Origin of the sequence: Gemmatimonas sp. UBA7669, from assembly GCF_002483225.1 — a bacterium.
In the GTDB taxonomy this organism is placed as follows: Bacteria; Gemmatimonadota; Gemmatimonadetes; order Gemmatimonadales; family Gemmatimonadaceae; genus Gemmatimonas.
Window position 1 is genome coordinate 1 of sequence record NZ_DLHL01000061.1, and the last position, 57,671, is coordinate 57,671.

The 57,671-nt window shown below is 65.7% G+C and carries 44 protein-coding genes and 5 tRNA genes (1 of these 49 running past the window's edge); 31 read left to right on the plus strand and 18 right to left on the minus strand.

Annotation, left to right across the window (positions count from 1 at the left end; all coding sequences use genetic code 11):
* Window positions 1-72: 72 nt before the first annotated feature.
* Entirely contained in the window at window positions 73-1,320 is a 1,248-nt protein-coding gene (locus tag B2747_RS18405; protein ID WP_291164466.1) for a glycosyltransferase, read from the minus strand.
* Window positions 1,321-1,330: 10 nt separating this feature from the next.
* Window positions 1,331-1,846, minus strand: coding sequence for a phosphatase PAP2 family protein (locus tag B2747_RS18410; RefSeq protein ID WP_291164468.1), 516 nt, complete (start codon window positions 1,844-1,846; stop codon window positions 1,331-1,333).
* 173 nt (window positions 1,847-2,019) lie between these two features.
* Here B2747_RS18410 and B2747_RS18415 point away from each other — a divergent pair, with 173 nt between their 5' ends.
* The 4 genes from B2747_RS18415 to B2747_RS18430 are packed head-to-tail and all read left to right on the plus strand — an operon-like array spanning window position 2,020 to window position 4,694.
* Window positions 2,020-2,442: a hypothetical protein gene (locus B2747_RS18415; protein ID WP_291164470.1), complete on the plus strand. Its 423-nt coding sequence runs from the start codon at window positions 2,020-2,022 to the stop codon at window positions 2,440-2,442.
* 43 nt (window positions 2,443-2,485) lie between these two features.
* Complete coding sequence (modA, locus tag B2747_RS18420) at window positions 2,486-3,271, plus strand: molybdate ABC transporter substrate-binding protein (protein ID WP_291164473.1); 786 nt, start codon at window positions 2,486-2,488, stop codon at window positions 3,269-3,271.
* A gap of 14 nt (window positions 3,272-3,285) precedes the next feature.
* Window positions 3,286-3,942: a molybdate ABC transporter permease subunit gene (gene modB, locus B2747_RS18425; protein WP_291164476.1), complete on the plus strand. Its 657-nt coding sequence runs from the start codon at window positions 3,286-3,288 to the stop codon at window positions 3,940-3,942.
* A gap of 14 nt (window positions 3,943-3,956) precedes the next feature.
* Window positions 3,957-4,694 carry an ATP-binding cassette domain-containing protein gene (locus tag B2747_RS18430; protein ID WP_291164479.1) on the plus strand — a complete coding sequence of 246 codons (738 nt, stop codon included), beginning with the start codon at window positions 3,957-3,959 and terminating at the stop codon, window positions 4,692-4,694.
* A 7-nt stretch (window positions 4,695-4,701) separates the two neighbouring features.
* Here B2747_RS18430 and B2747_RS18435 read toward each other — a convergent pair whose 3' ends face one another.
* Together B2747_RS18435 and B2747_RS18440 are read right to left on the minus strand one after the other, a co-directional pair.
* Window positions 4,702-6,543, minus strand: coding sequence for a cation:proton antiporter (locus B2747_RS18435; RefSeq protein ID WP_291164482.1), 1,842 nt, complete (start codon window positions 6,541-6,543; stop codon window positions 4,702-4,704).
* A 3-nt stretch (window positions 6,544-6,546) separates the two neighbouring features.
* The gene (locus B2747_RS18440; RefSeq protein ID WP_291164484.1) at window positions 6,547-7,485 is read right to left on the minus strand and encodes a universal stress protein; all 939 of its coding nucleotides are present in this window, start codon (window positions 7,483-7,485) and stop codon (window positions 6,547-6,549) included.
* A 164-nt stretch (window positions 7,486-7,649) separates the two neighbouring features.
* Between B2747_RS18440 and B2747_RS18445 the strand changes: the two genes are divergently transcribed.
* A complete protein-coding gene (locus tag B2747_RS18445) occupies window positions 7,650-8,954 on the plus strand; it encodes a hemolysin family protein (protein WP_291164607.1) in 1,305 nt (434 codons plus the stop codon).
* A gap of 112 nt (window positions 8,955-9,066) precedes the next feature.
* Window positions 9,067-9,909, plus strand: coding sequence for a glycosyltransferase family 2 protein (locus B2747_RS18450; protein ID WP_291164487.1), 843 nt, complete (start codon window positions 9,067-9,069; stop codon window positions 9,907-9,909).
* A gap of 165 nt (window positions 9,910-10,074) precedes the next feature.
* Here the strand turns inward: B2747_RS18450 and B2747_RS18455 are convergent, their stop codons facing one another.
* On the minus strand, window positions 10,075-10,911 hold the full coding sequence (locus B2747_RS18455) for a hypothetical protein (protein ID WP_291164490.1): 837 nt from the start codon (window positions 10,909-10,911) through the stop codon (window positions 10,075-10,077).
* A gap of 118 nt (window positions 10,912-11,029) precedes the next feature.
* Between B2747_RS18455 and B2747_RS18460 the strand changes: the two genes are divergently transcribed.
* Window positions 11,030-11,689 carry a MarR family winged helix-turn-helix transcriptional regulator gene (locus tag B2747_RS18460; RefSeq protein WP_291164493.1) on the plus strand — a complete coding sequence of 220 codons (660 nt, stop codon included), beginning with the start codon at window positions 11,030-11,032 and terminating at the stop codon, window positions 11,687-11,689.
* A gap of 119 nt (window positions 11,690-11,808) precedes the next feature.
* Here B2747_RS18460 and B2747_RS18465 read toward each other — a convergent pair.
* From B2747_RS18465 to B2747_RS18485, 5 genes are all read right to left on the minus strand, one after another.
* Window positions 11,809-11,882, minus strand: a tRNA-Pro gene (locus tag B2747_RS18465).
* A 30-nt stretch (window positions 11,883-11,912) separates the two neighbouring features.
* Window positions 11,913-11,986 (minus strand) — tRNA-Arg (locus B2747_RS18470).
* A gap of 115 nt (window positions 11,987-12,101) precedes the next feature.
* Window positions 12,102-12,175: transfer RNA gene (locus B2747_RS18475), tRNA-Val, on the minus strand.
* A 39-nt stretch (window positions 12,176-12,214) separates the two neighbouring features.
* Window positions 12,215-12,287 (minus strand) — tRNA-Gly (locus B2747_RS18480).
* A 124-nt stretch (window positions 12,288-12,411) separates the two neighbouring features.
* Window positions 12,412-12,484, minus strand: a tRNA-Ala gene (locus tag B2747_RS18485).
* 349 nt (window positions 12,485-12,833) lie between these two features.
* On the opposite strand from B2747_RS18485, the gene B2747_RS18490 reads away from it, so the two are divergent.
* The 14 genes from B2747_RS18490 (at window position 12,834) to B2747_RS18555 (ending at window position 32,740) form a co-directional block, all read left to right on the plus strand.
* On the plus strand, window positions 12,834-13,721 hold the full coding sequence (locus tag B2747_RS18490; RefSeq protein WP_291164495.1) for a sigma-70 family RNA polymerase sigma factor: 888 nt from the start codon (window positions 12,834-12,836) through the stop codon (window positions 13,719-13,721).
* A 141-nt stretch (window positions 13,722-13,862) separates the two neighbouring features.
* On the plus strand, window positions 13,863-14,636 hold the full coding sequence (locus B2747_RS18495; protein WP_291164498.1) for an ABC transporter ATP-binding protein: 774 nt from the start codon (window positions 13,863-13,865) through the stop codon (window positions 14,634-14,636).
* A complete protein-coding gene (locus tag B2747_RS18500) occupies window positions 14,633-15,130 on the plus strand; it encodes an NUDIX hydrolase (RefSeq protein ID WP_291164500.1) in 498 nt (165 codons plus the stop codon). Before B2747_RS18495 ends, B2747_RS18500 begins: the two co-directional genes overlap by 4 nt.
* Entirely contained in the window at window positions 15,130-15,984 is an 855-nt protein-coding gene (locus B2747_RS18505; RefSeq protein ID WP_291164503.1) for a helix-turn-helix transcriptional regulator, read from the plus strand. Before B2747_RS18500 ends, B2747_RS18505 begins: the two co-directional genes overlap by 1 nt.
* Before the next feature lie 247 nt (window positions 15,985-16,231).
* The gene (gene atpA, locus B2747_RS18510) at window positions 16,232-17,803 is read left to right on the plus strand and encodes a F0F1 ATP synthase subunit alpha (protein WP_291164506.1); all 1,572 of its coding nucleotides are present in this window, start codon (window positions 16,232-16,234) and stop codon (window positions 17,801-17,803) included.
* 15 nt (window positions 17,804-17,818) lie between these two features.
* Entirely contained in the window at window positions 17,819-18,694 is an 876-nt protein-coding gene (atpG, locus tag B2747_RS18515; protein WP_291164509.1) for an ATP synthase F1 subunit gamma, read from the plus strand.
* Window positions 18,695-18,719: 25 nt separating this feature from the next.
* Window positions 18,720-20,150, plus strand: coding sequence for a F0F1 ATP synthase subunit beta (gene atpD / locus B2747_RS18520; RefSeq protein WP_291164512.1), 1,431 nt, complete (start codon window positions 18,720-18,722; stop codon window positions 20,148-20,150).
* Window positions 20,151-20,152: 2 nt separating this feature from the next.
* A complete protein-coding gene (atpC, locus tag B2747_RS18525; protein WP_291164514.1) occupies window positions 20,153-20,413 on the plus strand; it encodes an ATP synthase F1 subunit epsilon in 261 nt (86 codons plus the stop codon).
* Between the two features lie 223 nt (window positions 20,414-20,636).
* Window positions 20,637-21,701, plus strand: a complete 1,065-nt coding sequence (locus B2747_RS18530; protein ID WP_291164516.1) for a LytR/AlgR family response regulator transcription factor — start codon at window positions 20,637-20,639, stop codon at window positions 21,699-21,701.
* A gap of 594 nt (window positions 21,702-22,295) precedes the next feature.
* Complete coding sequence (locus B2747_RS18535) at window positions 22,296-25,424, plus strand: TonB-dependent receptor (RefSeq protein ID WP_291164519.1); 3,129 nt, start codon at window positions 22,296-22,298, stop codon at window positions 25,422-25,424.
* Between the two features lie 14 nt (window positions 25,425-25,438).
* Entirely contained in the window at window positions 25,439-29,803 is a 4,365-nt protein-coding gene (locus B2747_RS18540) for a hypothetical protein (protein WP_291164522.1), read from the plus strand.
* Between the two features lie 10 nt (window positions 29,804-29,813).
* Complete coding sequence (locus tag B2747_RS18545) at window positions 29,814-30,923, plus strand: PorV/PorQ family protein (protein ID WP_291164525.1); 1,110 nt, start codon at window positions 29,814-29,816, stop codon at window positions 30,921-30,923.
* Window positions 30,920-31,627: an outer membrane beta-barrel protein gene (locus B2747_RS18550; protein WP_291164528.1), complete on the plus strand. Its 708-nt coding sequence runs from the start codon at window positions 30,920-30,922 to the stop codon at window positions 31,625-31,627. The genes B2747_RS18545 and B2747_RS18550 overlap by 4 nt, the downstream gene beginning before the upstream one ends.
* Before the next feature lie 3 nt (window positions 31,628-31,630).
* The gene (locus B2747_RS18555; RefSeq protein ID WP_291164532.1) at window positions 31,631-32,740 is read left to right on the plus strand and encodes a hypothetical protein; all 1,110 of its coding nucleotides are present in this window, start codon (window positions 31,631-31,633) and stop codon (window positions 32,738-32,740) included.
* Between the two features lie 288 nt (window positions 32,741-33,028).
* Here B2747_RS18555 and B2747_RS18560 read toward each other — a convergent pair whose 3' ends face one another.
* Window positions 33,029-34,285 (minus strand): hypothetical protein, encoded by a 1,257-nt coding sequence (locus tag B2747_RS18560; protein ID WP_291164535.1) that lies wholly within the window; start codon window positions 34,283-34,285, stop codon window positions 33,029-33,031.
* A 37-nt stretch (window positions 34,286-34,322) separates the two neighbouring features.
* Window positions 34,323-36,614 (minus strand): GWxTD domain-containing protein, encoded by a 2,292-nt coding sequence (locus B2747_RS18565; RefSeq protein ID WP_291164538.1) that lies wholly within the window; start codon window positions 36,612-36,614, stop codon window positions 34,323-34,325.
* 141 nt (window positions 36,615-36,755) lie between these two features.
* On the opposite strand from B2747_RS18565, the gene B2747_RS18570 reads away from it, so the two are divergent.
* The 6 genes from B2747_RS18570 to B2747_RS18595 all read left to right on the plus strand — a co-directional run bounded on the left by B2747_RS18570 (window position 36,756) and on the right by B2747_RS18595 (window position 45,239).
* Complete coding sequence (locus B2747_RS18570; protein ID WP_291164541.1) at window positions 36,756-37,427, plus strand: hypothetical protein; 672 nt, start codon at window positions 36,756-36,758, stop codon at window positions 37,425-37,427.
* A 555-nt stretch (window positions 37,428-37,982) separates the two neighbouring features.
* Window positions 37,983-41,303: a SusC/RagA family TonB-linked outer membrane protein gene (locus B2747_RS18575; RefSeq protein ID WP_291164544.1), complete on the plus strand. Its 3,321-nt coding sequence runs from the start codon at window positions 37,983-37,985 to the stop codon at window positions 41,301-41,303.
* 72 nt (window positions 41,304-41,375) lie between these two features.
* Window positions 41,376-43,004: a RagB/SusD family nutrient uptake outer membrane protein gene (locus tag B2747_RS18580; RefSeq protein ID WP_291164546.1), complete on the plus strand. Its 1,629-nt coding sequence runs from the start codon at window positions 41,376-41,378 to the stop codon at window positions 43,002-43,004.
* Window positions 43,005-43,122: 118 nt separating this feature from the next.
* Window positions 43,123-43,509: a hypothetical protein gene (locus tag B2747_RS18585; protein ID WP_291164548.1), complete on the plus strand. Its 387-nt coding sequence runs from the start codon at window positions 43,123-43,125 to the stop codon at window positions 43,507-43,509.
* 76 nt (window positions 43,510-43,585) lie between these two features.
* Window positions 43,586-44,422: a DUF4397 domain-containing protein gene (locus tag B2747_RS18590; RefSeq protein ID WP_291164550.1), complete on the plus strand. Its 837-nt coding sequence runs from the start codon at window positions 43,586-43,588 to the stop codon at window positions 44,420-44,422.
* Window positions 44,423-44,570: 148 nt separating this feature from the next.
* Window positions 44,571-45,239: a carboxypeptidase-like regulatory domain-containing protein gene (locus tag B2747_RS18595; RefSeq protein ID WP_291164553.1), complete on the plus strand. Its 669-nt coding sequence runs from the start codon at window positions 44,571-44,573 to the stop codon at window positions 45,237-45,239.
* Here B2747_RS18595 and B2747_RS18600 read toward each other — a convergent pair.
* Window positions 45,224-46,567: a 3-deoxy-D-manno-octulosonic acid transferase gene (locus B2747_RS18600; RefSeq protein ID WP_291164556.1), complete on the minus strand. Its 1,344-nt coding sequence runs from the start codon at window positions 46,565-46,567 to the stop codon at window positions 45,224-45,226. The genes B2747_RS18595 and B2747_RS18600 overlap by 16 nt on opposite strands.
* 7 nt (window positions 46,568-46,574) lie before the next feature.
* On the minus strand, window positions 46,575-47,282 hold the full coding sequence (locus B2747_RS18605) for a DsbA family protein (RefSeq protein ID WP_291164559.1): 708 nt from the start codon (window positions 47,280-47,282) through the stop codon (window positions 46,575-46,577).
* 108 nt (window positions 47,283-47,390) lie between these two features.
* Here B2747_RS18605 and B2747_RS18610 point away from each other — a divergent pair, with 108 nt between their 5' ends.
* The 3 genes from B2747_RS18610 to B2747_RS18620 are packed head-to-tail and all read left to right on the plus strand — an operon-like array spanning window position 47,391 to window position 49,682.
* Entirely contained in the window at window positions 47,391-48,242 is an 852-nt protein-coding gene (locus B2747_RS18610; protein WP_291164562.1) for a TPM domain-containing protein, read from the plus strand.
* Window positions 48,226-49,020, plus strand: coding sequence for a nucleotidyltransferase domain-containing protein (locus B2747_RS18615; RefSeq protein ID WP_291164565.1), 795 nt, complete (start codon window positions 48,226-48,228; stop codon window positions 49,018-49,020). Before B2747_RS18610 ends, B2747_RS18615 begins: the two co-directional genes overlap by 17 nt.
* A gap of 26 nt (window positions 49,021-49,046) precedes the next feature.
* On the plus strand, window positions 49,047-49,682 hold the full coding sequence (locus tag B2747_RS18620) for a LemA family protein (protein ID WP_291164568.1): 636 nt from the start codon (window positions 49,047-49,049) through the stop codon (window positions 49,680-49,682).
* 121 nt (window positions 49,683-49,803) lie between these two features.
* Here the strand turns inward: B2747_RS18620 and metG are convergent, their stop codons facing one another.
* The gene (metG, locus tag B2747_RS18625; protein ID WP_291164571.1) at window positions 49,804-51,348 is read right to left on the minus strand and encodes a methionine--tRNA ligase; all 1,545 of its coding nucleotides are present in this window, start codon (window positions 51,346-51,348) and stop codon (window positions 49,804-49,806) included.
* A 322-nt stretch (window positions 51,349-51,670) separates the two neighbouring features.
* Between metG and B2747_RS18630 the strand changes: the two genes are divergently transcribed.
* A complete protein-coding gene (locus B2747_RS18630; RefSeq protein WP_291164574.1) occupies window positions 51,671-52,021 on the plus strand; it encodes a four helix bundle protein in 351 nt (116 codons plus the stop codon).
* A gap of 395 nt (window positions 52,022-52,416) precedes the next feature.
* Here B2747_RS18630 and B2747_RS18635 read toward each other — a convergent pair whose 3' ends face one another.
* The 3 genes in view from B2747_RS18635 to dnaE are tightly spaced (at most 30 nt apart) and all read right to left on the minus strand, a layout consistent with a single transcriptional unit that may run on beyond the window.
* Window positions 52,417-53,616 carry a PSP1 domain-containing protein gene (locus tag B2747_RS18635; RefSeq protein ID WP_291164576.1) on the minus strand — a complete coding sequence of 400 codons (1,200 nt, stop codon included), beginning with the start codon at window positions 53,614-53,616 and terminating at the stop codon, window positions 52,417-52,419.
* Between the two features lie 11 nt (window positions 53,617-53,627).
* Entirely contained in the window at window positions 53,628-54,596 is a 969-nt protein-coding gene (locus B2747_RS18640; protein WP_291164578.1) for an acetyl-CoA carboxylase carboxyltransferase subunit alpha, read from the minus strand.
* Between the two features lie 30 nt (window positions 54,597-54,626).
* On the minus strand, window positions 54,627-57,671 hold the 3' portion of the coding sequence (gene dnaE / locus B2747_RS18645) for a DNA polymerase III subunit alpha (RefSeq protein WP_291164580.1). It continues 456 nt past the right edge of the window; the window shows 3,045 of its 3,501 coding nt (coding positions 457-3,501); its start codon lies beyond the right edge, outside the window; it ends in the stop codon at window positions 54,627-54,629.

Sequence of the window (57,671 nt, forward strand, 5' to 3'; positions counted from 1 at the left end):
GGCTCGTCGTATGCTGAGCCCTCGACGCCCGCCTCTCCAATCCTCAGATCCTCCGATCCTCACACCATCTGTTCAACTGCCGCCCGCAAGAACCTCCCGATACACCTCGAACAAGCGATCGAACACCACGTCCCAGGCATGGTGGCGCTCCGCATGCTGACGCGCCTTGCGTCCGAGCCCAATCACATCACTCTGCAGCAGCGCCACCGCCTGTTCAGCCAACGACGCCGCAGATCCGGTTGCGTAGAGACGTCCACCACCACTGCGCTGCACGTGCTCTGGTACACCGCCCTGATCGCAGCTGATCACCGGCGTGCCGCAACTCATGGCCTCGAGTGCCGACAGGCCAAACGTTTCGATGGGTCCTGGCGCGAGATACACGTCGAGGGCGGCCAGCAGGTCCGCCAGGCCTTCGCGAGTGTGCTGATACGGCAGCATGATCACCCGGTGGCCGTAGGGATGCGCACGCAGTCGCTCACGCATGGGTCCCGCGCCCGCCAACACCAGCCGCGCGCCGGTGCGTCGCTCCACGTCCGCCCAGGCATCGAGGGCCACGTGCAGTTCCTTCTCGCGAGCAAATCGCCCGGCATAGCCCACGAGCGGCGTATCGGGCAAACCATGCAGCGCGCGGGTCAGAGCGGCTTGTGACTTCCGGTCGGGGGTAAAGGTGTCGAGATCGACCCCCAGCGGCACACGAGCCACCCGATCGATGCCGGCCGCCGCCAGATCGGCGGCCGCGGCGTCGGTGGACACGATGGTCACCGGAAAGAGGCGATCAAGGCGACGCATGTAGCGCCACGCGGCGCCATGCACGAGTCGATTCACCGCGGGAAAGCGCGATCGCTCGGGGGCGAAGTAGTGCGGCAGATTGGTGTGGTGAAAACACACCAGCGGCACATTGAGTGCACGCGTGGCGTGCCGGACAATCCACGGCACGATGAAGGGACTGCCGATCTCGATGAGATGCGGACGTTCGTGTTGCACGATGCGCGTGATGGAGCGCGTCGCCAGCATGAATCGATAGGGCCGCTGCCGTGGTATGGGCGGACCGTGCAAACGATACAGGCGCGTTCCCTCGGTGTCGCGCACGCTGTCGCGATCACCAGGCACGACCATCACATGCCGAAGCCGGGGTCGGGCGGCCACATACCGTGCCTTCTCGAGCAGATAGGTCTTGATGCCCCCGCTCGTGTCGCCAAACCATTCGGTGACATCGAGCACGCCCAGCGCGGCTGCCGGACGCAGCCGGCCTGGAAGCGCAGGCGATAGGTCACGCACCCCGTCGTCATGCAGCGACGCGGCACTCAGCACTGTTCCCATGTCTGGACGCTCAGCCAATCATGGGCCAGGCGCAGAGCAGGGCGATGGCCTGACCCACCAGGACGTCGCCCGGATAGTGCACACCGAGCGCCACACGCGAGAAACCCACGACGGCCGCGAGCAGCAGCAGCGGAAGTGCCAGTGAGGGGAACGCCGAGGCAAAGCCCACGGCCACGGCCATGGCTGCGCAGGCATGACCGCTGGGGAAGGAAAAGCGATCCGGAACCTGAATGAGCGCCTCGATGGGCAGGCGCACTGAGGGGCGCGGACGTCCCACGCTGCGCTTCACGATCTGCACCACAAGGTGCGACGCGCCAAGCAGCAGGAGCACATGCCAGACCAGCAGGGCACTCACGTTGGGCAGACCAAGCGCCAGCAGGCAGGTCCCGATGCTCCCGCGGGCGCCGCCAAGGTGCGTGATCCCCATCCAGAAGCGGCGCGCCGACAGGGTGCAGGCCGGCGTCAATGCATAGCGCGCGAACAGCGCGTGATCGCGTGCGTCGAGTCCCCGGAGCCATGGCGTCATGGAGCATCAAGCTCGGCCCGTCGTGTGACAGCGCCGCGACTGGCGGACCACGTCGCGGTAACGGCTCGGCCCGGATTTGCCGACGGCGGGCCGGCCCACAGGTGAAACAGCCCACGAAACGACAACGTACCGGACATCGCTGTATCGATACATCCATTTCCCAGGCACTCCCCATGCTCATCACGCTTCGCACCCTGCACTTCATCGGCCTGGCCATGGGCTTCTCCGTGTCCTTCGCCAACATCGTCATGGCCGGTCTCATTGCCGCCGCGCCGCCCGGCGAGAAGTCGGTATTGGGTCGCTTTCCCATGGCCATGATGCGGGTGGGGGATATCGGTCTCGCGCTGCTGTGGATTACCGGACCGGCTTTGTTGTACATCAAGTACGGCGGGTTCTCCGGCATGCCGTGGCAGTTCCACGTGAAGCTCACCGCCGTGGTGCTGCTCACGCTCGTGGTGGGGTTCATGCACAGTCAGAAGAGCCGTCTTCGGGCAGGCGACGTGGCCGCCATGGATCGCATGAAGCGCGTGGCGCCATTGGCATCGCTTTCCGCACTCACCGCGCTCATCTTTGCGGTGATGACTTTCAACCGCTGACGTGACGCGGCGAATCACACGACGCGTTTTCCGTATCGCCGCCATGGCGACCGCTGTCCTTCTGGGCAGCGGCTGCCGCGGGGCGTCCGATCGGGCGGCGTCCGATAGCGCCGCCACCGACGGCGCCGCCACCGACGGGGCTGCATCGGGCCCGTTGGTGGTCATGGCGGCGGCCTCGCTCAACCGGGCCATGCCCGAGTTGCTGCGGGCGTTCGAAGCCCGTGAGCGCGTCAAAGGCACGCTGGTGCTGGGCGCCACCGGCAGCCTTGCCGCGCAGCTCGTCAACGGCGCACCGGCCGACGTGTTTTTCTCGGCGGACGAAACCACCGTGGACGGCCTCGTCGCGCAGGGCGTGCTGGATGGGCGTACCCGCGCGCTGTTTGCCAACGGTGTGCTGATGCTGGTGACCCGGCGCGGTGTGGACGCACCGCGTGTACTGACGGATCTCACGGCGAAGCGATTTACGATTGTCGCCCTCGCCAATCCCGATCTCGCGCCCTATGGCGCGGCGGCTCGACAGATCATGCAGTCGGCCGGTATCTGGGAGTCGCTCACCGGGCGTCTGGTGTTTGGCGAGAATGTGGCCGGTACCTGGCAGCTCGTGCAGTCGGGAAACGCCGACGCCGCCTTTGTGGCACAGAGCGTCGTACCGGACAACGCGGATGTGGGACGACTCATCCTCGACCCGTCACAGCATCTGCCGCTCAGGCAGGCCGCAGCCGTCGTGGTCAGCAGTCGTCATCCTGCCGCCCGTGACTTTCTGCACTTCGTACGCGGCGTGGACGGACAGGCCATTCTCCGTCAGCATGGCTTTGCGCCGCCTCAGTAGATAGCATTGCGGGCATGATCGGCCCGCTCTGGCTTTCGACATGGGTGGCACTCCTGGCCACGGCGCTCGCCACGATGGTGGGTGTGCCCTGCGCGTGGCTCCTGGCACGTCGACAGTTCGTGGGGCGCAATCTGCTCAGCGTGCTGCTGCTCCTGCCCCTGGTGTTGCCGCCCACCGTGCTGGGGTACTACCTGCTGCTGCTCATTGGCCGGCAGGGGCCCGTGGGGCGCATGGCCGAAGCACTGGGGCTTGGTCGCCTCGTTTTCACACCGACGGCCGCCGTGTTCGCGGCCTTCGTGGCAGCGCTGCCATTCATCGTGCGCGCGGCGCAGGCCGGCTTTGAACAGGTCGATGCGCTATACGAGGAAGCGGCCCGCACACTGGGCCGGCGGGAGCGTGCCATCTTCTTCACCATCACGTTGCCACTGGCCTGGCGCACCGTGTTGGCCGGTATGGCATTGGGCTTTGCCCGCGCCATCGGCGAGTTCGGCGCCACGCTCATGATTGCCGGCAACATTCCCGGTCACACGCAGACGGCCAGTCTCGCCATCTACGACGCGGTGCAGGGTTTCCGCTACGATCTGGCCTGGCAAGGCTCGCTGGCCCTGTCACTGGTGGCCGGCGTGGTGTTGTGGCTCATGACGCGTTCCCGGGTGCGTGGCTCGTGGTAAGCACGACGGGGAACGTGAAACGCGCCAGTGATGCGCCGGGCGATACGCTACAGGTGGCGTTCACGCATCGCGTCGGCAGTTTCGAGCTCGCACCAGACTTCGTTGCCGGCCATGGCATCACGGCCTTGGTTGGTGCCTCCGGCGCCGGCAAGACACTCACGCTGCGGGCCATCGCCGGCCTGATCATGCCGGACGCCGGTCGCATCACGGTGCAGGGCGATGTGTTGTTTGATGCGGGGCGCGGTGTGCGGCTGTCGCCGCAGACGCGCCGCATTGGCGTGGTGTTTCAGCAGTACGCGCTCTTCCCGCACCTCAGCGTCGCGCAGAACGTGGCCTACGGCATCACACATCGACCCGAGGCCGAGCGACAAACGATGGTGCAGCACTGGCTCACACTGGTCGGGCTCGAGACCTACGCGTCACGTTGGCCGCGCGAGCTCTCCGGTGGACAGCAGCAGCGCGTGGCGCTGGCCCGCGCCCTCGCGCCGGCTCCGCGCCTGCTGCTGCTTGATGAGCCCTTTGCCGCGGTGGACATGGGTTTGCGCCGCCGACTGCGTGAGGAGCTGCGTCGTCTGCAGCAGACCGTCGGTACGCCCATGCTGCTGGTCACACACGATCTCGACGAGGTGCGACAGATCGCCAACGACGTCATTGTGCTCGATCGGGGACGTGTGGTACACCGCCAACACGTCGGCGGACCGGAGGACGAGCTGTCCGCGGTGCAGAGCCTGCTCACCAACGCGCGGGATTAGGACGCGACTAGCTGGCGGCCTCCGGCATCGGGGGAATGGGCGCGCCACGCAGGATGCGCGCGGTGAGCTCCTCCAGATTCGCCTCGGGGCGAAAGCGCAGAAACGCTTCACGGGACATGCTCACCGCCAGCTCACGCTCTCCGTACAGCGCACGCGCCGCCCCCATGTCTTCGAGGAACTGCCGTTCCTCATCGCTGTGCGTGCGCACGAGCACTTCCACGCCCGGATTGAGCTGGTGCGCGCGCGCCAACACTGCACGCGCCTGCCATGCATCGGGCGCCGCCACCAGTACCAGTCGGGCATTCGGCAGGCCTGCTTCGCGCAAGGCACTCAGCGTTGTGGCGTCGCCGTGCACCACATGGTAGCCGGCTGCCGCCAGTCGTTCGGCAATGTCCCCACTGGCCTCGATGACACGATAGGGAATCTGCTGCGCGTGCAACTCACGCACGACCGGGAATCCCACCCGGCCCGAGCCGATGACCACGATGTGGTCGATGGCGGCTGGCAATACCGGCACGTTGCTGCGTCGGGGCACGGCAGGTGCAACGTCGCCCGGCGATGACGTGCCTGCGCCGACTCCTTCGCCACTCACCCCTTTCATCGTTGACGACGACGCCGTGGCCGCAACAACCGCCGCAGGTCGCCGCGCGTCGAGCCACCGGGTGAAGGGATCCACCACGCGAAACACGAAGGGATTGAGCGTGATGGACAGGAGAGCGCCGGCCACGACCAGACTCTGCGACTCGGGCGCCAACAGGCCGAGCGATGTCCCGAGGGCGGCCAGGATGAACGAGAACTCGCCGATTTGCGCGAGACTGGCCGAAATCGTGAGCGCCGTATGGTTGGAGTACCCGAAGGCCCGCACAATGCCGTACGCCGCCACCGACTTGCCGATCAGGATGATGAGCACCACGGTGATGACCGCAAGCGGCTCGCGAATCAGAATGGACGGATCGAACAACATGCCCACCGACACGAAGAACAGCACCGCAAACGCGTCCTGCAACGGCAGCGCGTTGTTGGCCGCCTCGTGGCTGAAATCCGACTCGCTCACGATGACACCGGCGAAAAACGCGCCTAGAGCGAACGACACATCGAAGAGCATGGCCGCACCAACAGCGAGACCGAGGGCGACCGCCAGTACCGCCAAAGTGAAGAGCTCGCGCGAACCGGTGTTCACCACGCGGCGAAGCAGCCACGGAATGACTCGCCGGCCACCCACCAGCATCACCACCAGAAACGCGGCCAGCTTGAGGGCCGTGAGTCCAAGGACCGCACCAATCGACGCAGCGGAACCGGCGCTTGCCCCGGAGGCTCCGCCGCCCATGCCACTGGCGACGGCCGGCAGCAACACGAGCGCAACCACGGTCACCAGATCCTCGACAATCAGCCAACCCACAGCCACCCGGCCGTCCATGGAGTCGAGAATGCCGCGGTCTTCGAGCGCGCGCAGCAGCACCACCGTACTGGCCACGGACAGCGAAAGACCAAACACTATGCCACTGCCCCAACTCCATCCCCACAATACCGAGACCAGTGCTCCGAGGCCCGTGGCCGCCGCGATCTGCACCAATGCGCCCGGGATCGCGATGCGCCGCACTTCCATGAGGTCATCGAGTGAGAAATGCAGCCCTACACCGAACATCAGCAGGATCACACCAATCTCGGCCAACTGCGACGCCAATCCCCCATCAGCCACAAACCCCGGCGTGAACGGCCCCACCACCACACCTGCCAGCAGGTAGCCGAGGATGGTGGGCAGGTGAAAGCGCGCCGCCGCAAGCCCGAACACAAAGGCCAGGCCCAGGCCTGCGGCGACGGTCAACAACAGATCGATATCATGCGGCATGCATCAGCCTCGGGCGCGAGGAACCAGCAACAGGGGAACCGAGGCCCGCTGCAGCAAACGATCGGCGACACTGCCGAAGAGCAAACGCTCAACGGCGTGATAGGCGGTGGTGGCGAGCACCATCAGATGGGTACCATGTGTGTCGACATGCGCGAGCAGCACGTCCGCTGGATCTCCGCCCTCGAGAACCAGCGCGTTCGCGCGATGGGGCCGCGGTGCCAACGCGTCGGTCTTGAGGGACAGCAGGCGTGAAGCCTCGCGGGTGGTACGCAGCGCGAGTGCCTCGCGCGACTCACTCTCGAGGACGCGGCCGAGCGCACGGGGCGGGGCCAGCGCCACGTGCAGTAACGTGATGTGGTCGAGCGCGTGACCCGCCAACGTCTGCAGTGCTGTCAGGCCGGGCTCCGGATCCAGCCGCTCGTCGATGGCCACCACGGCCGTGTTGAGCGCCGCACCGGTGAGTGGCAGGTAGTCGCGAGGCACCGGCGCCGGACGCACCGCAAGCACCGGACGGTCGACACGACGCATGAGATCCATGGTGACACTGCCGAACCACAAGCGATCCCAACCGCCGCGCCCATGCGTGGTGAGCACCGTGAGGTCGGCGCGGACTTCCTCCGCATGCGCCGCCAGCTCGCTCGCTGGGGTGCCGCGTCGCACAACGGTGTCGACCTGCACCGACGGCAGTACCGCGCGCAGGCGCACCGCCATGTCATGCAGATAGCCTCGCAGCATGTGCTCACGGGCACTCGCTTCTGAGGCGGCTTCGCGCATCGCCTCCAGGACGCTGTACGCAAGGCCCTCCGAAACCAGCGGCTCTGGCACATCCACACCCACCAGATCGATGGCGCATGGCACCGGCCCTTGGGCGACGGTGACCGCATAGGGCAGCGCAGATTCGGCAAAGGCCGAACCATCGAGGGGGACCAGCAAGCGGCGCATCGGCGGCCTCCGGGGTTCAGGTCGTCGAAAAATGTCCCGCCCATACCCGCCTGCGACCGAATTGATCCGCACGGCCGATGGCCTATCCGAGCACAGTCAGGCGAGGTCCGAAACAGGCTAGCTTACCGTTATTCTAACAGAGTCGGAGAAGCATCGTGGGCGAAATGACCACCGAAGTCATCGTGATCGTCATCCTGCTGGTCCTGAACGGCGTGTTCTCCATGTCGGAGCTCGCGGTGATGACGGCCAAGCGTTCACGACTGGAGTTCCGTGCTGAAGAAGAAGGCGATGCCGGGGCGCGTGCGGCGCTGGAGTTGGCGGCGCATCCTACGGCATTCCTCTCCACGGTGCAGGTGGGCATCACGCTCGTCGGAGTGCTGGCTGGCGCGTTCGGTGGTGCGGGTATTTCCGAGGTGCTGGCGGCGCAGTTCGCCACGATATCGTGGTTGGCACCCTACGCCACCACACTCGCGTTTGCGCTGGTGGTGGCGGTGATCACCTACCTTTCGCTGATCTTCGGCGAGCTGGTGCCCAAGAACATCGCGCTCAGCAATCCGGAGCGTGTGGCCTCGCTGGTGTCGCGGCCCATGCGTGCCATCGCCCGTGTGGGCGGTCCGCTGGTGCGCATGCTGACGAGCTCCACCAACATCGTGCTGCGCGTCTTCGGGTTGGGTACCGTGTCCGAGCCCGGCGTGACGGAGCAGGATATTCGCGCCATGGTGGAGCAGGCCACGGAAAGTGGGGCGGTGCAGCAGGTCGAACACGAGATCGTGGAGAACACGTTTCGACTCGGTGATCGGGCCGTGGATTCCATCATGACGCCGCGCCCCGACATTCGCTGGGTGGATCTGTCGGACGACGCGCCGGCGGTGCGTGAGCAGGTGGCCGAGTCGCTGCGTGAGCGCTTTCTCGTGTGCGAACAGACGTTGGATTCGCTGATTGGGGTGGTGCAGGCCGAGGACCTGGTGGCCGCGGCTGTGCAGGGGCAGGACGTGGCCACTGCGCCCGTGTTACGGCAGGTGGCGCGTGCGCCGCTGTATGTGCCGGCCACCATGCCGGTCTATCAGTTGCTGTCAACACTGCGCAGCGCGCAGCAGCATGTGGCCGTGGTGCTCGACGAGTATGGGGGCGTGGCCGGCCTGGTGGACATGGAGGACGTGCTCGAAGGGCTGGTGGGTGATGTTCCCCTTGCCGATGACGGTGAACCGGCCGCCTGGTTGCGTCGGGCAGATGGAAGCTGGGAGGTCGAGGGCAGTGTGGCGCTTGACGAGGTGGAGCTGCGCCTCGACCTCGAGGTCGAGGCGCGTGAGCGTGCGGAGGTCCTCACCATTGGTGGCTTTGTCATGGCGCGGCTGGGGCGAGTCCCCCGTCCAGGTGATGAATTCCACTGGTCGGGTCGTACAGTCCGCGTACTGCTCATGAATGGCCGTCGCGTGGAACGGGTCCTCATCGACCCACCGCGATTGTGAGCGCGGGCTGCAGTGGCCGATGCGTGACGAAGCGCACACCGGAACGCATGCATGACGTGACGCGGACGTGACGGGCAGGGTAGGGTAAGCGAACCTCGAGCCGCCTTGCCCTATGCCATCAGCACGTCGCCTCCGCTCCCGTCCCAGCACATCCCTCATCATTGCCACCTACAACTGGCCGTCAGCGCTGGATGTGGTGCTGCGCAGTGTACGCGCCCAGCGCGTGCTGCCCGATGAGGTGCTGATTGCCGACGATGGATCGGGCGAGGCCACGCGACTGGTCATTGTGGCCCATCAGACGGACTTCCCCGTGCCACTCAAGCATGTGTGGCACGAGGACCGCGGGTTCCGTCTGGCCGCCATTCGCAATGAGGCGCTGCGTCAGGCGCAGGGCGACTATGTCCTGCAGGTGGACGGGGACATCGTGCTGCATCCCCGATTCGTGGAACAGCACATCAACCAGGCGCGACCGGGTCGCTACGTGCAGGGCAGCCGCTGCATGCTCAGTCGCGAGCGTACCGAACGCATGCTGCGCGAGCGCAATCCGCAGGTGCCGCTGTTTGGTCGTGGGCTCAAGAATCGATTGAATGCGTTGTATCTGCCGCTGCTGGCGCCGCTGGTGCGTGGGCCACGCGACCCCGATCGTCGCACGCGGGGTTGTCACATGGCGTTCTGGCGACAGGACCTGCTCATGGTGAACGGCTACGACGAACGCTTCGAAGGCTGGGGGCGTGAAGACAGTGAACTCGCGGCTCGGCTCATTCATGCCGGCATACAGCGGCGCAATCACAAGTTCGGCGCCGTGGCCTATCACCTGTGGCATCCCGAAGCCACGCGCGCCGCGTTCCCCACCAATCACGCGATCTATCTCGAGACACTGGCCCGGCAGAGCCGGCGCTGCGCGGCGGGCATCACCCGACCAGCAGCGGCGCGGGATCTGCTGGTGGGTGTGTGAGTGGCAGGCAGTGCTCTGCGCACGCAGTGTCCTCTTGCCCCCCGCGTGAACTGCTGACGGACTCGTCGCAGCTTTAGGGTCGGTGTTTCGGCAAGACCGTCAACAGCGCGTGAGCTGTTGACGATCTCGCCACAACACGAGGGCCGGTGTTCCGGCCAATGCGGACTATTGGGCCGAGTTGGGTCGCACCGTACCAGGCAGCGACAGCGTGCGGGACGCGATGTCGAACACGTCCACCACACAAAGCAGCGGGCTGTGCACACTCGCGTTCACACGGAGTGCCGCCGTCACCCCATCGAACTGGAACGCGTCGGGAAATCCCACATCACGAAGCGGTACCGCCACCCGAATCGTACGCGCGTTGATTTGTGGTTCGTACCCCGGGCTGTCGATGTAGAGCGGAAGCCCCGGCCAGGTGGACGGCAGTTTGGGAGTGGCCTCGCTCGCAATGTCCCGCACCTTGAGCGCGCCCGCACCACAGGCATCGTCCTTCACCAGCACGACCCAATGTGAATGCCACAGCAGGCCGTCGTTCTTCGGATCCCCATCGCCATTCTCGTCGTAGCGCGGGGTGTCGTCGAAATCGGGGTGTGCCGTGGCGGCCAGTGCCAGAATGCCGGACTTGGCCTCGAAGCCCACTGCCGCCGGGTCGAGCGAGGTGGGCCACACATATGAGAACACCGTGCTGCCGGCCAACTGACCGGTCGGCGTAGGCCGAGTGTTGCCGGCCGCTCCCGCCACGGTTTCGGAGAACACCAGCATGGTGCCTTCGCGCTTGACGGAGGTTTCCACCACATCGAAGGGCGCCAGTGCGGCTCCTGTGAGTTGTTTGGATGTCGCGTCCCCCTTGGGAGAAGCAATGCGATCACCGGGGGCCGGCGTCAGGGCGCGAACGGCGCCCCCCACGGCGGCTACGGTCAGGGTGAGGGCGGCAAGGCCCAGCCCGGCACGGAGAAGACGAGCGCGGCGGGCCGGGAACAGCGATTCGGAAGCGTGAGACATGATGATCACCGAAAGTTAGGAGTCCGAAGCAAGTGCCGGGTGGCAAAATCCTAAGGACTCCTTACTTTTATGTCAATCCCCGCGTTTGAGCGTCGGCAGCCACCATGATCACCACCGCATGCCCCAAGAATTCACGTCCTCCGTCGACACGCTGGTGCCCCAGGTCGGGGCCGGCCTTTTCAAATTGGGCCTCGCGCTGCGCACTCACGCGTGGCGGGACAATGGGCCGCGCGGTCTCACGCCCACGCAGGCTCAGGTGCTGGCGCTGCTGCTATCGCGGGAGACCGCGCTACGACTGTCCGTCATTGCCGATGGGCTCGCGGTGACGCTGCCCACGGCCAGCGACGCGGTGAAAGCGCTGGTGGCCAAGGGACTCGTCAGCAAGACCTCGGCGCCGGAAGACCGCCGTGCAGTGGCCATCGCGCTTACGGAGGCCGGACGCGAAGCGGCTCGTCTGGGCGCCGACGGCCCCGAGTTCGTGGCTGCCGTGGTCGAGGCCCTGAGCCCGGACGAGCAGGCGGTCTTCATGCGCTCGCTCGTGAAGATGGTGCGTACCCTGCAAGAGCGTGGAGACATTGCGCCAGCGCGTGTCTGCGTCAGTTGCCGCTTCTTTCGGCCCTACGCGCACGGAATCAACGCGGACGCGCCGCATCACTGCGCCTTTGTTGATCAGCCGTTCGGAGACCGGGAGTTGCGCATTGACTGCGGGGATCATGTGGCCGAGGAGGACGCCGTGGCGGCGCAGCGCTATCGCGTGTTCGAGGGCAAGGGGAACTGACGCTGTGATCCGCGACCAGGCAGTTCAACCTCGACCGCCCTCCATGGGCCTTCGCTGGCGCAAACAAAAACCCCCCGCCGCGACCGAAGTCACGGCGGGGGTTCTCTATATTCTCTCAGTCGGGGCGACTGGATTTGAACCAGCGACCTCCTGCTCCCGAAGCAGGCGCTCTACCGGGCTAAGCTACGCCCCGTGCAACTCTCTGGTGTAACACCCTGCGAAATGCGCCTGGAAGGACTCGAACCTCCAACCTTCTGATCCGTAGTCAGATGCTCTATCCAATTGAGCTACAGGCGCAACGAACACCGCACCAGCGAACTGCACCCTCGCCCGAAGACGGGGGACCGACAACCTAGTGGGTCGGGGCGTTGCACGCTACTGCCGTGCTACCACCTTGGCCACCTGAACAACATGGGTCGTACAAGACTCGAACTTGTGACCTCCACGATGTCAACGTGGCGCTCTAACCAACTGAGCTAACGACCCGGACATCGAACTGCTCCGACCCGAAGGCCGGCCCAACAGAGCGGGAAACGGGACTCGAACCCGCGACCCCAACCTTGGCAAGGTTGTGCTCTACCAACTGAGCTATTCCCGCAACACGGCCAACCGCACCGTGAACCACTCTGGACAACAAAACCGCTGCCCCACCGGCAACCCCCGCCGGATGGGACCCGTGCACGCAGACGATGTCGGGGGACAACGTGGCTGCTGACCGGGGATGGAGCCGAGGGGAATCGAACCCCTGACCTCTTGAATGCCATTCAAGCGCTCTCCCAACTGAGCTACGGCCCCGGCCGCAGAACCCTCTTTCCGGACGCCGGGAAGGCGTCGCGTCACCAAGGGTCTCAGGAACCGCGCAGTCTAGTCGGGTGTATGTCTGGCGTCAAGCTGGCCCCACAAAACGTACTGGCGAACGGCCGCCGATGGCGTATCTTGCATGGCTCCCCCCCATGTGCGCGACCCGGCGGCTCGCAGTTCACCACCGCGTCCGAACGGATCCCGCGCCCTCGGCGTAGGGGAGGGAGCGGCGCCGATGACTGGCTGCCGTTTCCGGATCAGGCTCCGGCCTGAACCCAGTACCACGCAGCATCGTCATCTCTCTTTCGGGACGCGGTTCGGTCCCAAGGTCTCATACGCACACATGACTGAAGTCAAGCGGAAGCGCCGTCGTGCGGCACCCGCGGGCATCGCGCCCAGCGAGCCCGAGCGCGATATCCTCGACCAGTACCTCTACGAGGTCTCCACCTATCCGCTGCTCAAGGCCGCGGAGGAAATCGAGCTCGCCAAGAAGATCCGTGCCGGCGACCAGGACGCGCTGCAGGAGCTCGTCAAACGCAACCTCCGCTTCGTCATCTCCGTCGCCAAGAAGTACCAGAACCGCGGCCTGCCGCTCATCGACCTCATCGGCGAAGGCAACGTGGGGCTGCTCACGGCTGCCCGCAAATTCGATCCCGATCAGGGCGTGAAGTTCATCTCCTACGCCGTGTGGTGGATCCGTCAGGCCATCCTGTCGTCGCTCGCGCGCCAGGGCCGCACCGTGCGCGTGCCGCTCAACCGCACCGCCGATCTCTCGCGCATCATCAAGGCCTCGGAAATCCTGCGCCAGAAGCTCCGCCGCGAGCCCTCGCCTGAAGAACTCGCACAGGTCACTGGCCTCTCGGTGGACGTGGTGCAGTCGCTGGCGGCGCTCAACACCGGCGACGTGCGTCTCGACGCGCCCATGGACCCGGACGGCGATCGCTCGCTCATCGAGCGCTTCGTGGCCGACGAGATGCCCGACACCGAGGAGGAAGCCATGAACCGCTTCCTCACTGACGAAATCGAGCAGGCCCTCGGCACGCTGCCGCCCCGCGACGCCAAGGTGCTGCGCCTCTACTTCGGACTCGAAGGCGGCCGCGAGCACACGCTCGAAGAAATCGGCTCCATGCTCGGCGTCACGCGCGAGCGGGTCCGCCAGCTCCGCGACCGCGCCCTCAAGCGCCTCCGAGAGGGCGACGTCGGGCGGGCACTCAGCAGTTTTGCGGCCTGACCGACCCCGGGTCGGACTCACAACTCGGAACTCCAACTCAGAACCCGAAACTGATCAGTTTCGGGTTTTGTGTTTGGGTAAACGGTTCAAGGTCTTCCCGGCCCTGTCGAATATCCGCCTCGGCATTAGATTTGTGATGCGATGATCGAGCTCAAGAACGTCCACAAGGCTTTTGGCCCCAAGCAGGTGCTCCGCGGCTTCACCCTCACGGTCAACGAGGGCGAAACCATGGTCATCATCGGCTATTCGGGTACCGGCAAGTCCGTGGCCATCAAGCACATCGTGGGCCTGCTCGAGCCCGACGAGGGCGAGGTGTGGGTGGACGGTCAGCGCGTCGATCAATTGTCGCGCAAGGCGCTCTACGCATTGCGCGGCCGTATTGGCTACGTGTTCCAGTTCGCCGCCCTGTTCGACTCCATGACCATCGGCGAAAACGTGGCCATGGGCCTGCGCAAACAGGGGCAACTCAGCGAGGCGGAAATCCGCACGCGTGTCGACGAGGCGCTGGACCTCGTCGACCTGCCCGATGTGCAGCAGCGCATGCCCGCTGAACTCTCCGGCGGCATGCGCAAGCGCGTGGGCATCGCGCGCGCCATCGCGCTGCGCCCCAAGTACATCCTCTACGACGAGCCCACCACCGGTCTCGACCCCGTCACCTCGGCCACCATCGATGCGCTCATGGTGCGCATGCGGGAGCACCTGGGCGTCACGGGCATCGTCATCACGCATGACATGCGCAGCGCCTACACCGTGGGCACGCGCATTGCCATGCTGTACGAGGGTCAGGTGCGGCAGGTGGGCACGGTGGAGGAAATTCAGCGCAGCACCGACCCGCTCGTGCGGCAGTTCATCGAGGGGCGCGCCACGGTGGACGGTGAGGCGCCCCTCATTGGAGTGGGCGGGTCGACGCGGTGAGTGCCGGCGCCCGCGATCCCCGCAAGCGTTCGTCGCGAGCGAAGCTGGAGACATCGGCGGGCGGCGTCGTGTATCGCATGGAGCAGGGCGAGCCCCTGTTCCTGCTCATCCGTGACAGTTATCGCAACTGGGGCTTCCCCAAGGGCCATCTCGAGTCCGAGGAAGCGCCCGACACGGCGGCGCTGCGCGAGGTGCGTGAAGAAACCGGCATCGACGATGTTGTGCTCGATGGCGAGATCGACACCATCGACTGGTTCTTCCGCTTCCGCGGGACGCTGGTGCACAAGGTGTGTCACTTCTTCCTCATGCACACCGAGAGCGAGGCCACCACGCCGCAGCGCGCCGAGGGCATCACCGCCTGTCGCTGGGCGCGTTTCGACGAGGCCACGCAACTGGTGTCGTATGCCAACGCGCGCGACGTGCTGCTGCGTGCGAACGCCATGGTGCAGGGCGTCGATCTCTCACTCGATCCGGCCGAAGGGCCGCGTCGCTAGTGGCCACGAGCGCGCGGGCCAGTGAGGCCCATGTGGGCTTGTCCATTGTGGCGCTCACCAAACGTGAGCGCGCGCGGGCGCTGGTGCGCGGCGCATTTCCGCGTCGTCGCGCGCATGTGGTGAGCGCGCGCCAGGCCAGCGACATCGAAGCCCTGCTCATCAAGGAAGTGGTGGACGCGGTCATCATCGACGCGGGCGCCGGTGACGACGCGCAGCGACTCATGGCGCGCGCCGAGGAGTTCGAAAGCATTCCCTTCGTACTCATCACCACCATGTTGCCGAGCGACGGGCCGCTTATTGCGCGCGCGGCAGAGTGTGGGGTGGCGGAGGTGCTGGCCGAAGGCGTCGACGACGCAGTGGCGCGCGACCTGATTACGCGCCGCGCGTTCAGCACACGCTTCGAGCGCGCGCTCAGCAGTCCCCCCCCGCAACTGCATCTCGAAACACCACTGCAGATTCAGGTCTGGCAGAGCGTGGTGCGCCGCGCCGGACGCCCGGTGCGCACCGACCAGTTGGCGCGAGAGCTCGGGGTGTCGCGCGAGCATCTCTCGCGCAGCTTCGCGGTGGGGCAGGCACCCACGCTCAAGAAGGTCATTGATCTGGTCCGCGTGCTGGCGGCGGCCGAACTGTCCAAGAATGCGGGCTTTGACGTGCGGGATGTGGCGGAGGTGCTGGGCTTTGCCAGCTCCTCGCACCTGTCCAGCACCACCCAGCGCCTGGTGGGCGCCAAGGCGTCGAGTCTCAGCCGGCTCCGCAGCATGGACTTGCTGGAGCGGTTCACCCGATACGCGGCCGTACCGGACGAGGTGGCGGAAACTCAGAACCCGGAACTCGAACCCACAACTCGAAACTGATCAGTTCCGGGTTGTGAGTTAGGGTTCCGGGTCGTAAGTCACTCGTAACTCACGACTTGAACTCAAAAACCAAAGCTCCCCGAACCCTGAGGTCCGGTCAGCTTTGAGCCGTGAGTTCAAGTTTTGAGTCCTGAGTTACCCCCAGCCCCAGCGCGAGTCCGATTCGCCCTTCCCCCCTCACCCCCCTTGTGATAATTTTCACAAGCTGTTCCCTAACCGTTACCACTGCCAATTACCGCCCTGCATCATGGCCACCCAGACCGCACTGCGTCCCGGCGAAATCAAGGACATCCTCCTCCGTGAGATCGAGGCTGCCGACCTCGCCGATCTCAATGTCGAGGAAGTCGGTACCGTCCTCGAAGTAAAGGACGGCATCGCCCGCATCTACGGCCTCGGCAAGGTCATGGCCGGCGAGATGCTCGAGTTCACCGCCTCCGAGACCAAGCAGGTCATCACCGGCCTCGCGCTCAATCTCGAAGAAGACAACATCGGCGCCGTTATCCTGGGCGACTATCTCCAGCTCAAGGAAGGCGACGAAGTCCGTCGCACGGCCCGCGTGCTCGAGGTGCCCGTCGGTCCGGAACTCATCGGCCGCGTCGTTGATCCCCTCGGCCGCCCCATCGACGGCCTCGGCGAGATCCGCGCCACCCAGTTCCGCAAGGTGGAGTCGCCGGCCCCCGGCATCATCGTGCGTCAGCCCGTGAAGGAGCCGCTCCAGACCGGTATCAAGGCCATCGACGCCATGATCCCGATCGGTCGCGGCCAGCGTGAGCTCATCATCGGTGACCGTTCGACCGGCAAGACGGCCGTCGCCATCGACACGATCATCAACCAGAAGGGCCAGGGCGTCATCTGCGTGTACGTCGCCATCGGCCAGAAGGCGTCCACCATTGCCTCCGTGGTCGAGAAGCTGCGCCAGGCCGGCGCGCTCGAGTACACCATCATTGTTGCGGCCTCTGCGTCCGACCCGGCTCCGATGCTCTACATCGCGCCCTACTCGGGCTGCGCGATGGCCGAGTTCTTCATGTACAACGAGGGCAAGCCCACGCTCTGCGTGTACGACGACCTCTCGAAGCAGGCGGCGGCGTATCGCCAGCTCTCGCTCGTGCTGCGTCGTCCGCCGGGCCGCGAAGCCTACCCCGGCGACGTCTTCTATCTCCACAGCCGTCTGCTCGAGCGCGCCGCCAAGCTGCGCGAAGACGAGGGCGTGGTGGATGGCAAGAACATCCTCAAGCCCGGTGGCTCGCTCACCGCGCTGCCCATCATCGAGACGCAGGCCGGTGACGTGTCGGCCTACATCCCGACGAACGTCATCTCCATCACCGACGGTCAGATCTTCCTCGAGACCGACCTCTTCAACGCCGGCATTCGCCCGGCCGTGAACGTCGGCATCTCGGTGTCGCGCGTCGGTGGTTCCGCGCAGACCAAGGCCATGAAGAGCGTGGCCGGCCGTCTGCGCCTCGACCTCGCGCAGTTCCGTGAGCTCGAAGCCTTTGCCGCGTTCGCGTCGGACCTCGACGCCGCCACCAAGCGTCAGCTCGAGCGCGGGGCGCGCACGGTGGAAATCCTCAAGCAGGGTCAGTACTCGCCGCTGCCGTTCGAAGAGCAGGTGGCCGTCATTTACGCCGTGACCAACGGCTTCCTCGACGGCATCGACACCGGCAAGGTGCGCGCCTGGGAGAAGGGCTTCCTCGAGTACGTGAAGGCGCAGTTCCCGCAGGTGCTCGACGGCATGCGCAGCAGCAAGGCGCTGTCCAAGGACGCCGAAGCGGATCTCAAGCGCGCCATCGAGCAGTACACGAAGAGCTTCGCGGCCTAAGGGGCGAACGCCACCATGGCCAAGGGCAGAGAACTCAAGGGGCGCATCAAGTCCGTCGAGAACACGCGCAAGATCACGCGCACGATGGAAATGGTGGCCACCTCCAAGATGAAGCGCGCGGCCGACCGCGTGAGTGCGGCGCGTCCCTACGCGCTCGCGCTCGGCGAGGTGCTGTCGCACGTGTACACGCCGGAGCTCGCGGAGCAGTTCCCGCTGCTCCGGCGTCCCGCGCAGATCAAGCGCGCGGCGCTCGTGGTGCTCACGGCCAATCGTGGTCTCTGCGGCGCGTTCAACACCAACCTGCTTCGTGAGTCGCGTGCGCGTCTCGCGGAGTGGGAAGGCAAGGGCGTGTCGGTCGAGCTCCACCTCGTGGGCCGCAAGGGCATCGGCTTCTTCAAGTATCTGGGGCGTGCCGCCGCGAGCAGCCGCTCCGACATCGGCGACCGTCCCACGTCGGCCGATGCGGCATCGCTCATCGACAGCCTCATGGCGCGCTACGCCGCCGGTGAGCTCGACGCGGTGTACATCACCTACGCCAAGTACAAGTCGGCACTGTCCACGCCGCCGGCCACGGAGCAGGTGCTGCCCGTGGTGGCGCCGTCGACTGCTGACAACGGCTCGGCCGCCGCGCGCGATTTCATTCTCGCGCCGTCGGCCCAGGACATTCTCGAAGCGTTGTTGCCACTCTATGTGCGCAACACCGTCTACCGCGCCCTCGTGGAAACGGCGGCCGGTGAACAGGGCGCGCGCCGGACGGCCATGAAGAACGCCACCGACAACGCGACCGAGATGCTGCAGCTCCTCAAGCGCACGTACAACTCGGCGCGCCAGGCGCAGATCACGCAGGAAATCGCCGAAATCGTCGGCGGTGCATCGGCACTGCAGGGCTGACGTTTACCATATCCAGCACGCACTCATGGCTACCACTGCTGCGCCGACCACTGTCGGCAAGATCGTTCAGGTCATCGGGCCCGTTATCGACGTGGCCTTCGAGAATGACCACCTGCCCGAGCTGTACAACGCCGTGCGCGTCGATGCCATCGCTCCCGACGGCTCGCGCATCAGCGTCACCGCCGAAGTGCAGCAGCACATCGGCCGCAACCAGGTGCGCGCCGTGGCCATGTCCAGCACGGACGGCATCACGCGCGGCATGGAAGTGATCGACACGGGCAGCTCCATCACCGTGCCCGTCGGCGCACCCGCGCTCGGCCGCATTCTCAACGTGCTCGGCGATCCGGTGGACGATGGCGCGCCCATCCCGGCCGACGCCGAGCGCTGGCCGATTCACCGCAAGCGCCCCGACTTCGTCAACCTCGAGCCCAAGACGGAAGTCTTCGAAACGGGCATCAAGGTCGTCGACCTCGTCGCCCCGTTCGTGAAGGGTGGCAAGATCGGTCTCTTCGGCGGCGCCGGTGTCGGCAAGACGGTCATCATCCAGGAGCTCATCAACAACGTCGCCAAGGGCCACGGCGGCAAGTCCGTGTTCTGCGGCGTGGGTGAGCGCACGCGTGAAGGCAACGACCTCTATCTCGAGTTCCAGGAAGCTGGCATTCTCGACAAGGTCGCGCTGATCTACGGGCAGATGAACGAGCCGCCGGGTGCGCGTCTGCGCGTGGCGCTCGCCGGTCTCACGGTCGCCGAGTACTTCCGCGACCAGGAGAACGCCGACGTGCTCGTGTTCGTCGACAACATCTTCCGCTTCACGCAGGCCGGTTCGGAAGTGTCGGCGCTCCTTGGCCGCATGCCCTCGGCCGTGGGGTACCAGCCCACGCTGGCCACGGAAATGGGTGAGTTGCAGGAGCGCATCACCTCCACGCGCAACGGTTCCATCACGTCGGTGCAGGCCATCTACGTGCCCGCCGACGACCTCACGGACCCGGCGCCGGCCACGGCCTTCGCGCACCTCGACGCCACGGTCGTGTTGAATCGCAAGATCACCGAGCTTGGCATCTACCCCGCCGTGGACCCGCTCGATTCCACGTCGCGCATTCTCGATGCGCAGTACATCGGCGAGCGGCACTACAACGCCGCCACCACCACGCAGCGCATCCTGCAGCGCTACAAGGAGCTCCAGGACATCATCGCCATCCTGGGCATGGACGAGCTCTCGGAAGACGACAAGAAGATCGTCGGTCGTGCGCGTCGTCTGCAGCGTTTCATGTCGCAGCCCTTCGCGGTGGCCGAGCAGTTCACGGGCATCCCCGGCAAGTACGTCAAGCTCGAAGAGACCATCTCCAGCTTCGAGCGTATCTGCGCCGGTGAGTTCGATCATCTCCCCGAGCAGGCCTTCTTCATGGCCGGCGGCGTGGAAGACGTGGTGGCCAACGCCAAGAAGCTCCAGGGCTGATTGTGAGCGACCTGCTGAAGGTGTCGGTGATTTCGCCCGAGCGTGTGCTGTACGAAGGCAGCGCGCGTGGCGTAATCGCACCGGCGTTCGACGGCGAGCTGGGCATTCTGCCCATGCACGCGCCGCTCATGACGCTGCTCGGGCAGGGCACGCTGCGGGTGGACACGGACAGTGGGGAGCAGCGTTTCACCGTGTCCGGTGGTTTCCTGCAAATCGTGGATGATCAGGTGCGTGTCGTGACGGAGCAGGCCAGCGCGGCCTGACACCCGTCGCAGCACACGGCAGCAATTCGCGCGGTCATGCCTTCGGGCGTGACCGCGCGTTGCGTTTGTCCGACCGTTGGTCACGGGCCATCACGGGGCAAAGCGCTACGCGGCGCAACGTCCCGTGCCAGTGCGCCGTAACGGGTATAGTCACCCCCACGGCGGTCTTCGTCGGACTCCCCAGCCGACAGGCCCGGCACGCCCCACGCCGTCCCCACCGAACATGTCTCTCCGCGTTGTCCTGCTCGGCCAGTTCGTCCCCGAGTTGCAGGCTCAGCTCACCGCGCTGACGTCCTCGATGGATTGGACGCTCGTCGCGAGCGCGAGCGATCAGTCGAGCGCGCGTCGTGTCCTCACCGCGCCGGTGCCGGATCTGGCGATCGTGAGTACCACGTTCACCGACGGCAGCGGCGTGGATTTCGTGCGCAATCTGCCGGCTGCCCAGCGACCCGTCTCGGTCATCGTGATTGGCACGCGCGACGAAGAAGCCGTGCAGGCCTTCGAAGTGCAGGCCACCGATTTTGTGCTCTGGCCCAGTGCCGCCGCGCGTCTGGGTGATGCGCTGACGCGGGCGCGTCAGCAGGTGCTGCAGCTTTCCTTGCTGCGCACGGCCGATGAACTGCAGCGGCTGATTGCCGAAGCGCAGGGCACGGGTGGCGTGGACCTTGGCAGCCTCTTTGGTGGGCGGCTCGCTGGCCTCGAAGGCGCGCATGGCGGCAGCAATGGCCATGCGGCCAATGCACACGGAAACGGGCACGGCAACGGCAATGGACATGGTGGTCAGCACGAGTCCGTTGGGGATGCCACACGTCGCCGTCGCACGTTGGGTGGACCGGCCACGGGTACGCTTATCGCTTCCGCGCCATGGCGCGGAGCCAAGCCGGTGGCCGCACCCGGCCGCAGCCCAAGTGGCGCAGAAGAATCGGTGCTCGACCTCTCGCGCGAAGACGGCGGCCGCGCCTCCGACCAGCCCCGTCCGCTGCGCGTGCTGGTGCGCGAAGGGCGACGGACCCGCTTTGTGCCGCTGGCCGAAGTGGATTGGTTCGAGGCCGACGGCAACTATATCCGCGTGCACAGCAGCGGCGAGCGCTATCGCACGCGTGGCACCATCACGGCCATTGAGTCGGCGCTCGATCCGCGGCAGTTCGTGCGCATTCACCGTCGTGTGGTGGTGAACATGGACCGGGTGCGGGAAATGAGTCCGCTGCCGGGTGGCGACGGGCTGCTGGTGCTCGGAGACGGGTCGACGCTGCGGCTGTCGCGGACGTACCGGGCGCGGGTGCGCTGAGGCTTCGCGAGGGCTTCTGGTTGGCCGCAGGGAAACAGAAGGTGTGAGGATCGGAGGATCCGAGGACAGGAGGGGCGGGCGTCGAGGGCTCTGGCAAGCGAGAGCCCTCGACGCCCGCTCTCTTATCCCCGGATCCTCCGATCCTCACACCTTCTGTTCAAACCAAGCCAGAGGAGTGACGGGAAACGCTGTTACACTGTTTCCCCCATCGCACGGCCACTGGGGACAGTCTGTTGGTCCCATACCGGACTCGCGTGACGATTGACACCAAATCTCAGCGATATAGGTTAGGCTGCTGCTCCATTTTCCGATTCCAGCTCAGTCCGGCGGAATCGGCGTTTTTCCTGCCCGTCCATCTCACCACGCCCCTCGGCACGGCATGGCGCGCCTGTCGCGACGTCCGCTGCGGTTTCACCTCATAGACCGACATTCGACCGCGGTGTGCCACGCACCCGGTCTTCGCTTCACCAATTCAGTACCAGCCCGGGACCAAAAGGTTTCCGGTCGGTCCTGACTTGGCGTTTCAGGCGTTTCGGCCCCGCATTCCCGGTGGTCGAGGCGTTGTACCGTGGCACTACCCTCCCGGAGGAGCAGATGAGGTTACTCGGACGTCGTCGGTGGCTGTTTGCGACGGTCCTCGGCGTGGCGCTGGCCGCCCCGATCACCGCCGCAAAGGCCCAGACCGGCAAGATCACCGGTGTGGTAACCGACACGGAGACCGGCAAGCCGGTGGAAGGCGCTGCGGTCGTGGTTCAGGGCACCACCTTGGGTGCCAACACCAATTCCGCGGGTCGCTACTTCATCATCCAGGTCCCACCCGGCACCTACACGGTGCAGGCTCGGCGCCTGGGTTATCAGAGCGTCAACGCCACCAACGTGGTGGTCACGATCGACCAGACCACCGAGCAGAACTTCAAGCTCCGCTCCTCCAACCAGACCCTCGCGGCCGTCACGGTACAGGCCGAGGAAGTGCCGCTGGTGCAGCGTGGCCAGGTGGGCTCGCAGTCGGTCATCACGGCCGACCAGATCCAGTCCCTGCCCGTGACCACCATTGCCGGCGTGCTGGCCCTGCAGCAGGGCTTCACGCAGGTGCCGGACAACACCAACATCGTGTCGCTGGCCGAAGAGCAGCGTTCCACCACACCGGCCATTCGTGTGCGTGGTTCGCGTGGTGGCTCCACGCTGTCCATGGTTGACGGTATCCCCATCAACAACCCGCTGTTCGGCAACGACGCCGTCTCGGTGAACGGCCTCGCCGTGCAGCAGACGGTGTTCCAGCGCGGCCACATGGACCCCATGTACGGCAATGCGCTCTCGGGCGTGATCAACAACGCGCTCCGTGAGGGTGGCTCCGAGGTGTCGGGTTCCATCGACTACCGCAACTCGGGTCTCACGGGCCGGCTGTTCAATTCGCCGCAGGACATCGTCAACAACAACCAGCTCATTCGCGGCTATCTCTCGGGTCCGGTGCCGGGCACGGGCAGCAAGCTGCGCTACGCCGTGTCCGGCCAGGTCAACAGCCAGGCTGCGCGCGCGCTGCAGTTCGACAACGACGTGTTCACGGTCAACAACCCGAACAACGCCTTCGGTGGCATTGTGACGGACAATGTGCTGCTGCCGCAGAACCGCGATCTCGCGGCCGGCTGGCAGGGCTTTGGCGTGTCGCAGAACACCAACTTCGTGGGCAAGCTCACCTGGCTGGCCACGGACAACACGACGCTCAAGTTCACGGCCGTCACGGGTGAGCGTACGCGCCGCAACTACGACCGCCGCTACTACTACCAGTACCGCGGCGATCCGTTGGCCCTCGTGAACAACCGCGCCGACTCGCTGTTCGTGCTGAGCGACGCCGGCAACCGTCAGTCGCGGGACATGATCCAGCCCGCCGTGCGTGACCAGGGCAACGTGTATGTGGGCACGTTCTCGCAGCGCTTCGGTCGCTCCAATCTCGACATTCGTGTGGCGCAGACGAGCTTTGAGCGCCTCACCTGCCCCGTGTTCCAGGGCACCTGCATTCCGGGCCCGTTCTTCCGGCAGAACTTCAGCCAGAACTTCCTGAGCCCCTCGCCCACGGTGGCCGGTGGTGACCGTGTGCCCTACGGCGGCATTGCCGACGGCACCTACGGCGGTGAGGAGTACACCTCGCGCACCGTGCGTGTGGACTTCAAGTCGCAGATCACCGATCACAACGAACTCGGTGTGGGCGTGCAGTACATCGGCCACGATCTCCGCTACAACGATCTGCTGGCCTTCGGTACCAACTCGGGCATCCAGCCCACCACCACGCAGATCTACCGCGCCAAGCCCTACGAGGCCGCGGCGTACGTACAGAGCAAGATCGAGTACGACTTCATCACCATCCAGCTTGGCGGTCGCTTCGACTACGGCGTGGCGCGCGGCCGCGGCTTCACCGATCCGTTTGATCCGTCCAACGGCACCACGGCCCGTCAGGTCTGCGACGGCGCCACGGTGGGTGGCCAGCGTCTGGTCAATGCCCAGGGCCAGCCCTATGGCGTGAACGGCTGTCTGTCCAGCACCATCGATCGCAATACGCAGCGCCCGGTGCTTCTCGACAGCGCCACGCGTATCGCGCAGCTCGACGACTTCAGCGAGGCCAAGGCCCGCACGGCCTTCTCGCCGCGTGTGGGTGTGAGCTTCCCGCTCACCGAGCGCTCGCAGGTGTTCTTCAACGCCGGCCGCTACACCATGGTGCCGCTCTACGGCAACGTGTACCGCAACACGGGTATCGGCACCGTGGCCGGTGTGGACGCTTACTGCGCGGCCAACCAGGTGAAGCCGGGCAGCACCGAGTGCGTGCCCAACATCCAGGCCAACAACCCGGGCTTTGCCGGCAACCCCAACCTGCTGCTCGAGCAGGCCAAGCAGTACGAAGTGGGTTACTCGGCCGAACTGAGCCGCGACTACGGCATCCAGGTGGCGGTGTTCAACCGCTCCGAGACCGGCCTCTCGGGCATCCGCCCCAGCCGCGCCGTACAGGACATCGGCTCCACCTACGACGGCGCCTCGCCCTTCTATCAGGTGCTGGTGAACGGTGACTTCCTGACCTCGCGTGGTCTCGAAATCCAGTTCAACCGTCGTCTGCGCAACCGCTGGGGCTACGACATCAACTATGGCCTCTCGCGCGCCACGACCAACTCGCGGCCGCCCGAGCGCGCCAACGAAGTGGGTCGTCGCGAAGCGGCCAGCCGTCAGCAGCTCTATGAGGCCGTGGCCGACGTGAACCAGCCGCAGCGTCTCAACGTGCAGATGTTCTTCCAGGTGCGTGACGACATTCCACAGCTGCCGTTCGACTTGGGTCGCCTGACCAAGAACTCGCGTCTCACGGTCACTTACCAGGTGGCGTCGGGCTTCCCGTACACGCCCATTCGTGGTGATGCCTTCGGTCTCCAGGCAGCCGCCAACGTGACCGACATCAACTCGGGCAGCATGCCCGCCACGCAGGACCTGAGCGCCTTCATCAACAAGCAGTTCCGGCTGGGCAACATGGCCTACTCGGCCTTTCTCCAGATGAACAACCTGCTGGACCGCCGCAACTGCGTGCAGGTGTTCGTGAACAACGGTACGTGCGATGCCGGTCTGCGTGACTTCACGAACCGCAGCGTCGGCAACACGGGTGACGCCTCCACGTCCACGGCCTTCGACCAGCCCGAATTCATTGGCGCGCGTCGCAGCATCGCGGCCGGCATCACCATCACCTTCTGAGTCCCGATAACGACATGCCCAACGTTTCCAATACGGCGGCTTTCGGCCGCCGGGCGTGGCGTGCCAGCCTGATGGCGGCCGGTGCGGCCCTCGCCGGCCTCGTGCCGGCGCAGGTGTCCGCCCAGCTCTTCACCCGCCCGGCCACGCCCGTTACCCACCTCGACAGCCTGCGCGCCGACGGCAGCATCAAGCGGGTGCCGCTTGCGCCGCCCGGTTCCGGTTTCAATCTGTTCGCGGCTGAAGACATCGCCGTGGGTACCTTCCGCAGCACAGGTGGCCTGCGTGGCGGTTTTGCCAATCAGGGTGGTCCCGTGCCGTACAATCAGGGTGGCGGCGTGATTGCCACGCACTGGATGGGCGGCAACGGTGGCTACGTGTTCTTCGAGCAGGGTTTTGTCATGGCGGCCGGTCGCAGCGCCTACAACAAGATCCTTGCGGCCAACCCGGCCATCCGCTTCATGCGCGGCGCGCAGGGCTACACCTTCCACTTCTGGAACACGGCCACGCCGCCGGATACGCGCCGCATCGGCGCCGCCGACGGTCAGTTCGGACAGATCTTCGCTGGCGTGACGGGTGCAGCGGACGGCTCGTGCCGTGACGACGTGCAGTCGGCGGGTGCGAACTGGGGTTCGCAGACCCTGGTCGCCATGAAGGACTGCCCGGTGACCTGGCCGAGTGCCGGGTTTGGTGGCAAGCGGGTCATTCCGGACACCGTGTGGCGCAACACCTTTGCGGCCAACCCGACGGCCTTCCGCTGGGATGACTGGAAGATCCCCGCCTCGCGTCAGTCGCAGGACTTCCTTGGCACGCAGAGTCTGTTCGGCTACATGTCGGACTACTACCGCGAGCAGCGTCTGCGTTACGGCAACGTGGTGCCCGGTCAGTCCGGCGCGCCGCAGGTGGACGGCTTCCCCCTCGGCATCTGGATGCGTGTCGATGGCTGGCAGTTCGGTGCGCCGGCCACGCGTAACGCGCAGTTCTATCAGGTCACGATGGTGAACAAGTCGGCCGAAGTGTACGGCGTGCCCATCGACTACGACTCGCTGTACTTCGGCCTTGGCCCGGGCTTCCTCATGGGTGGCGCCGGCCAGTACGCCTATCCGTACGTGGACATCAAGAACAGCACCATCTACTACACGAAGTCCAACACGTCCGGCAACTGCAGCGCGACCTACCCGCGGCGCTACGAGAACACCACCTTCAGCGGCTGCCTCTCCACCGCCGACCGTTTTGGCCGTGGTGTGTACGCGGCGACGTGGCTCAAGTCGCCCCTCGGTGATTTCCGCAACAAGCTCTTCACCAATCCGGAGAGCCCGTACTACGCGCCGAATCACCCCAATCGTGGTGACACCATCATGGTGAACCACATGCATGCCAACCAGTTCGGCTTCCTGTCGCAGAACTGGACGCGCTCCAGCCGCGCCGGATTTGGCATGCTCTCGTCCAAGGAGGACGATTTCCTCGATGGCCGACTGGCCACCGATTTTGCGGTCAACGACTTCCTCTACATGTTCCGCCCGGAAGACTGGAGCGGCTCGCTGCCGACCACGCTGGCGGACACCAAGTACCCCAAGTTTGCGCCGTCCGGCACCATCAATCCCAAGACCGGCCAGCCATTTGGCGACTGGGACTACAACAAGGACGGCGTACCCGACACCATCTCCATGCAGGGCTGCGGACGTCAGGGCTGCGCGGACATCTACTCGGACACCGTGGCCGGTGGTTATGACAACCGCTTGGGCAATATCGGCAACACGGTGAGCGCGGGCCCGTTCGCACTGCGCGCCAACGATACCACGCAGTTCCTCTGGGCCTTCTCCTGGACGCCGGACTCGCTGTCCATGCGCCAGAACATCGAAGGCATCATCGCGTCGTATCTCGGCAACTACGACGGCCCCGAGCCCTACAGTGTGGCCAGTGGCCGCATTGCCGGCACCGCCGGCTCGGCCATCAATTACACGGTGTCGTCGGCGGCGCTGATCGACTCCACCATCGGTTCCGATGCCGTGGCCACCACCGGTGCGCAAATCACGCTGCGTTTCCCGCAGATCAACCCGGTGGACCCGTACTTCCTCCGTCTGCTCAACCGCATCCGCCAGGACTCGGCGGCCGGTGACGCCAACGTGCGCCGCATCCTGCGTTACAACCCGGGCCTGTTGCAGCGCCTGTTTGACCGCGCCAACGACAACCTGGCGGCGGTGTACGTGTTCAAGTCCTGCGACAACGGGCAGTCTTTCACGCAGACCTCGGGCAACTCCGCGACCTGTACCGCGGCGCCTACGCGCTCGGTGGACAATGGCGTGAATCCCTTCCCGTGGCGCCCGCTCACAACGAGCAACTACACCAACGGTATTCCGCAAACAGCGACGTATACTGAAACGGTGCAGGCTGGTCGCAACTACATCTACTCGTTCGTCACGCGTTCGCGTGGTTTCGCGGACTTCCGCATCGTGGACACTTCGGCCACCGGTGGCTTTACGGTTACCGATCTCACCACCGCGCTGCGCATCCCCACCGACACCATCAACTCGGCCCTGTCCATCAGCGGTCCGAGCGTGGTGAACGTGTACATGCCCATCAGCGACGTGGCCGGCAAGTCGTACGCGACCATCGACACGGCCACGCTGGGTGGTACGGCCACGCAGCAGGTGGCCTTCAGTGCGGTGAACAACAACATCACCGGCAACACGAAGATGTACTTCGGTAACCGGTTCATCGTGCGCAAGACCATCGACACGCTGACCAGTGCGGCCACCACGCAGGTAGTTGCGCAGTGGGTGCTGCCGCGTGCGGCGGCGTCGCCCACGGCCACCCCGGTGGCCAACTTCGTGGCCTCCGAGCGCACCTTCCAGGGCAACCTGAACATTCCGGCGCGTGTCGGTACGGCGGAGGTTGCGGGCACCTTCCGCAGCATCTCGGGCTCGTCCCGCGTGTTCGTGGATACGCTCACCTCACCCACGGGCCGCCCGGGCTTCCTGCTTGTGGATGGTCAGAACCGTCCCATCATCGTCACCAACGATGCCTATGGCACGGGTGGTACGCCGTCGCTGGCGGCCAGCATGCAGAACGCGCCCAACTACCAGGGCTTCGTGGTGCAGCTGCGCGACTCGGCCAGCGCCAACGGCTTCCGACTCATTCCGAGCCAGCTGAATCCGCTCACGGGCGCGGCGCGCGAGTTCAACTTCACGGTGCGCGGTGAGGGCGATACGCTCACGGCGAACGCGCGGCAGTTCACGCCGTTTGTCGGCGCCATCACCGGTGCCAACCGGCCGGTGCGTGGCGGTCGCTACGAGATCACTTGGCAGACCGACCCCTGGGGACCGCGGGCGCCGTTCCGTCTCGACCCGGTCACCGATCTGCAGGGCACGGTGAGCGCGTCGCTGGCGGATGCCACGGCGCGTGCCACGAACGTCTCCAGCACGGCTGCGGCCGACGCGGCGCTGGTGGGCCGCACGCTGCGCCGGGCGCGGGTGCCGTTCACGGTGAGCTTCACCAGCAGTGAAGGCCAGACCTACCCGGTGCGCGTCGCGGCCCTGCCGCGTCCGGCGGCCACGGGCAACACGCGACTCCTGGGTTCCGGCAATGACACGGTGCGTGTGGCCGTGCCCGACTCGGTGTGGCTGCCTGGTGACACGCTGGTGCTGCTGCACAGCATCGAGCGCGACTCCACGGTTGGCACGGGAGCGACGGCCTTCGTGGTCGTGGGTCCTCGCACCATCGATGGCGCCACGGTCAATGCACCAATCGCCATCCAGAAGGACTCCGTTGGTGCCCGCATCGCGGTTAACTGCGCGACGACGGGCCTCAGCCGACCGGCCGCCGACGTCGTGACCTGCAACCCGCTGGTGCTGCTCTCGCGTGGCGCCACGACGCCGGGCAACCAGACCAGCGAAACCCTCGCCGGTGGCTATCTGCCCATGCAGCCGGGTTGGAAGCAGGTGTTTGAACTGACCCGTACGCTCGACCCGCGCTCGGTCATCCGCTTCACGGCCACGCCGTTCTCCACCGCCAACGCGGTGACCAAGGACGAGCTCCGCCGCGTGAGTGTGGTGCCCAATCCGTACCTCGTGCGGTCGAACAACGACCTCATGGGTACTTCGGACCGCAACACCACGCCGCAGATCCACTTCATCGGCGTGCCGCCCGAAGGCACCATTCGCATCTACTCGGTCTCCGGCCAGTTCCTCCAGGAACTCAAGTGGACGGCGTCGGACTTGCAGCTCAGCGGCAACGACCGACCCAACGGTGACCTGGCCTACAACCTGCGCACCCGTGAGGGTCTCGAACTGGCCTCCGGTCTCTACCTGTACGTCCTCGAGGCCACGGGCCCGCAGGGCGGCAATCAGGTGCAGCGCGGCAAGTTCGTGATCTTCCGCTAACGGAGCGTCGATGCACACCACTCGCATGATCAAGGCGCTCGGCGCCCTCTCCTTCCTTCTGGGCGCTCAGCTGAGCGCCCAGGGGCCGGGAGGCATACTTCCCACGCCGCAGGACACACCCAATCGTCAGGGTACCCGCGGCGCCAACTTCCTCCACATCGGCATCGGCGCCCGCGGCGGCGCCATGGCCGGCTCGGTGGGCTCCACCATTGCCGGCCCCACGGCCTGGTACTGGAACCCGGCCGGTGCGGCCACGTCGGAAGGGTTTGATCTCACGGCCGGTCGCCAGAACCTCTACGGTGATCTCGGCCTCGGGCAGACCTACGCGGCCGCTTCCATTCCGCTCATCGGCGGTGTGGTGGGCCTGAGCCTCAACACGCTCAACTCGGGCAACATGCTCCGCACCACGGAGCAGAACCCGTTTGGCGAGCGTCTTGGCGGATCGAGTTTCTCCTGGACGTCCACGGCGCTCTCCATCGGATACGCCAAGCGCATCACCGACCGTCTGTCGGTCGGCTTCCAGGGCAAGTACATCACCGAAGGCATCACCGACGTGAGCACCAGCTGGGTGGCCTTCGACGTGGGCACGCAGTTCAACACGGGTCTCTACGGCCTCGTGCTGGGTGGTGCCATCCAGAACGTGGGTGGCCAGTCGCGCGCCGACGGTGCGTTGCTGACCCGCTTCATCCAGACCGGTGACGGCACGCAGATTCGCGAAAACCGCCGCGTGGCGTTCTATACGGCGCAGACGGAAATCCCGGTGGAATTCCGTCTCTCGGTGGGCTCGGACCTCCTGGGCACGAGCAACTCACTGTTCGGTGGCGCCGGTGGCAAGCATCTGCTCAACGCGGAAGTCTCCATCAGCGACGCGACCGACTACTCCACGCAGTATGGCCTGGGCGTTGAGTACGGCTTCCGCAATACCGTGTTCCTGCGCGGCGGCAAGCGCTTCTACAACGACGATCGCTGGGTGGGCGGCAGCGCCGCTACCTACGGCATGGCTGGTGGCTTCGGTCTGCGTGTGCCGCTCAAGGGTCGTGCGCTCAAGTTCGACTACTCCTTCCAGAACGCCGGCGCGCTGCAGAACATCCAGATCTTCTCCCTCGAGGTGACGCGATGAAGCGGCCGCTCCTTGCTCTCGCCATGCTGGCCCTCGGGGCCGGCGTGGCCGGGGCCGGTGTGGCCGGCGCCCAGGTCACGCCCAAGCGCTTCGCCGTGGTCACGCGTCTTGGGGCCATTTCCCCGGAAAAGGCCGCCAGTCAGGAAACGGCGGGTGTGATCGGCCTTGATGCCGAGTACGCCTTCAACAAGTACTTCGGCCTTGGCACCGCGCTCGACATCGGGCGCGGCAACACGCGCCGCGAAGACTTCGTGCAGCGTCTGCGCTTCGGCAATCCGGCGGTGGCTGGTGGCGACACCATCTACTACCAGCAGCTCGGTCAGCCGGTCAACACGCTCAACCTCACCCTGTTCGGTTCACTGCGCGTTCCCGGCAAGGTGTCGCCGTACGCGGTGGGTGGCGTGGGTTCCTACGTGCTCATCATGGACGCGCTGGCCAACGGCTCCACGCGCTACATGAGCGGCATGTCCCTCACCGGCGGCGCCGGCGTGAACATCAAGTTCAGCGAACAATACGGCATCCAGTTTGACGTGCGGGCGCTGCAGTTCCAGAACTTCGAGCGCGCCAAGCTCGATCCTTCGGATGGCCGCTTCCCGAACAACTGGTTCCCGGAAGATCTGCCCACACCGCCGGCGGCCAAGAACTCGGTGCTCAACACGACCTTCACCCTCGGATTCCGGTACGTGCCGGGGGCGGGCAACTGATCGATGACGACCACGCACAAGATTCTCCTCGGTCTCGCATCGGCGGCCGTACTCGCCGCCTGTGAAGACACCCGATCGGTCACCACGGCACCCGGTGGCGGTTTCGGCTACGGCGTCACGCTGGGCAAGCCCGCTGCCGCGAACGTGCCGCGCGGCAGCATCCGCTTCCCGGTCGCAGGCCGCTTGGCGTCGGCCAATCCGGCCAACGACTCCATTGTCGTGGAACTGCTCACGGCGGACACACTGGCCGCTGGCGCGCAGTACGTGGTGTGGGCGGCCAACGACTCGGCCACGCGCTTCGTGCGTCTCACGGGCACGCTCACGGTGACCCGTACGGACACGACACAGAACCAGGCGGGTGACCTGGTGTTCAGCACCAGCACCACCACACGCAACAGCGTGAACGGTTGGGGGGTGGGCGGACCAAACGTCCGCGTCCGATTCCGCGCCTTCCGCGCCGGACAGGCTGGTCTGGCCAACACGGACTCGATCGGTCAGATCATCGTGTCCACGGAAACCGGCACGGTGGGCACGGCGCCTGGCGTCATCCGCAGCGTATGGGGGCGTTTCTCCGAAGCCGCCTCCAGCGTGACGGCCATCCGCTTTGGCACCTGGGGGCGCAGTCTGGCGCAGCAGCGCCTTTTCACGCTGAGCGGTGCATCGCCGGGCTTCGTCGCCAATCCCACCATCACGCCGCGCGGTCGCGTGGAGTTGCGTGAGGGTGTGGTGGTGGCCATCGACTCCAACTACTTCCGTCCGCCGGTGGGCTACTATTACGCCATGTTTGCGGTGAAGGTGGATTCGCTGTCCAACCGTCCCATCGACACGCTGTATCTTGGCGTGCGGACGGGGCCGGCGCCGGAGCGCGCGTCGATGTTCGATGCGGACTCCGATGCGTCGCTGTCCATCAACGATGTCATCTTCGCCATGAACCAGCGGGTGAAGCTCGACACGATCTCCGGTGCCTCGGGTACGCTTGGCCCGTCCGAGCGTCCGCTCAAGGAGTTCGGCTTCATCAACGTGACGCTGCAGAGCAAGGCGGCGCCGCAGGGCGTGATGGGGTCGGGGATCATCATGCAGGCTGCGTTGCCGCCGAGCATTCGCGGGCGGTAAGGCGCGGTTGGGTAACGAGGAACGGCCCGGATGCGATGAGTGTCCGGGCCGTTTTCCTTTGTTGTGATTGGGGCCTTCGAACCACAGTCGCCATCCACTGCTGTGCGCTCTGGGCTGTGGGCTATGGGTGTGAGTGGATCGAGGGCGAGATCACGCGATCCATGGCACCGGTGTCTGACTACTGCGCCGAGATGTCGTGGATCGCGTGATGCATGACGCCAAACCACCCACACTCATAGCCCACAGCCCAGAGCGCAAAGCAGTGGATCGCCGCCGCTGTTGAACGACCTATTTCTGCTCCACCCGAATCATCTCCTGCCTCCCCCGATCCCCCACCCACATCTTCCCGTTCAAATTTCGCACCAACGTCGCGAACGGAAACTGCCGACTCGAATCAATGATCCGCGGCTCGGGACTGAGCGCAATCCGATAGACCCCATCCACGCCACCTGCGGCATACAGCGTGTCGCCCAGGAACTCCACGTCGAACACAAAACGCGGCTCGCCCACCATGCGCAGCGGGCTGATGACGCCGCCGCCCTGTGTGGCGCTTAGTGACGCCCGCGGATACACGAGCAAGCCCGCATCGCCCAGAGCGATGGCGAGATAGTTGCTCCCCACTGCCACCCGGCGTGCGCCGGGCGGTATGCTCAGCGCATCGCCGCTGCGCAGTCCCTGTTCGGTGACGGTGATGGCGGTGAGTGACGAATCGGTCGTGGCCCACCAATGGTTGGCACGAGCGTCCCAGATGAGTGAATTCACCGGCAGTGGTGTGACAAGCGTGTCGGTCACCGCGCTTTGCCCCTCGCGCATGAGTCGCAGCGTGCTGCCCGATGCACTCAGCACCGCGCTGCCGTCGCTGGCCAACGCCGACACGGCGCCATCACTGACCCGCCGCGCCGGTCCGGTCAGCAGCGGGGTTTCGAACAGCGCCGTGCCCGTGCCAAGTACAATGGCCGAGCGTGAAGGCAGCAGCGCCACCTGACGAATGGCGCGCAAACCGGCCGCACGGCGCGCCGTGGCCGCAGGCTTGGCCAGCCGCGTGTTGAGCACCTGCACGCCGCTGTCGCTCGCTACGACGAACAGGGAGTCTGCGGCTTCGGCCCAGTTGGGTGGCGAGAGCAGCGGCGCCGCCAGCGTGCTGAACTCCACCGTGTTGCCTTCGCGCGGTGTGAGCGCGATGCGTTGGGTCTCGAGCTCACGGGCCAGAAACAGTCCCGCAATGGCCCCGGTAATGGTGAGATAGGGCAGCGCGCAGTCGAGTGGCTCGCAATTGCTGCCGCGCTGTCCGCCCTCACTTACCGCCCAGTACCCCATGGCCAATCCGGCACCGGTCGCGGCACCAAGCACCGTGTACTTGGCCAGGCGCGAACCGGACACCTTGCCCATGCTGGTGCGGGTCGCGATCTCACTGCGTTGCAAGCCCGACGGTGCGTCCTGCGCAGGCAGTGCCGTCAAGCCAGTCGACAGGGCGAGCAGGGCGCCCGCCATGGCCAAGGTGGCGCGCGGCGCATTGCGCTGGGTCGCAGCGCTGCGAGCGGCCACAACGGGGGAGGGAAGGCGGCAGGACATACTCATGACCTCATGGGCGGGCAATGGAAAATTCGCGTTGGGATGACGTGGTCCGTCCACTGACCTGGTCGGTCACGTTCACGGTCAGTCGATACCGTCCCGACGGAGAGGTACCAAGACCGAGCGTCAGGAGTTCCGGCAGACGGCGACGGTTCTCCGGCGTGGCCGGTGCCTCACGGGAAAAGCGCAGGGCCAGCTTGTCCTCGCCCACCGCCGAGAATCCCACCAGGTCAGCCACGCCGCCAAAGAAACGCGCCATGGGGTCGCGGCCGCGATCGATCGACAGCACCGTGACCTGCACCTCGATCTCATAGCGCAGGCGCTGCTCGGCGTTGGACGCGAGGCCGTAGAGCTCCCAGTACAGGCTGAAGGTATCGCGCGGTGCGATGCTGAGCGCACCGAGCGGTTGCACACCCATCTCGTTCCAGCGCGCCGTACGCGACGCGGCGCTGGCCGTGTTGGTCAAACGCCGCGCGAGCATCAAGTCGCTGGACACCAGCGTCCGGGCCAGCATGGCCGAGTCACTGCGCAGTGCCGGCAAGTCGGCCTGCGCACGTGCGCCAGCCACGTCGAGATCCGTATCCACCGCTTCGAGTCGCAGTCGCGTATCGCGCGCCGGGACGTGTAAGGTCCACTGCCTATACAGCGGTGTCGTGGCGGGTATCTGCACTCGTGCGCTGGTTTGCGAGGTCATGCGCAGCATGCCTGGCGGTCCGCTGCGCAGTTGCAATGACAGCAGGCCCACATCCACGGGGGCGTCGGCATAGAGCCGTTCAATGGGCACGTCACCGGCAATCACCACTTCCATGCTGTCGGGACGCGCGCCGGCAAAGCGCGTCACCTGCACGGGAATGCTGTCGGTGCGCGTGGCCAACGCCAGGTTCTCGAGCGCGAACGGGTTCACTTCGCGTTGCGCCTCGGCGTGGTCGCGATAGTTGCCCGCGAAGTAAGCGTAGTTGAAGGCGGGCGGTCCCGTGAAGACGAAGTCCAACTTTGCACGCGGGTAATGCCACACCGTCATGACGCGGCCCAGCGCATCGCGCGCGTCGATGTTGACCTGCGGCGAGAAGGTGGCAATGACGGGTGGCTCGCCATACCGCGCGAGAATGAGCGCACGATCGGTGCGCCAACCGGACTGCCTGGTGTCCTCGTCGGTGTAGTGCAGGTCGGCGTAGGCCATGCGCGAGAGAAACTCGAGTCGCGCTTCATTTTCCGGGGTGGCCAGCAGCGGGTCGGCGGCCTCCCAGTATGCGCTATCGGTTCGCGCCCGCTCGTCGGGCGGCAGTCCGGCCACACGCACGGAATCGCCCTTGCGCACAATGCGTCCGAGATCGAGAAACTCGCTGCGCTCGGCCGGCAACATGCGCGCGATGGCCAACGTGAAGTGACTGTCGGCTTCGGCCAGTCTGTTCAGTCGAAAGGCCGCGAGGCCGGCCGCCATGTAGGCCCGATAGCTCGCCGCCACGGCGCCCGTCGGATGCAATTGCAACGTACTGCGCACCAGCGCCAGCATTTCGTCATAACGCCTCTGATCGTAGAGCAGATCGAGCAGCGCCGTGAGGCTGCGCAGATCATCCGCGCTGAAGCGCAGCGCCTGCCGGAAATACTCTTCGGCCTCGTAGCGATCGGTGTTGCCGGCGTCCTGAATGGGAATGGACAGTTGCTCAAGAAACTCGCGCGTGTAGTTGGGCAGCACGAGTGCCTGCAGCGGGTCGAAAATGTTGGGTCCCGTGTACAGGCGCCGGTCGCGCCCGGTGAGGTAGCGACGGCGCTTCACCTCACCCAGCTCACGATTGGCCTCCACGACTGAGGCGGTGTCTCCGGAGGCCGCGGCAATGCCAAGGGCGCGTTTGAACAGCCGCTCGGCCTGCACGCGCTGAAGCGGCGAGCGCAGCAGCAGCCGCGCCAAGGCCAGCTGATAGCGCGGGTTGCTGCCGTCGAGATCCGCCGCGCGATTGAGCAGCCGGGCTGCAATGAAGCGTTCGGGCGCATCGCTGAAATTGAGACTGGCCTTCTGCATGAGCAGCAGGCCGCGCCAATACAGCGCCTCCGTGTCGCGCGGCGATTGATCGGTCGCGCGTTCGAGCAGATCGAGGGCCGTTGCCGTGTCACCGCGATCGGCCAGGGCCCGCGCGTCTCGTACCAGTGCTTCGGTGGGACGGGGCGCACGCGGGTTCGCGATCAGGGCGGCAGAACGCGTGGTGTCCTGCGCGATGAGGCCGGAGGGCCAGCCACTCAGGCCCAGCAGGCCGATGGCGGCTGCCAACCGCACGAGGGCGGTGGCATGAAAGGGGAGAAACACTCCTGAAAGTTAGTGCGCATTCGTGATTCCGGACACGGTGTATGTGACGAATGGGCATGGAACCGGGGGGGAGTGATCACGTAGAATGCGCAGGGAGCGCGCCGACCGGCGCGTCCTGACCGCTTCACGCAAGGAGACTTCATGACGGACTTATCGCGCCGCGTGTTCGCGCGGGTATTGGCTGGTATCGCCACGATGACCACCATGACGGCGGCGCCTCTCGCGGCGCAGGCCTGGAACTACCCGGCCATGCAGGTGCTGAGCGCCAGTGAACGCGACTATTCTGCGGCGCTGGTTGGCGGCGCGGGTACCACCATGCTGTTTCAGTGGCGCGAGGGTGCGGGCCGCGGCTTGCACTTCCAGCTGGATGCCGGTCTGGCCGACCCCAAGGGCCGTCAGGACGTGTTGTTGTTTGTCGGCGGCGGGCTGGGTAAGGAGCTGGCGCGTGCACGCGGTGACCAGCCGTTGGACGTATTGCTCACGGCCTCAGCGGGTCTCGCCTTCGGCGACAACGCCCAGTACTTCCGTGTCCCGTTTGGCGTGAGCGTGGGACACACCTTTGCGCTCGAAGAGGGCATGTCGCTCACGCCCTTTGTGCATCCGCGACTTGCGCTCGACGCCTGCGGGTCCTGCCGTCACGATGACGACAGCGACGTGAGTGCGAGCCTGAGCTTTGACCTCGGCGTGAACTGGCAGGTCAATCGCCACTTTGCCCTGCGGGTCGCGGGTGCCTTCAGCGGCAGCCGCATCGTGGGCAGCGATGAAACGCTGGCGGTGGGCTTCACCTGGACGCCGGCGGGCTTGCGGCGCTAGCACCGGCAACTCACTACCTGCGACCCGGCACTGACTCCTGCGAGGAGTTGGTGCCGGGTTTGTTGTTTCAGGGGGCCAGTGGTTCGGGGCGGGACCGCATTCCACTTATGAGACATTAATCATTAGCGACGCATATACGCGATGGGACGAAACGCTCCTGCGGTGGACGAACCGCGCCTCGCGAGTCGGGATTGAAATCTGGTGACGCGATCGGTACTCTTGCTGTTCTTGAGTTCGGGACAATTGGTGCGACGGGCGGTTTTGGTCCCCGGCGCGCCGGTCATCCCATCCCACCGATAGTTCCTCCCGCCTCCAGTCCGTTCATCCCCCGGTGTTCCGTGGGACGAGCTGCGCGTCATCCGCTGCGGCTCGTCCGGTCCCTCCGGGTTCTGTTGGTCCCGCCACCTTCCTCCACGGGTGTCGGGCTCCTCACCCGGCTCAACGTCCCAACCTCCACCACGGGACTTGGGCCGGGTGCGCGGGTGCCGCACGGTTGTGCGGTGCCCGCGGGTTTCTCTCCCCCGTTTCCGGCACTTTTTTGGCCGAGGGCTGAGCATGTCGAGACTGATGCGGTGGCTGTACCGGGTCCCAGTGGCCGCGGCCCTGTTGATTGTGCCCCAGGTGGCACAGGCACAGGGACCGGCGGTGATCACGGGCGTCGTGAAGAGCGAGTTCGGCGATCCACTGGAGAACGCCAACGTCTACATCGTGGAACTGGCCATCTCCGTGGGCACAAACGCCGCGGGGCGCTACACGATCAACATTCCGGCCGACCGCGTGCGCGGGCAGGCGGTGCAGCTCCGGGCCCGGGCCATCGGCTACAAGGCCGACATCAAGCCGCTCACGCTGCGGGCGGGCAATCAGACCTTTGATTTTTCGCTGCAGAAGGACGTCAACCGCCTGCAGGAAGTGGTCACCACGGGTGTGACCGGTGCCACGGAGCAGAAGAAGCTGGCCTTCTCGGTGGCGCAGGTGAGTGAGAAGGACATGCCGGTGCCGGGTGCCAACCCGCTCGCGCAGCTCCAGGGCAAGGTGGCCGGTGCGAACATCGTGTCCAACTCGGGTCGCCCGGGTACGGCGCCGGCCATCATCCTGCGTGGTCCCCAGTCCATCAACGCCACGGGCCGCGGCCAGGATCCGCTCTACATCATCGACGGCGTGATCTCGCAGGGTGGTCTGCAGGACATCAACCCGCAGGACATCGAAAGCATCGAGGTCGTGAAGGGTGCGGCGGCCTCGTCGCTGTACGGCTCGCGCGCCGGTAACGGCGTCATTCAGATCACGACGCGCTCGGGCAAGAACCAGTCGGAAGGCGTGCGCTTCCGGGCCCAGGTGGAATACGGCCAGTCGCAGATCGAAAACGAGTACCAGTACCCCAAGACGCACTTCATGCTGATGAACGAGAATGCGAACCGGTTCTGCGCCGTGGTGGCTGGCGTGCAGGACTGCGCCCGCACCATCGACATCTACCAGGAAGCGTATCGCATCAACAACGACGGCGGGGACTTCTCGCTCTCGCCGCTGTCCATCCGCAACGACGGTGGCATTGCGCTGAATCCGGGCGCCATCAACTCACGGGCGCTCTATCAGGTCAATGAGTTCCCCAAGGCCTACAAGCCCATCCAGCAGCTGGTCACCAATGGTGAGGTGATCAACTCCACCATCGATGCCACGGGCCGCGTGGGGCGCACCAACTTCTTCGCGTCGGTGAATCAGCTGCGCCAGGAAGGCTCGATCATTTTTATGCCGGGCTACACCCGCAACAGCATGCGTCTCAACGTGGACCAGCAGCTGGGCGGCAACGTCAACATGTCCTTCCGCTCGTCCTACAGCACGGCGAACGACTACAATTTCGGCGGTGCGTTTTTCTCCCTCACGCGTCAGCCGGTGAACGCGCAGCTGCTTGAGCGTGACTCGTTTGGGCGCCTGTACATCCGCTCAGTTGCACAGCAGCAGGGTGCACAGAATGTGAACCCGGCCTACACGGTTTCCAATCAACAGCCGCTCAACCGCATTGATCGCTTCGTGGGTAACGGCACGATGCGGTGGACTCCGCTATCCTGGCTGGATGGCGAGTTCAACTTTGGCTACGACAGTCGCAACAACTTTCAACAGAACCAGCTTGATCGCGGATACCGCACAAGTGCTCAAAACGCGACCAATCTGGGGAGCAACTCGCGTAGCGCCAATCGGGACATCTCGCTCAACACCAGTGTGAACCTGTCGGCGCGCAAGAACTGGTTTGACGACGCGCTGTCCTCGCGCCTCACCCTCCGCTACCTCGAGGAGGGACAGCAGTTCAACAACCAGAACACCAGCGGTACGAACATCGCCGTGCCGGGGCTCAATACCCCCAACTCCACCATTCAGAATTTCACAACGGGTGGCAGCACGGAAACCATCCGCCAGCAGGGCTACTTCGCGAACCTCGATCTGGACTACAAGGGTCGCTATATCGTCGGTGCGCTCGTGCGTCGAGATGCGTCGTCGCTGTTTGGTGCGGCCAACCGCTGGCAGACGTATGGCCGCGGCTCTTTCGCCTGGCGTCTGTCTGACGAGCCCTGGTTCAACGTCGATCAGGTGTCGGATCTCAAGTTCCGCTACTCCGTGGGGCAGGCCGGCAATCGTCCCATTTTTGCTGCGCAGTACGAGACCTTCACCATCGGCGCCGGTGGTGCGCTCAATCCCAACACGCTCGGCAACAAGAATCTGCGACCGGAAGTTTCCACGGAAACAGAGTACGGCATGGACCTTGAGCTGCTGGGCAAGTACGGGCTCACGGTCACCAAGTCGCGCAACGTGATCGAAGATCAGTTGCTGCAGGTGCCGCCGCCGGCAGCGGCTGGCTTTGCCAATCAGTGGCGGAACGCAGGTCAGTTGACGAACAACACCTTCGAGGTGTCGCTGAACATCCCCATCATCGCGACGCGCGCCGTCGACTACTCGGCCCGCATCAACTACGACCGCACCCGCTCGGAGATCTCCCGCCTCGACGTGCCGGAGTATTTCGTGAGTGCGGCGGGTCAGCAGGGCTCCGAGACGATGTTCAAGATCGTGCAGGGTGGCCAGATGGGGCAGATCTATGGTCGCAAGTTCGTGAAGGACTGTGCGCAGTTGCCCTCGGACTTCCAGTCCCGCTGTGGCGCGGGTCTCGACTATCAGCGCAACAGTGACGGCTTCATCGTCTACGTCGGACAGGGCAACACACTGGGTGATGGCATCACCAAGAATCTTTGGATGACGCGCATCCCGGGGGCGCAGGCGCCCTGGGGCGGCGGGACCAACGCGGAGGCGCTGAACTGGGGGTTCCCCATTCTCGAGCGCGACTCGCTAGGCGCCGTGCCGGTGCTGCCGATCGGCAATGCCCTGCCGGACTTCCGCTGGTCGCTGTCGCAGAACTTCCGCTACAAGCGCTTCACGGCCTTCGGCTTGCTGGACGCCGTGGTCGGCAAGGACGTGTGGAACATCGGTCGTCAGTGGTCGCTCGGTGACTTCATGAGTCGCGACACCGACCAGAGCGGTCGGTCAGTCGCGGAGGCGCGCCCCATCGGTTACTACTTCCGCGCCGTGTCCACCGGCGGCATCGGTGGTCTCTATGACGTGCTGGCACCCAACAACAACACCGTGGAGGACGCGGGTTTCGTGAAGGTCCGCGAAATCTCCGTGGGCTATCGCATCGGATCGATCGGCGGCGTCGGCAACTGGACCGTTTCCATGATCGGCCGCAATCTGCTGACCTTCAGCAGCTACAAGGGCTTTGACCCCGAGGTCGGTGCCAACGGCGGAAATCTGGGATCTGGCGTGCTCAACGCCATCGACAACTTCCAGTTCCCCAACCTCCGCACGTTCACGCTCTCGCTGAACACCAGCTTCTGACCGCTGGCGGTGCGGTCGCGCGCGGCTTGACGACGCGCGCGACGCCACCGCGAGCTTCCACGAGGAACATCGATGCGTAAGCATGTACCAACCATCGTGACCGCTGGTGCGCTGATCGGCCTTACGGCCTGCGGCGACAAGCTGAACGTCACGAATCTCAACAATCCGGATGTGGCACGCGCCTATGCCACACCCGCCGGCGTCGAAGGTGTGATTGCCGGCCTTGGGGTCCAGGTCTTCAACACCCAGCGCGCCACGGAGTCCGTCAACACCCAGTCCAAGATTCTGGCTGGTGAGACGTTCGCGTCCGTGGCCAACTTCGGCATGGCGGCCCGCGCCCAGATTCCGCGTTCGATCATCTCGAACGAACTGGGCAACGACAACCAGACCGGCAATCTCGCCAACTTCAACCAGTTCTCCCGCGTCTCTCGTACCGCCTCCAACGCCATCGCGGCGCTGGATCGCATCGTCGCCGGCGGTGGGACCCTTGGGTCGACAGCGCAGAATGCCCGCGCCAAGGCCTTTGCGTTCTACGTGCTGGGTCAGGCCCTCGGCAACTTGTCGCTGGCCTACGACTCGGCGGCCATCGTGACGCCCGCCACGCCAAGCGACGTGGTGCCGGGACTGTCGTCGGCGGCGGCGGTGAACGCGGCGGCGCTCCAGATGCTGGACTCGGCCATTGCCCAGGCAAACCTCACGGTCACTGGCAGCAACGGTTTCCCACTACCCAACACCTGGATCAACGGCCAGAGTGTCTCGCGTGACCAGTTCGTGCAGCTCGCCCGTTCGTACAAGGCGCGCTACCGCGCGGGGGTCGCACGGACCCCGGCGCAGCGTGCCGCGGTGAACTGGACCGAGGTCATCGCCGACGCGAATGCCGGTATCAAGTCCGACTTCACGGTGAACGTTGGCGGCGGGTCCGGCTGGACCGCCCAGTTTGACCTGACGCAGATCTACGTGGTGGGCGGGTGGCACAGCATGTCACCGCTGTACTACGGCATGGCCGACGTTTCCGGCGGGTACCAGAGCTGGTTGGCCACGCCGCGCGACAGTCGAAACGCTTTCCTCATTGTGACACCGGACAAGCGTTGGCCGCAGGGCACCACGCGTGCCGCGCAGCAGGCGAACACGCCGAGCAACACGCTGCCGCCCGGCGTGTACGTGCGGAATCGGCCGACAGGAGATGACGTACCCATCGCTGGCTACGGCGATTCGTACTACGATCACCGGCGGTACGGTGCCGCCAATCTGGCGGCCAACACCGGCCCGTACACCGAGATGTCGGCTACCGAGATCGCGATGCTGGCGGCCGAAGGCTACATCCGTACCAACAACCTGCCGGCGGCCATCGCGCTGGTGAACGCCAGCCGCGCGCGGAATGGCCTCGATGCGCTGCCCGCACTCACCTCGGCCACCACGCCCTATTCGACGGACAAGTCGACCTGTGTGCCGCAGGTGCCGCAGGCGCCCAATTTCACCACCACGGCCTGTGGCAGCCTGCTAGAGGCCATGAAGTACGAGAAGCGCATGGAGACCGCCTTTACGGGCTATTTCATCTGGTTCGCCGACAGCCGTGGTTGGGGCGATCTGGTGGAAGGCACCGTCGTGGAGTGGCCCGTGCCGTATCAGGAGATGCAGGCGAGACAGCAGACGTACTACAACGGGACCAACCGGGCCGCCCGCGGTACCTACGGCTTCTGACGCATCGATGCGGTTGACCACTTCCCCATTCGCTCTCCGGCGCCGTGTACGCAGCACGATCTGCCTGCTGTGGGTTTCAGGCCTGGTGCTGCAGACGGGATGCTACAGCTATCTCCCCATGCAATCCGCCCCGCCGCCGGAAAGCAGCCCCGTGGTGGCGCTGATGATCGGTGACCGCGGACGCACGTTGATCGGGGAGCGGGTGGGAAGTCTGGTCGAGCAGATCGAGGGACGGATCGTCCGTCGCGATTCGATGCAGATCACGATGCAGGTGCACAAGGTCATCGATGTGCGTGGCAATCACAGCACATGGACCGGTGAGCAGGTCGTGATCCCCAACGAAGCCGTGATGGGCTACCGGGCCCGCAAGCTCTCGAAGTTCAAGACGGCCCTGTTGGTGGGCGCCGGTGTCGTGGCCCTTGTGCTCACCCTCGGACGCTCCCTGGACATCTTCGGCGTGCCGGTGGAAGGCGCGCCCGGAACCGACGGACCGTCGCAATCGTGACCGCTGGCCACCGAAGCCGCTGTGCCTCGTTGGCCATGCTCTCCAGAACAGATCCACAACACGGAGTTCACTCCTCATGCGGTTGACTCGACTTGCCATGCTCACGCTGGGTGCCGCCCTCACGGCGGCGTGCAGCGAGCCCAGCAACGACCCCACGACGCCGGACGTTCCGCCACTGGCGTTTGTGCGCTACATCAACGCGGTGCCTGACACGCTCAACACCACGGTCCGCTTCACGGATCAAGTGCAGTGGTCACCCATGACCTTTGTAAACGTACCGTTCCGTGGCCTGGGCCAAGGCAACTACCAGCCCACGCAGGCCGGCTCGCGCAAGTTCCGCGTCTTCACCACCGACGCCACGAACTTCTCCACCGCCGGCAATACCGTGATTCTGGTTGACACCACGCTGACCTTCGAGGCCGGCAAGTACTACACCCTGCTGCACATGGGCTATGCGCGAGCCGGAAGTACGCCACGCCAGCGCATTGTTTCCATCAACGACGTGCATCCCAACCCGGGCGCCCAGGTGGCGGTGCGGGCGATTCACGCGGCCCTTGGTGTCGGAGCCGTCGACATCTACGCCACGGCCACGGCGACGTCACCCATCAGCGGTACGCCACTGTTCCGTAACGTGGCCACGGAAGCCGTGTCACCGTACGCCAACGTGAACGCCGCGGCATTTGCCACGCAGATTGCTGCTGCGGGGGGAACAACGGCCCTGGTCGCCGCGGCGGCGCCGGCAGGCACAGCCGGAACCACGCAGCTCAATCCCATCGCCGGTGCGACCATCGCCGGATCGGTGCTGAGTGCCGTGGCCTTCCCGGCGTCCCCGGCCAACTCGGCCGGCGCCCGCTTCACCACGCCGGGCATCGTATATTTCATCGACAAGAACCCGCCGCCAACGGCGCCGTAAGTCGCGCAATTCCCGCAGTCTGCACCGCTCGCGCGGTGCTCACGCCATGATCGGATCGCCGTCCATCAGGCACCACAGTTCGACGACCGCAACCGCGAGATTCCTCGCGGTTGCGGTTGTCGCGTTTCTGCACATCGCCCACGCACCGGTGGCCTTCGCCCAAGTCATTCGCGGCACCGCCCGCGCCTCAGGCAGCGAACGGCCGCTGGAACGGGCCCGCATCGTAGCCATGCGGGAGGACGGACGCGGCGTCGGCGAGGCCACCACCGATGATGCCGGACGATTCCTGCTCCGCGTGGATGCGCGCGGTGAGCCCTTCCTGATTTCCATCACGCGCATCGGTCTGCGGCCCACTCTCTCCAGCACCCTGTATCTCGGGCCCCGTGATACGCTCGATGTGGACTTCAGCGTGGCGGAAGAGGGCATTGTCACGGACACCGTCAAGGTCACCTCGGCGCCGACGCTCAACGCCACGCGACTGGCGGAGGCCAATAGGCGCGGTTGGCGAGTGCTCCCACCTGCCGAAGTGGAGAAGCTTCGCGAACGGAGCAACTCGTTCGAAGACCTGCTGCGCTCGTCGGGCAACACGGGGCTCATCATCGGCCGCCGGGACGAATGCATTCGTTCAACGCGTACCAATCGCTGTTTGCTGATCGTGCTGGATGGCGTGCCGCTCAGTGGCACCTATCCCAACATCAATCCGCGGGACGTGTACTTCCTGGCCGTACTCTCGCCGAACCAGGCCCAGGTGCAGTTCGGGGATCGCGCGCCCAATGGGGCACTGGTCGTGTACACGCGGGCTTACGGAGATCGCTGAGAGATCGCAGGCCGGCTGACCAGCCGCTCCACCAACGCCAGTGATCGCGCGGTGGCGCCACGCTCGGCTTCCACCAGGTCTGCTGCACGAGCACCGGACTCGCGGCGATCGTCCTCGTTGAGCAGCAGCGCCGTCAGTCGACTCTGCAACGCGGCCGCACTGTCCACGCTGAAGCCTGCGCCAGCCTGCAGCAGCAGCCCGGCCTCGCGACTCATGTGATGCTGCGGACCAAACAGTACGGGCACGCCAAACGCCGCCGGTTCGATGACCGAATGCAGACCTGCGGCATGAAAACCGCCGCCCACGAATGCCAGCTGGGCCAGTGCATACAGCTCACCCAGCACCCCCACACGGTCGACAATCACCACGTCCACATCGTCGCTGCGTCCACGCTGCTCGAGCTCGCTGAGCGTGGCGGCGCGCGCCCCAATACGCAATGCCCAGTGCTGCAGTGGCTTGAGGTGTGATGCGCCGGGCTCGTGCGGGGCGATGATGAGGCGCGGTGCCTTGCCGCGTGCATCATGCCGGTCGCGCAGGGCTTCCCATGCCGCACAGAGTGGCGCTTCGTCGGCCGGCCAGGTGGAACCGGCCACCAGCGTCGGACGGTCCGAGGCTAGCAGGGTCAAGAGCGGCGACGCGCGATTGACGCTGGCCGCGCGCTCCGCCACCTGATCGAAGCGCGTGTCACCGGTGACCTCCACCACCTGCGGTCGCACACCCAGCGCCACGAGGCGTTCGGCGTTGACGGCATCAATGGCTCCCACCGCATCGAGCGCGGCATAGGCGTCACGCAGCAGCGCCGAGGACAGCATACCGCGACGCCCTGACACCGCGGACAGGGTGGCACTGATGAGTGCCACCGGCACCCGCTGCCGCTTTGCGCGGGCCACGAGCACCGGCCATACGTCGAGCTTGGCAAATACCAGGGCCGAAGGCGTGAGCCGCTGCAGCAGGGTGTCGGCCGACGCGGCGCGGTCGAAGGGCAGATAGTCGCTGAACTCGGCGCCGACACTGCACGCAAAACGCTCGGCGCTGGGCGAGTAGAACGAATAGGCCTGCTGCCAGTCGGGGTGTGCACGACGCGCGGCCTGGGCCACGGGACGGGCCTGCAGGCCCTCGCCCACCGACGGCGCGTGCCACCACACGAGCGGGCGGGAATTGTCGCGCGATGCGGTGTGTGCAGCCCAGCGCGTCAGCAGGCCGCGCCGCGCGCGCAATGAGCGCAGCAGCTTGTTTTCGGCCTCCGGTGCCAGCGCCGATGCCACGACGCCTGCGGCGTCTGCCAGCGCCATGCCGGCCGCGTAGCAGGCACCGAGCAGGGCGTTCACGTCGTCCTCAGGGCGCCGTCGTCCGGGCCTTCGCGCGCTGGCGATGCATGATGAGGGCGGTGTCCACGGCCTTGCGGAAGTCGGGCCAGGGCAGCGCACCCTTCACCAGAAACTCGCCGATCACGAACGACGGCGTGGACTGCACGCCGGCCTGCGTGGCCTGCTGAATGTCGTTCTGAATCAGCACCTTGATGGCGCGCGACATGCGGCACTGTTCGTAGGCGGCCATGTCGAGCTTGAGTTCGCGCGCATAGCGTTCGAGCAGCGGATTGACGTTGCTCATGCCCTTCACGGCATCGAAGCCCGCAAAGATGGCGTCGGCATAGGGCCAGAACTTGCCCTGCACACCGGCGCAGGTGGCGGCTTCGGCCTGCGCGCGGGCGTGCGGGTGAATGGACTCGAGCGGCAGATGCAGATAGGCGAATCGCACCTTGCCCGTCTCCACGTAGTCCCGGCGGAAGTTGGCCATGGACTCGTCGTGCCAGCGCTTGCAGTAGGGGCACTGGAAGTCGCTGATCATCACCACCCACATGGCGCTGTCGGGGCCAAGCAGTCGGCCCTGATCGGCGCGGTTCATGAGCGTGGCCTCGCCCAGAGTGTCGAGCGGCGCCGGCGTTGAGGCACGGGCCTTGTCGGCCGAGGGACCACAGGAGCCGGCGGCCCCGGTCAGCAGCAGCAGGCCCGTGGCCAGGGCGAGGAATCGGAAAACGGACATCCCGGAAATCTAAGGGGCGGCCCGTGGCGCGGCGCAGCGGGCAGCCTGTTTGCGGGCAAACGGCGGGCCAGTGAACTGCGGGCTGACATCGGGTTATCATTCGGGGTGATGTCGCGTCTGCCGGTCACGTCGCGGGTCTTCGGGGCCCTCCTGCTGCTGCTGTCGTCGGTCGGCCACACGCAACCGCCGCCGCTGCCGCAGCCCGTGGGCTACGTCAACGATTTTGCCAATGTCATCGACGCGGCCGCCGAAGCGCGTCTCGATGACCTGGCGCGGCGCGTGAACAGCGCGACCCGTGGTGACATGGTGGTGGTGACGCTGCCCGATCTGGGTGGCCGGCCGGTCGAAGAGACGGCGCTGCGCCTGGGTCGCGAGTGGAAGGTGGGCGCTGACGCGGCCATCGGCGACGCGGCGCGCAACGCCGGCGTGATCATCCTGTTGGTGCCCAAGGAAACGGCCAGTGACGGCCGCGGGCGCTGCCGCATCGAGACGGGGCAGGGCGCTGAAGGATTCATCACCGATGCGACGGCCGGCGCGATCTGTCGCAGCATGACGCCGCTGTTTCAGCAGCAGCGCTACGGCGATGCGCTCGAGGCCATCGCGATCGACGTGGCGGATCGTTATGCCGCCTCCTTTGGCGTGACGCTGGATGGGCAGCCGCGACCCGCGAGCTCGCGGCGCGATCGCGGCTCGGGTGACGAGGGGGAGAGTCCGCTGCTCGGCCTCGTGCTGCTCATCATCATTCTGTTCGTGTTTGCCAACGCGCGTCCTGGTCGGCGGCGCGGCTGTGTGGGCTGCATCCCCATCCCGATTCCCGGGCCCGGGATGCATGGCGGCGGCTGGTCGTCGGGCAGCTTTGGTGGTGGCGGGTTCGGTGGCGGCGGTTTTGGTGGTGGAGGCTTTGGCGGCTTCGGTGGCGGCGGTGGCTTCAGCGGAGGTGGTGGTGGCTCAGACTGGTAAGGGCCCGGGCGGCAAGCTCTCGGGCGGGCGATCGACGCTCTCGCTGGACGACCTCGTGTCGCAGCTGAAGGCCGTGCACGGCGCTTCGCTGACGGCGGTGGTGCTGTATGGCTCAGCCGCCACCAACGAGCACGTCGAGGGGTTGTCCGACGTGAACGTGATGGTGCTGGTGGAGTCCATCCCCTTCGCCACCATGCAGGCGCTTGCGCCCACCATGCGCGCGTGGCAGGAGGCGGGCAATCCACCGGCGCTGGAACTGACGGTGGCCGAGTGGCGGGCGTCGGCTGACATTTTCCCCATCGAGTACGCCGACATTTTGGAGCGGCATCGGGTGCTGCACGGCGCCTTGCCGGTGGAAGGCCTCGTGGTGCGCCGGCGCGACCTGCGGCTGCAGGTGGAGCAGGAGGCCATGGGCAAGCTGCTGCGGCTGCGCCGCGGCGTGATGGTGGCCGGCAGTGATGTCGCGCGCCAGCAGGATCTGCTGCGCGCGAGTCTGAGCAGTCTGCTGGTGATTTTCCGCGCCATCATGCGGCTGGGCGGCGAGGTGCCGCCGCGTGATGCGGACGCGGTCATCGATGCGGTGGCCGCGCGCACGGGCTTTGACGCCACGCCCTACCACCAGGTGCTGGCGCTCAAGCGCGGCACCGCCGTGGAGACGCGTGACACGTCGGCCCTGCTGGAATCGTACGTAACCGGGATGGCGTCGCTGGTGGCCTGGTTGGACGGATACACGCCGCCCGAGTCGGTCCCTGAGCTGTTGTCCCCCGTTTCCCGTTGACTCCGAGGACTCTCATGAGGAATTCCATGCTGCGTACTACGCTGCCTTCGAACGCGCGATCTGTGTCTGGTGGTGTGCGTGGGCTGCTGCGCCGGACGGCCGTGATGGCGGCGCTGGTGCTGCCGCTGTCGATGAGTGCCTGCGGCTACAACGATATCCAGTCGCTGGACGAACAGGCGGCGCAGGCCAAGCAGAACATCGACGCGCAGTTGCAGCGCCGTGCGGATCTCATCCCCAATCTCGTGAACACGGTCAAGGGGTTTGCCGCGCAGGAAGAGAAAGTGTTGACCGAAGTCACGCAGGCGCGCGCGGGGCTCATGGGCGCCCTGCAGAAGCCAGGTGGCTCGGATCCGACCGAGTTGGCCAACGCCAACGCGCAGCTCACGGGCGCGCTGGGTCGTTTGACGATTGCGGTGGAGGCGTATCCCGAGCTCAAGTCGAACGAGAATTTCCTGCGGTTGCAGGACGAGCTGACGGGCACGGAGAATCGCATTGCGGTGTCGCGTACGGATTACAACAACGCGGTGCGGCAGTACAACGAGTATATCCGGAAATTCCCGCAGGTGCTCACGGCCAAGGCGACCGGCGCGAAGCCGCGGGTGTACTTCGAGGTGACGGATTCGGCGGCGCGGTCGGCGCCTACGGTGGACTTCAACAAATAAAGGGCGTTAGGTGAACTGCGTAAGGTGAACCGCGTAAGGAGAACGGCGGGAAGGAACTGTACGCGAGACAGCGGTAACGTGAGAACGCCCGCCTGAGCTTTGGCTCAGGCGGGCGTTTGGGTTACGCGGGCTTCTCGCTAGTTGGGCGCGGGAAAAGAATGTCGCCCTTGCTCACCTTCCAGCCGCTGGGGTCGAGGCTGTCGAGATTGGTCATACGCTGATCGGCCACGTTGCCGGGGCCGCCGAGCTGTGCCCAGACCTGCTGCGCCTTGTTGGGCATGAAGGGCGCGTAGAGCACGGTCTGTTTGGCTACGCGGCGAATGAGTGAAGCCAGGATCTGATCCAGCTCCGCCCTGCGCGACGGATCCTTGGCCACGGCCCACGGCGTGGTGGACGCCGTGTATTCATTGGCGCGCTGGGCCATGCGATACACGGCCGCGAGACCCTCGTGCAGCAGCCAGCCGTTTTCGCCGTGCATGGCGGCGTGATAGGCGGCGAGGTCGGCGTCGTCTTCCTGTTCCGCCTCGGGGCGTGCGGCCGCGGGCACCACACCGTCGCAGTACTTCTCCACCATGGCCATGGCGCGACTGGCAAGGTTGCCGTAGGCGTTGGCGAGATCGGCGGTGTAGCGCTCCTCGAAACGCTCCCACGAAAAGTTGCCGTCGCCATCAAACGGCACTTCGCGCAGCAGTACATAGCGAAAGGCATCGGCGCCAAATCGGTCGATGGCCTCACCCAAATCCAGCTTGACGCCGGCACTCTTGCTGAAGCGTTCACCGCCCAGCGACACGAAGCCGTGCGCCCACACCTGCCTGGGCAGCGGCAGGCCGGCGGCGTGCAACATGGCCGGCCAGATCACCACATGGAAACGCGTGATGTCCTTGCCGATGATGTGCAAGTCGGCCGGCCAGCGCGCCTCGTAGCCGGCATCGGGATAACCGGTGGCCGTGAGGTAGTTGGGCAGGGCGTCGAACCACACATAGGTGCCCTGGGTTTCGCCGGTGCTGAGCGGCAGCGGGAAGGGCACGGCCCAGTCGAGACGCGCACGCGACGCGGAGATGTCTTCCAGGCCCTGCGCGAGCAGACCGAGGATTTCGTTGCGACGGCTCTGGGGCTCGATGAACGACGGATTGCTGGCCAGCAACTCCTGCAGAAAACCCTGATACTTGCTGAGGCGGAAGAACCAGTTGCGCTCCTCCACCTCTTCGAGCGTTCGCGTGGGATGCAGCGCACACTTGCCGTCCACGATGTCGGCGTCCTGCTTGAAGGCTTCGCAGCCGACGCAATACATGCCGGTGTACGACCGCTCGTAAAAATCATCGGGATTGCGCTCGGCGATCGCCCGGATGAGCGCCTGCACACCGGCCTTGTGGTGGGCCTCGGTGGTGCGGATGAACTGGTCATACGAGATGTCCAACTTCGCCCACATCGCACGGAAGCGCTCGGCGATGCTGTCGGTGAAGGCCTGCGGCGCGACGCTTTCCTTGGCTGCGGTCTGCTGCACTTTCTGACCGTGTTCGTCCATGCCGATCAGCAGATGGACATCGTCGCCACAGAGGCGGCGATAGCGGGCGATGACGTCGGCGCCGATCTTCTCGAGGGCGTGGCCGAGGTGGGGATCGCCGTTGGCGTAGTCGATGGCGGTGGTCAGGAAAAATCGGGGCATTCTTTGAATTTAACTGCTGCCGCCATTGGGGCTAACTGCTACCGCAGTCTGGGCTAACTGCAAATGCAGTCGACTTGCCACGGCAGTCGGGGCGCTGCTACCGCAGTCGGAACCGCTCCCGCCGTCTGGGCTACCGAAAGTGCAGTCGTGGACTGCTACCGCGGTTGTGGACTGCTACCGCAGTTGGGGTCACACCGCAGTCGGAGTCGTCCGCCCAGGCTGTGGGTCGGGGTCGGGGTCGGAGTCGGGGTCGGAGTCACCAAGGCACAGTGCTCGTTGAAACGATGCGACTCCTTGCATCGGGCGACGCTACCATGTGCCCATGGCCACGCATCGTGATCTCAAGGTCTGGCAGCTGGCGCAGCAGTTGGCGGCGGGGGTGTACGAATTGACCCGTGGCGCTGCGGCAGCGCAGATGCCAAACCTCGTCGAGCAGATCCGCCGTTCCGCATTGTCCATTGGCGCCAACATCGCCGAAGGTCGCGCGCTGGGAAGCAACGCGCAGTTCAAGCGTCACCTCAGCATCGCGCTGGGGTCTGCGGCCGAAACCGATTCGCATCTCGACGCGCTGCTCTCCGCCGGCGTCGTCGATGCCCTCCAGGCACTGGAGCTGCGCGACTCCACCGCGACGATCCAGCGCATGCTCATCGCGCTGCAACGAAAGATCGGATGACCCCGACGCCGACCCCAACCCCGACCCACATCCCGGGCTAACGACCCCGACTGCGGTGTGACCCCAACTGCGGTAGCAGTCCACAACCGCGGTAGCAGTCCACGACTGCACTTTCGGTAGCCCAGACCGCGGGAGCGGTTCCGACTGCGGTGGCAGCGCCCAAACTGCGGTAGCAAGTCGACTGCAGTCGCAGTCAACCCCGACTCCGACCCACATCCCGGGCTAACGACCCCGACTGCGGTGTGACCCCAACTGCGGTAGCAGTCCCCAACTGCGGTAGCAGTCCACGACTGCACTTTCGGGAGCCCAGACCGCGGGAGCGGTTCCGACTGCGGTAGCAGCGCCCAAACTGCGGTAGCAAGTCGACTGCAGTCGCAGTCAACCCCGACCCAGACTCAGACCGCTTCTTCCCCGTCCGTCTCCGCCTTCCGCCGTTCCTCCGCCGCCCGCAAGCGCCGCCCTCCTCGCCGCCCTCTCCGCCGCTTCCGCTTCGGCGCTCCCTCTACTGAACCCGAGCTCCCGTCACTGTCCGAGTCCGTGTTTTCGTCGGCGTCCGAGTCGGTGTCCGTGTCGGTGTCCGTGTCGGTGTCCGTCCCCTCCTCAGCCTCCGTCACCGCGATCGCCGCCTCAACCCTCGGCGGCAAGTTCGCGTCGCGTAGCGCCACCACCTCGTATTCCGCCGTATCCAACATCGACACCTGCGATGCGTCGAGCATGATCGGCATCTCCGCCGTCACCCCCGGATCCAGCATCGCCACCGCGTCGTGCCGTTCGACCTCCTCACGCAGTTCGAGCAGCCCCAACACCCGTGTGTCGCCGTCGGCCGTGCGCAGCGTCACCCTCTCGTTGAAGATGTCGCAGCTCACCACCTTCTCTTCGCCGCGCGACGTCGCAAGAATCTTCCCCTCCTTGGGGAACTTGCGACGGCTCTGCACATAGAACTCGTGCTCGTAACGCAGACAGCACATGAGCCGCCCACAGGCCCCGGAAATCTGCTGCGGGTTGAGCGAGAGTCGCTGATCCTTGGCCACGCCGAGATTCACCGGCCGCAGGTCGGGCAGCCACGATGACGAGCAGTACTCACGGCCGCAGCGTCCCACCCCGCCCAGGCGCTTGGCCTCGTCGCGCACACCGATCTGCTTGAGCTCAATGCGTGTCTTGAACAGCGCCGCGAGATCACGCACCAGCGTGCGGAAGTCCACCCGCTTCTCGGCCGTGAAGAAGATCGTGAGCTTGCGCCGATCCCACTGCCATTCCGCGTCGGTGAGCTTCATGACGAGGTCATGCGCCTTCACGCGTTCCATGGCCTGACGACGCGCCCGCTCGTTCTCCTCATCGAGCGCGCGGTCGGACAACACCTCGGCCGGCGTGGCCAGGCGCAGCGCCTTGCGCGCGGGCGGCTCGCTGCCGCAACCGTGCGCGCAGCCATTGCAGCGCACTGCGGCGAGTTCGCCGGTGCTGTGCACCCGCCCGAAGTCCTCGCCACGATCGGCCTCGACGATGACCCCCGCCTTGAGCGGGGGCGGCGTCTCGCCGTCCCACGAAAAGAACTCCTTGCGGTTGCCGCGGAACGCGACTTCGATGAGGTGCGCCACGGCCGTTCGCCCTACTCGGTGAACTGACCCATGCGCAAATACTTCTCGCGCCGGCGTCTGACCAGTTTGTCGGGCTTGAGTCGGCGCAGCTCCTCGAGATTGCGCACCAGCGTTTCGCGCAACGCGGCCGCCGTGGCCGCGTGATCGGAGTGAGCGCCGCCGGGTGGTTCGGGCACCACCTCGTCCACCACGCGCAGCTCCACGAGATCGGCGGCCGTCAGGCGCAGCGACCGCGCGGCCTTCTCGCGCATTTCGGGGCTCTTGCCGTCCTTCCAGAGAATGGCGGCGCAGCCTTCCACCGAGATAGTGGAGTACACCGAGTTCTCGAGCATGAGCACACGGTCGGCCACGCCAAGCGCCAGCGCGCCGCCCGAACCACCTTCACCAATGACGGTGGCGATGATGGGCACCTGCAGCTGACTCATCTCGAGCAGATTGCGCGCAATGGCTTCGCTCTGCCCACGCTCTTCGGCACCCAGACCCGGCCAGGCACCCGGCGTGTCGATGAAGGTGATGACCGGCACCTGGAACTTCTCGGCCAGCTTCATGAGCCGCAGCGCCTTGCGGTAGCCCTCGGGGTGCGGCATGCCGAAGTTGCGCTTGAGATTCTCCTTCGTGTCGCGACCGCGCTCGTGTCCGATGAGCATCACGGTCTCACCTTCAAGACGCGCCCAGCCGCCCATGATGGCGGCATCTTCACGAAACGCCCGGTCGCCGTGCAGTTCGATGAAGTCGGTGAAGGCGTGCTTGAGGTAGTCCGAAGTGAACGGCCGACGCGCCATGCGCGCCACCTGCACCCGCTGCAGCGGCGTGAGGTTGCGGTACACCTCGACCCGCAGGTCGCCGAGCTTCTTCTGCAGGGGAGCCAGCTCGTCGCTGACATCGAGCGAGCGATCGGCGGCGAGACGCTTGAGCTCCTCGATCTGCTTTTCGAGCTCCGCTATGGGACGCTCGAACTCGAGAACCGGGGCAGCAGCCATGACGAATCCTGATATGGCGACGCGTGCTCGTCAGCTGCCGGCGCGAATGAGTCGCACCCGGTCAGCGCCAAGCATCGCGCGCAGGTCTGAAAGAATGGCGGCGGACGCCGTGACCCGGAGCGTGCGGGAGCGGAAGCGCACCGTCTGTCCGTTCCCGTCCCGCCACCGGAGTTCGAGCGGTGCGGACCCTTCGTGGGCCTCCACCGTCGCTCGCACGTCCGACATGATTGCGGCTGGCAAGTCGAGCCCGGAGGACAGGTCGATTGCCACTGCCAGATCACCGCTGGCGCGCACTTCCTCGAAGCGCTGCACCTCGTTCACGATGAACGTGGCGTTCTCCACACCCTGATCTCGCCGGGAGTAGCTGCCCTTGAGCAGCAGAGGGACGTCGGGGCGGACACGCTCCGCAATCACCCCCCAGGCTTCCGGAAACACCAGCACCTCGGAAGATCCGGAAAAATCCTCGACTGTCAACCGGGCGAACTCGTTCCCCGACTTCTTGGAGAACTGGCGCTTGATGGCGGTGACCACCACGCCGATGGTTACGGGCTCCGACACCCAGGTCCCCAGCTGCGACACCGTGTGGGTGGCAAAGAGTTCGCATTCCGTTCGGTATTTCTCGAGCGGATGACCGGAAATGTAGAAGCCCAGCAGCTCCTTCTCGCGCTGCAGCCGCTCGCTTTCACTCCATGCCGGCGTGTTGGGAAGTGACGGCGCCGTCGTCTTCTTGCCGCTGTCGGCCGTGTCCACGGGCCCGCCCAGCAGGTCGCCGAAGAGCGATCCCTGACCCTTCTCCGCCTCCTCCTGCTGCAGTGCCGCTTCACTGATGGCGGTGTCCAGCGCGGCCAGAAGCTGCGCGCGATGGCCGCCCAGGCCGTCGCAGGCGCCGGCCGCAATGAGCGCTTCAAACACGCGCTTGTTGAACACACGCAGGTCCACCCGCGCGCAGAGATCGAACAGCGAAGTGAACGGCCCGTCGGCTCGCGCGTCGAGCAGCGAGTCAATGGCGCCGCGTCCCACGTTGCGAATGGCGCCCAGGCCGAAGCGAATGCGCGTGTCGCCCACCACCGTGAAGCGCCAGCCCGACTCGTTCACATCGGGCGCCAGCACCTCGAGCCCCATTTCGCGGGCTTCGGCGATGTACTTGATGACTTCTTCCGTCTTCCCGATGTTCGACGACAACAGCGCGGCCATGAACTCGGCCGGGTAGTGCGTCTTGAGATAGGCGGTGTGATAGGCGACGACGGAGTACGCGACGCTGTGTGACTTGTTGAAGCCGTAGCGGCCGAACGTTTCGATCTGGCCGGCCAGCTCCTCGATGATCTTCGGGTCGTAGCCGCGCGCGATGGACTTCTCGGTGAACTTGCCGAGCTCCTTCTTGATGAGCTCCGCGTCCTTCTTGCCCACCGCCTTGCGCAGCACGTCGGCTTCGGCCAGCGAGATGCCGGCCAGCACCTGTGCGATACGCATCACCTGTTCCTGATAGGTGATGACGCCGTAGGTGTTGGACAGAATCGGCTCGAGCTCCGGCAGCGCATACACCGTGGGTTCTTCGCCGCGCTTGCGCCGGATGTACACGTTGTGCATGCCCGCATCGAGCGGGCCCGGACGCAGCAGCGCGTTCGACGCCACGAGGTCGTCGAAGCGGTCACAGCGCATGCGCTTGAGCACGTCGGTGGCCAGCGGGCTTTCGAACTGGAACACGCCGCCCGTGCGGCCCGCGCGCAGCACGCGATACGTCTCCGCGTCGCTGAAGCCGCGTTCCTCCAGCACCACCTCCTTGCCCGATCGCTCCTTGATGTTCTTGAGCGTGTCGGTGATGACGGTGAGCGTGGTGAGGCCGAGGAAGTCCATCTTGAGCATGCCGGCCTTTTCGAGCGCCGTCATGTCGTACTGCGTCACGATGACGCGTTCGTCGCCGTCACCACCAGCGCCCTTGCTGGCCTGCGTGCAGATGGGCACGAACTCGTCCAGCGGACCGGGCGCGATGACCACACCGGCCGCGTGCACGCCCGTATGGCGTGAGAGCCCTTCGAGCTTGATGGCGAAGTCGAGCAGCTGCCGGTAGCGCGGGTCGGTCTGATAGAACTGCTTGACCTCCGGCACCTGCTCAACGGCCTCGGCCACCGTGAGCGAGTTGTTGGGCGCGTTGGGAATCAGCTTGGCCAGGGCGTCGGTTTCCCCCGGCGTGAAGCCCAGCGTGCGCCCAACGTCCTTGATGGCCGCGCGGGACTTCATGGTCCCGAAGGTGACGATCTGGCCGACGCTGTCCTTGCCGTACTTCTGCCGCACGTATTCGATGACTTCGCCGCGTCGCTCGAAGCAGAAGTCCACGTCCACGTCGGGCATGGACACGCGCTCCGGATTCAGGAAGCGCTCGAAAAGCAGATCGAACTCGAGCGGACACACGTCCGTGATGCGCGTGGCATAGGCCACCAGCGAGCCGGCAGCCGAACCGCGCCCGGGGCCCACGGGAATGCCCAGATCACGTGCGGCCTTGATGAAGTCCGCCGTGATCAGGAAGTAGCCCGCGTACCCCGTCTTGGTGATGACACCCAGCTCGTAGTCGAGTCGCTCCTGCACCTGCGCGGGCAACGGATCGCCATAGCGTGCCTTCGCGCCATCGGTGGCCAACTGCACCAGCAGGTCGTTCTCGGTGTCCACGCCCGGTGGCAGCGGGAACGAGGGCACGTAGTACTTCTTGGCGAACTGCACGTCCACGCTGTCGGCAATGGCCAGCGTGTTCGTGAGCACGTCGTCCCGGCCGGGGAAGAACGGACGGATCTCGTCGGCCGACTTGAAGTACAGGCCGTCGTCGTACTTCATGCGATCGCGGTCGTTGCGATCCTTGCCCAGGCCGATGCACAGCAGCACGTCGTGCGCGTCGTGATCCTCGTGCTTGAGGAAGTGCGCATCGTTGGTGGCCACCACGGGCAGGCCCAGGTCGTCCGCCAGGCCCAGCACCTTGGCATTGAGCGCCGCCTGGCCCTCACTGGTGTGCGCCTGCACCTCGAGGTAGTAGCGGTCCTTGAACAGCTCCGCATACCACGCCGCCGCCTCGCGCGCCTGCTCCAG

What these genes read in the sequence shown, in the direction of transcription:
- B2747_RS18405 (WP_291164466.1), bottom strand. Translation starts at nt 1,320, where the DNA reads ATGGGAACAGTGCTGAGTGCCGCGTCGCTGCATGACGACGGGGTGCGT.
- B2747_RS18410 (WP_291164468.1), bottom strand. Translation starts at nt 1,846, where the DNA reads ATGACGCCATGGCTCCGGGGACTCGACGCACGCGATCACGCGCTGTTC.
- B2747_RS18415 (WP_291164470.1), top strand. Translation starts at nt 2,020, where the DNA reads ATGCTCATCACGCTTCGCACCCTGCACTTCATCGGCCTGGCCATGGGC.
- modA (WP_291164473.1), top strand. Translation starts at nt 2,486, where the DNA reads ATGGCGACCGCTGTCCTTCTGGGCAGCGGCTGCCGCGGGGCGTCCGAT.
- modB (WP_291164476.1), top strand. Translation starts at nt 3,286, where the DNA reads ATGATCGGCCCGCTCTGGCTTTCGACATGGGTGGCACTCCTGGCCACG.
- B2747_RS18435 (WP_291164482.1), bottom strand. Translation starts at nt 6,543, where the DNA reads ATGCCGCATGATATCGATCTGTTGTTGACCGTCGCCGCAGGCCTGGGC.
- B2747_RS18440 (WP_291164484.1), bottom strand. Translation starts at nt 7,485, where the DNA reads ATGCGCCGCTTGCTGGTCCCCCTCGATGGTTCGGCCTTTGCCGAATCT.
- B2747_RS18445 (WP_291164607.1), top strand. Translation starts at nt 7,650, where the DNA reads ATGACCACCGAAGTCATCGTGATCGTCATCCTGCTGGTCCTGAACGGC.
- B2747_RS18450 (WP_291164487.1), top strand. Translation starts at nt 9,067, where the DNA reads ATGCCATCAGCACGTCGCCTCCGCTCCCGTCCCAGCACATCCCTCATC.
- B2747_RS18455 (WP_291164490.1), bottom strand. Translation starts at nt 10,911, where the DNA reads ATGTCTCACGCTTCCGAATCGCTGTTCCCGGCCCGCCGCGCTCGTCTT.
- B2747_RS18460 (WP_291164493.1), top strand. Translation starts at nt 11,030, where the DNA reads ATGCCCCAAGAATTCACGTCCTCCGTCGACACGCTGGTGCCCCAGGTC.
- B2747_RS18490 (WP_291164495.1), top strand. Translation starts at nt 12,834, where the DNA reads ATGACTGAAGTCAAGCGGAAGCGCCGTCGTGCGGCACCCGCGGGCATC.
- B2747_RS18495 (WP_291164498.1), top strand. Translation starts at nt 13,863, where the DNA reads ATGATCGAGCTCAAGAACGTCCACAAGGCTTTTGGCCCCAAGCAGGTG.
- atpA (WP_291164506.1), top strand. Translation starts at nt 16,232, where the DNA reads ATGGCCACCCAGACCGCACTGCGTCCCGGCGAAATCAAGGACATCCTC.
- atpG (WP_291164509.1), top strand. Translation starts at nt 17,819, where the DNA reads ATGGCCAAGGGCAGAGAACTCAAGGGGCGCATCAAGTCCGTCGAGAAC.
- atpD (WP_291164512.1), top strand. Translation starts at nt 18,720, where the DNA reads ATGGCTACCACTGCTGCGCCGACCACTGTCGGCAAGATCGTTCAGGTC.
- B2747_RS18530 (WP_291164516.1), top strand. Translation starts at nt 20,637, where the DNA reads ATGTCTCTCCGCGTTGTCCTGCTCGGCCAGTTCGTCCCCGAGTTGCAG.
- B2747_RS18535 (WP_291164519.1), top strand. Translation starts at nt 22,296, where the DNA reads ATGAGGTTACTCGGACGTCGTCGGTGGCTGTTTGCGACGGTCCTCGGC.
- B2747_RS18540 (WP_291164522.1), top strand. Translation starts at nt 25,439, where the DNA reads ATGCCCAACGTTTCCAATACGGCGGCTTTCGGCCGCCGGGCGTGGCGT.
- B2747_RS18545 (WP_291164525.1), top strand. Translation starts at nt 29,814, where the DNA reads ATGCACACCACTCGCATGATCAAGGCGCTCGGCGCCCTCTCCTTCCTT.
- B2747_RS18550 (WP_291164528.1), top strand. Translation starts at nt 30,920, where the DNA reads ATGAAGCGGCCGCTCCTTGCTCTCGCCATGCTGGCCCTCGGGGCCGGC.
- B2747_RS18555 (WP_291164532.1), top strand. Translation starts at nt 31,631, where the DNA reads ATGACGACCACGCACAAGATTCTCCTCGGTCTCGCATCGGCGGCCGTA.
- B2747_RS18570 (WP_291164541.1), top strand. Translation starts at nt 36,756, where the DNA reads ATGACGGACTTATCGCGCCGCGTGTTCGCGCGGGTATTGGCTGGTATC.
- B2747_RS18575 (WP_291164544.1), top strand. Translation starts at nt 37,983, where the DNA reads ATGTCGAGACTGATGCGGTGGCTGTACCGGGTCCCAGTGGCCGCGGCC.
- B2747_RS18580 (WP_291164546.1), top strand. Translation starts at nt 41,376, where the DNA reads ATGCGTAAGCATGTACCAACCATCGTGACCGCTGGTGCGCTGATCGGC.
- B2747_RS18585 (WP_291164548.1), top strand. Translation starts at nt 43,123, where the DNA reads ATGCAATCCGCCCCGCCGCCGGAAAGCAGCCCCGTGGTGGCGCTGATG.
- B2747_RS18590 (WP_291164550.1), top strand. Translation starts at nt 43,586, where the DNA reads ATGCGGTTGACTCGACTTGCCATGCTCACGCTGGGTGCCGCCCTCACG.
- B2747_RS18605 (WP_291164559.1), bottom strand. Translation starts at nt 47,282, where the DNA reads ATGTCCGTTTTCCGATTCCTCGCCCTGGCCACGGGCCTGCTGCTGCTG.
- B2747_RS18610 (WP_291164562.1), top strand. Translation starts at nt 47,391, where the DNA reads ATGTCGCGTCTGCCGGTCACGTCGCGGGTCTTCGGGGCCCTCCTGCTG.
- B2747_RS18620 (WP_291164568.1), top strand. Translation starts at nt 49,047, where the DNA reads ATGCTGCGTACTACGCTGCCTTCGAACGCGCGATCTGTGTCTGGTGGT.
- metG (WP_291164571.1), bottom strand. Translation starts at nt 51,348, where the DNA reads ATGCCCCGATTTTTCCTGACCACCGCCATCGACTACGCCAACGGCGAT.
- B2747_RS18630 (WP_291164574.1), top strand. Translation starts at nt 51,671, where the DNA reads ATGGCCACGCATCGTGATCTCAAGGTCTGGCAGCTGGCGCAGCAGTTG.
- B2747_RS18640 (WP_291164578.1), bottom strand. Translation starts at nt 54,596, where the DNA reads ATGGCTGCTGCCCCGGTTCTCGAGTTCGAGCGTCCCATAGCGGAGCTC.